This is a genomic window from Paracoccus aminovorans (assembly GCF_001546115.1).
In the GTDB taxonomy this organism is placed as follows: Bacteria; Pseudomonadota; Alphaproteobacteria; order Rhodobacterales; family Rhodobacteraceae; genus Paracoccus; species Paracoccus aminovorans_B.
In genome coordinates this window covers 193,311-250,273 of the sequence record NZ_KQ955209.1, presented here as the reverse complement: position 1 = coordinate 250,273, position 56,963 = coordinate 193,311, and the positions used below count along the sequence as shown (strand labels likewise).

Genomic DNA, 56,963 nt, shown 5'->3' with positions numbered 1-56,963 from the left:
CTGCGCCTGCACGGTCACGTCCAGCGCCGTCGTCGGCTCGTCCGCGATCAAGAGCTTCGGCTCGCAGGACAGCGCCATGGCGATCATCACCCGCTGGCGCATGCCGCCGGAAAGCTGGTGCGGATAGGCGCGGGCGCGCAGTTCCGGCTCGGGGATGCCGACGGCGCGCAGCATGTCCACGGCGCGGGCGAAGGCGGCCCGGGGGCTGACCTTCTGGTGCAGACGCACCGCCTCGGCGATCTGCTCGCCGCAGGTGAACACCGGGTTCAGCGAGGTCATCGGCTCCTGGAAGATCATGGCGATGTCGCCGCCGCGGATTTTGCGCATCTCGGAGGGACGCAGCTTCGTCAGGTCGCGGCCCTGGAACAGGATGCTGCCGCCGACCACCTTGCCGGGGGGCGAGGGGATCAGGCCCAGCACCGACAGCGCGGTCATGCTCTTGCCGCAGCCGGATTCGCCGACGATGGCCAAGAGCTCGCCCGGGGCGACGCTGAAGGACACGTCGTCCAGCACATGGGCCGTGCCGCGCCTTGTGGCGAAATCGACCTTGAGGTTGCGGATGTCCAGAACGGGGTCGGTCATGGCTCAGCGCTCCCTCATCCGGGGGTTGAAGGCGTCGTTCAGCCCGTCGCCGACCAGGCTGACGCCCAGCACGGTCAGGAAGATCATCGCCCCGGGCAGCGTCACCACCCACCAGGCGTCCAGCAGGTATTCCCGGCCCGAGCCGATCATCAGCCCCCAGGACATGACGTTCGGGTCCGAGAGGCCAAGGAAGCTGAGCCCGGCCTCGAACAGGATCGCCATGCCGATGGTCAGCGTGGCCGAGACGATCAGCGGCGGCAGGGCATTGGGCAGGATCACGCGCCAGATGATGTTGCCGTCGCCGGCGCCGATCGCGCGCATGGCGCTGACATATTCCAGCGTGCGGATGCGGCGGAACTCGGACCGGGTCAGGCGGGCGGTCTGCGGCCAGCTGACGATGCCGATGGCCAGCGCCACGTTCACCAGCGTCGGTTGGAACAGCGTCACCACGACCATGGCGAACAGCAAGGGCGGCAGCACCTGGAAGAACTCGGTCACGCGCATCAGCATGTCGTCGACGATGCCGCCGTAGAAGCCGGCATAGGCGCCGATCAGCACCCCGATCAGCATGGTGATCGCTGCGGCGGCAAAGCCCACGGCCAGCGTGGCGCGGCCGCCCGCGATCAGCCCGGCCAGGATGTCGCGGCCCAGGTTGTCGGTGCCCAGCGGAATGGTCGCCTCTTCGCCGGGCGGCGTCAGCGGCGCCCAGACGATCTCGAACGGATCGACTTGGTAGAGATGGGGTCCGGCGAAGGTCATTCCCATCACCAGGATCAGCAGCGCCAGGCCCAGCATGGCCGAGGGGCTGCGGCGGAAGATGTCCCAGGCTTCGGCCATGGGACCGCGGGCGGCTGGAACCGTGGTTCTGGCGGGCGCGGTCATGTCTCTAGCGTCCTCCGGCAAGGCGCGGGTCCAGCAAGCGCGACACGAAGTCGGTCAGCAGGTTCGCGATGATGACGATCAGGGTGGAGAAGAACAGGATGCCCAGCACGGTCGGATAGTCGCGCGCCAGGATCGACTGGAAGGCCAGCGTGCCAAGCCCGGGCCAGCTGAACACCGTCTCGACCAGCACGGCGCCCGAGATGATGGCGCCGAACTGCATCCCGGCGACGGTCACCACCGGCAGCAGGGCGTTGCGGAAGGCGTGGCGGCCGAAGACCTGCCGCTCGCTGACGCCCTTGGCGCGGGCGGTGCGGATATAGTCGGCACCCAGCACCTCCAGCATCGAGGCGCGGGTCAGCCGGCTGTATTGCGCCAGATAGACCAGCCCCAGCGTCAGCGCCGGCAGCACCAGGTGGTGGGCGATGTCCAGCACCCGGCTCAGCAAGCCGCCCTGTTTCACCACGTCGATCATGCCGGCGATGGGGAACAGCGGGATGGTGGCGCCGAACAGGATCACCAGCATCAGCCCGGTCCAGAACACCGGCGCCGAATAGCCCACCAGCGACAGCACCGTGACCAGCGCCGAGGCGATGCCGCGCGGATTGCGCGAGGCGAGCATCCCCAGCCGCGTGCCGACGATCAGCGCGAAACCCAGCGCGGTCGCCACCAAGAGCATGGTCGGCCCCAGCCGCGACAGGATCAGGTCGACCACCGGGCGGTTGTAGAAATAGGACATGCCCAGGTCGCCCTGCAGCGCGCGGCCCAGATACAAGCCCAGCTGGGTCAGCAGCGGCTTGTCCAGCCCGTATTGCTGGCGGATCGCGGCCATGACCTCGGCGCTGGCGCCGCCCATCTCGCCGGCGATGACCTCGGCCGGGTCGCCGGGGGCGAGCTGGATCAGCAGGAAGTTCAGGACAAGGACAGCAAGGATCAGGGCGGCCGCATAGAGCAGCTGCCGCAGGATACGTCGAAACATCGGGATTGCCTCCGCCGGTTACTGCTTCAGCCAGACCTCATCCATCGGCCCCATCGTGCCCCAGATCGAGACGGGCGGGTTCTGCACGGCCTGCGAATAGACCGTATGATAGGGCACTTCGTTGATGAAATGGATCGGGATGTCGGTGGTGATCTGCTTGAACGCCTGGGCGTAAAGCTGCTGGCGCTTGGCCAGGTCCGGCTCGACCCCGGCGGCGTTCATCAGCTTGTCCACCTCTTCGTTGCAATATTGCTGGGTGTTGGACCAGATGATCCCCTGGCGGATGTTCGAGCAGAGATAGGTCCGGTTCACCCCGATCACCGGGTCGCCCCAGTTGAAGACCTGGTCCATGGTCATGTCGAAATCATAGGACGACACGCGCTGCGACCAGGTCGGGAAGTCGGGCGAGGAACGCACGGTAACCGCGATCCCGACCTTGGCCAGCGCCGCCTTGACATATTCGGCGACGGCGCGCTGCTGTTCCTCGACATCGGGCATGTAGTCGATGCGCAGTTCCAGCGGTTTGCCGCCCTCGCCATAGCCCGCCTCGGCCAGCAGCGCCTTGGACGTGTCCAGGTCGAAGTCGTAGCGCGCGACGTCCTCGGTATGGAAGGGGCTGCCCTGCGCGACCGGCTCGATCGAGGGCTTGGACAGGCCCGAATGCAGCGCCTTGGTGACGAAGTCGCGGTCGATGGCATGGGCGATGGCCCGGCGCACCCGCACGTCCGACAGCGCCGGATGCTTGGTGTTGAAGGCCAGCCAGTTCAGCGGGCCGATGCCGGCATAGCCCTTGTCGGTCACGGTCAGGTTGCCGGATTTCTCCAGCCGCCGGATCAGGCGGGTGCCGTCGAGCAGCGGGAACATCTGCGCCTCGCCCGATTCCAGCGCCAGCACGCCCGAGTTGGCGTCCTGGTATTGCCGGATCACGATGCGGTCCAGATAGGGCTTCCCTTCCAGGAAGAAGCCGTCATAGCGTTCCAGGATGATGTGCTGGCCGGGCTCAAATGCGACCACCTTGAAGGGGCCCGAGCCGACCGGCAGGTTGTTCTTGGGGTTCGACTTGATGTCCTGGCCGTCGTCGAAGACGTGCTTGGGCAGGATCGGCGTCAGCGAGGCGGACAGCACCAGCAGGATCGCCGGATGCGGCTGCTTCATGCGGATCACCACGGTCTGCGGATCGGGCGCCTCGAAGGCCTCGACCGGCGCGAGCATGCTCGAGAATGGGTGGTTGTCCTTGACCACGCCCAGCGACCAGATCACGTCCTCGGCGGTGATGGGCGAGCCGTCGTGGAAGGTCGCGCCCTGGCGCAGCTTCAGGGTCAGCACCTTGCTGTCCTCGCTGAATTCCCAGCTTTCGGCCAGGTAGGGCTGCGGGGTGAAATCCTCGCCATAGCGCAGCAGCGTGGCGAAGATCTGCGCCGCCGGCACGGCGGTCGCGACGCCCGACTGCACGGCCGAGTTCAGGTGGCGCGGCTTGTGCACCGAGGCCAGCACCAGCGTCCCGCCCTTTTGCGCCTCCTGGGCGGAAAGCGCGGGGGCGGTGGCAAGCGCGGTCAGCGCCACGGCACCGGCCAGCAGGAAACGACGCGAGAAGGCGGGGGCAAGGGTCATCTGGTTCTCCGTGTTGGGCGCGCGCCGAATTCTGTGTTGACGCTGCGTCCTTATGGATCGGTCATTGGCAGGCTTTGCGGCAAATGCATTTTTGCGCCCGAATTCCTCAGAAATCCTGTGGAAGATAGGGACGCACGAAGGCGCGGTCGAATTCGCCGCGCATCGCCTGCATCTCGCAAGTGGCGATGATCGCTTCGCAAACCGGGGTCAGCTGCACGTCGCGCCGGGTCAGCACCCCGGCGCGCGGCGCGTCGTGTTCGCCGGCCAGCGGCAAGCGCACCAAGTCGCCGCGGGCATAGGTCTGCTTGCTCATCGGGCGGATGTTGAAGATGCCATAGCACATGCCGGCCGCGATCAGCGCCCGCATCATGTCGGTCGAGCGCGCCGAATAGGCCACGTTCGGCTTGAGGCCCCGCGTGGCGAACAGGTCCATCAGGTAGCGCCGCGACAGGTCCAGGTCCAGCACCACCAGCGGCTCGGGTGCCAATTGCTCCAGCGTGACGAAGCGGCCGCTGGCCAGCGGATGCGTCGCCGGCAACGCGGCATGGGGGTGGCCGACGAAAAGCGGCAGGAAGCGATAGGCCAGCTCGTTGATCAGCCCGTAGCAGAAGGCGAAATCGGCGTCGCCGGTATCGACGGCGCGCACCACCTCCTCCCAGTTGCCCTCGACCACCTCGATCATCAGGTTGGGATAGCGTTCGCGCACCTCGCACAGGATCGTCGGCAGCAGGATCGGCGCCAGCGGCGTGAAGCAGGCGATGCGGGCGGTGCCGTCGATGCGCTGCTCCAGGTCGGCGATCTTGCCGTCGAAGCGCGCCTGCGCCACCAGCAGCAGCCGGATCTCGTCGATGATCTTGCGCCCGAAGCTGGTCGCCCCGATCCCGCGCGATGGCACGCGGGCAAAGACCGGCTGGCCCAGCTGCGCCTCGATATGGTCGATGGCGGCGGCGATGGAGGAGGGCGAGACCGCCAGCGCCTCGGCGGCGGCGGTGATCGACTGGTGCCGTTCGGCCGCCTCGATATAGCGCAGGTGCTTCAGGGTGTAATGCATCCGACCCTCAGGAAAATAGCGGAAATCCCGCGCAATTATGCATTTCACGCAGGATGTTTGTCACGGCTAATCTGCCCGCAACGCCGGATCCGACGGAGAAATTGCATGATCCCGACCGTTTTTTCAGCACGCCGCATCATCACCATGGACCCGTCGCGGCCCGAGGCGACGCATGTGATGGTGTCCCATGACGGGCGCATCCTTGCCGTCGGCGGCCCCGAGGACATGCAGGACCGGGGCGAGCTGCACCATGACGACCGATTCGCCGACAAGGTGCTGATGCCCGGTTTCGTCGAGGGTCATGCCCATATGATGGAGGGCTCGGTCTGGCGCTTCACCTATCTGGGGCATTACGACCGCGTGGCCCCGGACGGGCGGCGGTGGCAGGGCATCACCAGCACCAACGCGCTGGTCCAGCGCCTGCGCGATCGCGCCGCGGAACTGGGCGACGGGCCCGTCGTCGGCTGGGGCTTCGATCCGCTTTTCGTGCCGGGCGACCGGCTGTCGCGGCTGGACCTCGACCGGGTCTCGACCACGCGGCCGGTGGTGGTGCTGCATTCCAACATGCACCTGCTGACCGCCAACAGCGTGGCGCTGGACCTGGCCGGCTATGACGAGAACACCGACGTGCCCGGCGTCATCCACACCGAGGACGGCGAATTGCACGGCGAGCTGCACGAGATGGGCGCCATGTTCCCGGTCATGCGCCGGGTCGGCGCCAGCTTCCGCGCCATGGGCGGCGATCCCGAGGCGATCTGGAACTTCGCGCGCTCGGCCTGCCGGGCGGGGGTCACCACCTCGACCGACCTGCTGAACGAGCTGGGCGACGAGGTGCTGGCCGACCTGTTCGCCACCACGGCCGACGCCGGCTATCCCTTGCGGCTGGTGCCGATGCTTTCGGCGCTGGCGCTGCCGCCCGAGGCGGTGGCCGCGCGGGCGAAGGAACTGCGGGCGCAATCGACCGACCGGGTGCGGCTGGGCGGGGTCAAGATCGTCACCGACGGCTCGATCCAGGGCTTTACCGCGCAGCTGCTGGCGCCGGGCTATCACCGCGGCACCGACAACGGCATCTGGAATATCGCCCCCGAAGCGCTGAACGTCCTGGTGGACGACCTGAACCGCCAGGGCATCCAGATGCATATCCATGTCAACGGTGACGGCGCCAGCCTGGCCGCCATCGAGGCGCTGGAAGCGGCGCTGGCCGGGCATTTCCGCCCCGACCACCGCCATGTGCTGCAACATTGCCAGATGGCCGACCGGGCGCAACTGCGCCGCATCGCCGCGTTGCAATGCTGCGTGAACCTGTTCGCCAACCACCTGTATTATTTCGGCGACAAGCATTACGAGATCACCATCGGCCCCGAGCGCGCCTGCCGCATGAACCCCTGCGCCAGCGCGCTGGAGATGGGCATTCCGCTGGCGATCCACTCCGACGCGCCGATCACGCCGCTGGCGCCGCTGGTCACCGCCTGGTGCGCGGTCAACCGGCTGACCGACAGCGGCCGGCAGCTGGGCACCTCGGAACGCATCCCGCTGGACGCGGCGCTTTACGCCATCACCCTGGGCGCCGCCCATACGCTGAAACTGGACGCCGAGCTCGGCTCGGTCGAGGTCGGCAAGCGCGCCGATTTCGCCGTGCTCGAGGACGATCCGCATGCCCTCGGCCCCGAGCACCTGCGCGAGGTCCGGGTCTGGGGAACCGTCTTCGGCGGCACCCCGGTCGCGGCCGGGTCGTTCTGACCATGGCCGCGGCGCTGCCCGTCAACCTGCTTTGCGGCTATCTGGGCGCGGGCAAGACCACGCTGCTGAACCGGCTGCTGGACCGGCAGGGCGAGCGCATCCTGGTCATGGTCAACGATTTCGGCGACATTGCGGTCGATGCGGCGCTGATCGCCGGCCGCTCGGCCGACACGATCCAGCTCAGCAACGGCTGCATCTGCTGCTCGATGGGCGGCGGGCTGTTCGACGCCTTCGAGCGGGCGCTGAGCCTGCGCGACCGGGTGGACCGGCTGGTGATCGAGGCCAGCGGCGTCGCCGAGCCGCGTCGGCTGGCCAGCTTCGCCCTGGCCGAGCCCGAGCTGGACTGCCGGGCGGTGGTGGCGGTGGCCGATCCGCAAAGCCTGGCCGAGCGGCTGACCGACCCCCGCATCGGCAGGGTTGCGGAAAGCCAGATCCGCGGCGCCGATGCCGTGTTCCTGTCGCGCGCTGACATCGCCGGCCGCGCGGCGCTGCGCCGTGCGGCGCGGCTCGTCGCCCGGCTCAACCCGCTGGCCAGCCAGCATCTGGCGCCGGACGGCGGCTTCACGCAGGCATTGGCGGCGCCCCATGACGGCCGCAGCCTTGCGGCCCTGGCCCCAAACCCCGACCATGGCCGGCTGTTCGCCAGCCGCACGATCGGCCTTGTCCCGCCCCCGGATCGCCAGCAACTCGTCGCGATCATCGACCGGCATCGGCGGGCGGTCCACCGGCTCAAGGGCTATGTCCTGCTGCCCGGCTCGGACGGTCCGCAGCTGCTGCAGCTGGCCGGGGGAGTCTTGTCGCTGGACCCGGCCGCGCCGTCCGAAGGCATGGTCGCGAACCGGCTGGTCGCCATCTCGCCGGACGCGGATGCGCTGGCGCAACTGGCCGCCGATCTCGCGCCGGCACCGTCCTGCGCGGCCCGGCCTGGTTGATCGCGGCCGGCAGTCAGGTCAGGCCCGCCTTGCGCAGCCCCTCGACGTAAAGCTCCAGGTCATCGGCATGTTTCAGCGGCGGCACCTTGCGCCAATGCGCGATGGTGAAGTTCGGATGCACCTGCATCACCGCGCGGGCATGGCGGCGCGCCTCGTCCATCTGGCCCAGCAGCGCGTGGCTGGCCGCCAGCAGCCGGTGCGCCTCGGACTGGTCGCGCATCTTGTAGAGCGTCTCGATGGTCCTGGCATAGTCGCCATGGTGGAAATAGGCATCGCCCAGGAACCACAGATAGGCGTCCGGGTAATAGGGGTTCAGCCGCATCGCCCGTTCCAGCAGTTTCACCGCGCGGTCGCCCTGCCGGACATAGGCCAGGCAGTCGCCGGTATAGGCCAGCAGGTCGGCGTCGTTGGGGTTCAGGTCCAGCGCATGCTCATAGGCGGCCAGCGCCTCGTCATGCTGCTTCTTGTAGAGATGCGCCAGGCCCATCTCGGAAAAGCCGCGCGAATCGAGGCTGTCGCATTGCACTGCCCGCTTGGCCAGGACCAGCGCCTGGTTCAGCGCCGCATCCGGGTCGCTGGTCCAGTTGTAGCGCCATTCGACGTTGAAGGTGCGCGACATCGCCGCATAGCTGCGGCCATAGCTGGGGTCGAGATCACGCGCCTCTTCGAACAGGCGCCGGGCGTGCAGGTTGGCATCGGGCAGGAAGCGCAGGCCCATGTCCTGTCCGCGCAGCACCAGCCCATAGGCGTAAAGCGCCGGATGCGCCTGTTCGGCCAGCCGGCGCCGCTCGGCGGTGTCGAGCTGGATCGCCACCCGCGCCGCGGTCATCGCGGTCACGTCGTCCTGGAAGTCGAAGATGTCCTGCATCACGCCGTCATAGCGTTCGGACCAGATGACGTTCTCGGATTCCGCCTCGGCCAGATCGACGGTGATGCGCAGCCGGTTGCCGGCCCGGCGGAACCCGCCGGTCAGCAGATAGCGCACGCCCAGCCGGCGGCCGATCTCGCGCAGCGAGGTGGTCTGCGCCGCGGCCAGGACCGAGGAATGCCGCGCGATCACCATCAGCTGCCGGAACCGGCTGAGATTGGTGATCAGGTCGGCGACGATGCCCTGGCACAGATGCCGGTCGCGGGGATCGGCCGAGAGATTCTCCATCGGCAGGATCGCCAGCGAGGCGTCGGGCTGGCTGGGATCGGTGCGCCGCAGCAGGTCGCGGGGCAGGGGGGTCGCGGGTGCGGCGGCGGGGGCCGGAGGCAGCACGGCATAGACCTCGACCGGGGCCGAGATGTTCTTCAGCCGCCGCCGCCCCAGCGAGCGCAGCGCCAGTTCGGCATTGTCGCGCACCATGCGGTAGACCGTCTCGGTGACGCAGATGCCGCCGGGATCGGCGAAGCTCTGGATCCGCGCCGCCAGGTTGACGCTGTGGCCATAGACCCCGTCCCGGCCCTCGAATGTCTCGCCCAGCGAGATGCCGACGCGCCAGGCGATCGGCTCGCGCGCCTCGGCCCAGGCGGATTCGCAGGACAGTTCGCGCTGCATCTCGATGGCGAAATGCAGCGCCTGGTGGACGTCCTCGAACACGGCGACCAGCCCGTCCCCGGCGGTATTGACCACGGTGCCGCCGTAATCGCCGACCAGATTGCGGATCAGCGCCAGCGAGCGCGTCAGCCGCAGGATGGTTCCCGCCTCGTCCTGCTCGATCAGCCGGGTATAGCCGTGGATATCGGCATAAAGCACCGCCTGAAGCCGGGGGCCGGTCAAACCGGGCTGTTCGGTCATGGCTTGTCCAAGGCTCCTTTCGATGGCACCGAGAAAGGCGCAGGCGCCCGGCCTGTCAAGCCCGGATCGCGCCGCCGCGTCAAGTCAAGCGGCCCCGTGACAGCCGCCGGCACGGGTCTATAATGCCGCCATGACCTATGACCGGCACCCTATTCCGCAATTCGGCCTGCGTCCGGCGCATCCCGAGGAGTTTCCCTTTGCCGAGGCGATCCATATCGACGCGATGCGGCCCCTGATGCAGCAGCTGGACGCCTGGGACGAGCCGATGCGCCGGGCGGCGATCCGGCGCTCGTTCAAGGCGGCGGATTCCCGCATCATCACCCTCGAGGGCAGGGACATCGGCTGGATGCAGGTCACCGAGCGCGATGCCGACTACAACCTGGCGCAGCTGCAACTGCTGCCGGACTACTGCGGCCGGGGCATCGGCTCGCGCATCCTGCGCGACCTGCTGCACCGGGCCGCGGCCGAGGGCAGGACCGTCTCGCTGTCGGTGGTGCGGACCAACCGCGCCATCGGGCTTTACCTGCGGCTGGGCTTTCGCATGATCGACCCAGACGCGACGCCGATCCTGGACATGGTCTGGACGCCCGAAGGATTGCGGCGCTGACGCCCGAGGCCGCGACCAAGGCCTATCGCCGCGGCTGCCACCGCGGCGTCGCCCCTGCGCAGACCGTGGCGCGGGTCCGGCCGCTGATGGCGCGGATGGGCATCACCCGCATCGCCGACGTGACCGGGCTGGACCGGATTGGCGTGCCGGTGGTGATGGTCTGCCGGCCGAACGCCCGCTCGCTGGCGGTGTCGCAGGGCAAGGGGCTGGACCTGGATGCCGCCACCGCCTCGGGCCTGATGGAGGCGGCCGAGCTTTACCACGCCGAGCACATCGAGGCGCCGCTGAAGCTGGGCAGCCTGAACGAGCTCGCGCATTCTCATGCCATGATCGACGTGGACCGGCTGGCCCGGATCTCGGACCGCTTCCACCGCGACCTGCCGATGCTGTGGATCGAGGGGCGGGACCTGCTTTCGGGGCGGTCGCGCTGGCTGCCCTTCGAATGCGTGCGGGCGAACTTCACCCTGCCGCCGCCGCCCGGCAGCGGCTGCTTTCCCTGCGGCAGCAACGGCCTTGCCTCGGGCAATACCATGGCCGAGGCGACCTGTCACGCCCTCTGCGAACTGGTCGAGCGCGACGCCACCACGCTGTGGCACCTGCTGCCGCCCGAGCGCCGGGCCGCGACCGGGCTGGACCTCGCCAGCGTCGACGACCCCGCCTGCCGCGCCGTGCTGGACCGAATGCGGGGGGCGGGCTTCGACGTGCATGTCTGGCAGCTGGCCGGCGACATGGCGGTGCCGGCCTTCTACTGCCTGCTCTCGGACCGGCGCGAGCCCGGATCGCATCACGGCATCGGCGCCGGCGCGCATCCCGCGCGCGCCATCGCGCTGCTGCGCGCCCTGACCGAGGCGGCGCAGGTGCGCTGCACCTATATCTCGGGGGCGCGGGACGATCTGCGCCCGGAGGACTTCAGCCCGCATGAACTGTCCCGCAAGGCGCGGCGGGCCGCCGAGATGCGCGCCAACCACCGGCCGGCGACGGATTTCGCGGCGGTGGAGGAGTTCCTCTCGCTGGATTTCGCCGAAGACCTGGACTGGCTGCTGTCGCGCCTGCGCGCGGTCGGCATCGACGAGGCGGTGGCCGTGGACCTGCGCAAGCCGGGGCTGGACCTGCCGGTCGTCCGCCTGGTGGTGCCGGGGCTGGAGGCGCCCCACGACCATCCCGGCTGGCGGCCCGGCCCCCGCGCCGCCGGGCAGGCCGCGCCATGAGCGTGATCGTCTTTTCCGGCCCCTCGCTCAGCGCGCGCGACCGTGCCGCCTTTCCGCAGATCCGCTTCCTGCCGCCCGCGCAGCAGGGCGACCTTTACCGCGCCGCGCGGGGGCGGCCGGTGGCGATCGGCCTGATCGACGGCCGTTTCGACGGCGTGCCCGCGGTCTGGCACAAGGAGGTGCTCTGGGCGATCTCGCAGCGCATCGCCGTTTTCGGCGCCGCCAGCATGGGCGCCCTGCGCGCCGCCGAGCTTGCCCCCTTCGGCATGCGCGGCGTCGGACGGATCTTCCGGGATTTCCGCGACGGCCTGCTGACCGACGACGACGAGGTGGCGCTGCTGCACGGGCCGGCCGAGACCGGCCATGCCGCGCTGAGCGAGCCGATGGTCAATATCCGCGCCACCGTCGCCGCGGCGCGGGCGGCGGGCATCGTCGACGATGCGGGTGCCGCGCATCTGCTCGCCACCGCCAAGGCGCAGTTCTATCAGCAACGCGACTGGCCCGGCGTCCTGGCGGCCGCGGCCCGGCTGTCCCCCGCCATGCGTGACCGCCTTGCGTCCTGGCTGCCGGGCGGCCGCATCGACCAGAAACGCGCCGACGCGCTGGAGTTGTTGCACGAGATCCAGGCGCATGCCGCGCGCGGCGAGCTGGCCCCGGCACCGGATTTCGCCTTCGAATGGACCGAGGCCTGGGCCAATGCGCCCTGGCTCGCGGCGCATGAGCAGGGCGCCGGGGCGACGGATGCGCTGCTGCTCGATGCGCTGCGCCTGCGGGGCGAGCCCTATCTGGAGTTGCGCCGCGCCGCCCTGCTGCAGCACCTCGCCGCCGAGACTGCCGCGCGCGCGCAGCGCGGGCCGGATCCGGCGCGCATCGCCCAGGCCGCGCTGGAGTTTCGCCTGCCGCGCGGCTTGCTGCGCGGCCAGGACATCGAGCGCTGGGCGGTCGAAAACGGCCTGGACCGCGCAGGGTTCGACCGGCTGATGGCCCGGCTGGCGACGGTCGAGGCGATGGCGCAGGACCGCGACGCGGCGCTGGGGCCGGCGATCCTGGACCAGCTTCGGCTGGACGGCGGCTATGCCGCCCTGCGCGAGCGTATCGCCGGCTGCGCCGATCCCGATCCGCCGCCGCTGCCCGTGCTGCTGGCCTGGTATTTCCGCACCCGCCTTGGCCGCGACCTGCCGGAGGACCTGGAGGACCATGCCCGCAGCCTCGGTTTCCGTGATCTCGGGCATTTCCATGCCGCGCTGGCGCGGGACCATGCGCTGTGGCTGCAAGACGGGCAGCCGCCGGCTGACGATGCGGGTGCCGGGCGACAAACCCATCGACAGCGGCCGCCCGGCACCGTAACCTGAAGCTCCGGGCCCGCAGGCCTTGCCCTGCGCGGCGGCGGAAAAAATCCCTTCCTGGCGGAGGTTCCGATGCCCGAGACCTTGCTGAGCCCCTCGAACCTGCTGCTCTTCGGTCGCGTGGTCGAGGATTTGCAGATCCGCCCGCCCTCGGCGCAGGGCAAGCACGACGATCCGCGGCACGGACCGTTCCCCCAGCCCCGCGGCGGCACGCCCGGCCAGCTGGAACGGCAATTGCAGGCCGAGGACGCGAATTTCGCCCGCATTTACGGCTTTGCCTTCGAGGGGCTGTATCACGTCCTGCCGCGCCCGGCGCTGTTTCTGGTGCACGGGCCGGGGCTGGATGCCGGCGAGGCGATGTCGCAGCTGCGCCTGCCGCAGGCCGCCCCGACCGACAAGACCGAGCGCACTGGCGGCGGGCGCGGGCTTCCCCAGCCCGACGACCTGATGGTCTGGTCCTATGACAAGGCCGATTACACCATCCGCCTGGACGTGCATTCGGGCATGTTCGAGCAATTGCTGCTGGACCCGCGCGGTGGGCCGGATCGCGGGATGAGCGTCCACGGCATGAGCGTGCAGGGCATGAGCGCCCGCAGCGACGGCAAGGAGGACTAGCCACGCCCACGGCCGCCGCCCTTTTCCGCGGCGGCTGGACAATCCGGGGGAATGCGGGTCAGGATCGGCATGATCCTGACCCTTCTCTCAGAGATACGTTAAAACAGGGAAATGGTTAAATACTCTGAAATTTCTGCAAAGGGCGCATCAGGCCCGGACCATTGCCCCGACTTCCCCGCCGGTGCGGCCCCCGATCCGGGCGGCGGGACAGGCCGCCGGGCTGTCCGGAACCAGGGCCGGCGGATCGGCCAGCACCCTTGCCGCCGCCTGCCACAGCGGCGCTTCGGCGGCGATCAGCTGCCGCGCGGCAGCCTTGCCCTGCGGGCGCTGGGCGGATCGGGCCAGGACCCGGTAATCGGCGACAAGCCCGCCCAGCAGCCGCTCCAGATCCTGCATGGCCTGTTCCAGCCGCTGGGTCACGCGGGACTGGCTGGCGGTCTGGGTCGCAACGGACAGGGCCATGGCAATCTGCGGCGCAGCTTCGCGCAGCGGCCGGTATTCCTCGGACAGTCCGGCAAGCAGCCCGACCAGGTGCTGCAGGCGGCCGGCCGTCGGGCCAAGCTGGCGGGCGATCTCGTCACGCGACAGCAGGGTCGCGGCCGCCTGGCTTTCCAGCCGGACCAGCACCTGCGCCAGGTCCTGGCGCTCTGTCACCGCCATGCCGTCGCCGCGCTCGACGAACGCCTCGATCGCCGCGGCAAGCGCGAAGGCGGCCGGTTCGATCCGGGCGCAGGCGCGGATCATCGGGCCGTCGGCGCCTTCCAGGCGCTGCAATTCGACCGCCAGCGCGCCCCAGAGCCGCTGCTCGCTCATCCGGATCACCCCCGCCCTGTTGTGCGGCGAACGGCTGCGGCCGCGCAGTGATGCGCGCGCGTGATCCAGATTGGCGGCGACGCCGTTCAAAAGCGGCGCGGGATCGGCCCGCGGCGCCTCGGCCAGCGTGGCGGCCAGATCGGCCGCGTCCTCGACATGGGTCATCACCGACTGGACGCGCGGCAGCAATTGCTCGAGGCAATAATGCGACATCGCGCGCAGGCTGGCCTGACCATCGACAGCCGCGTGGGCCATGACCCCGGCCCCGCCGGCGAGGATCTGCGGCAGATCGCCCTGAAAACGGGCGCGCACCTGCACATGCAGGGCAGCCATGGTCAATTGACGCAGCAGGCCGGTGATCGCAGCCAACGGGTCCTTGGCAAAACATGGTGCGGAATGTCCGGTCGACATGAAACACGCCCTCTGGTTGCTGGATTTGGCCCCGATCCTGGCACAACCGCCGCCGCGGTTCTGTGCGCGGGCGCACAAAGCCTGGCCTTCTTGGGTAAAAGATTGAAGAGTAAGGGGAAAGCATGAAGCGGATTCTGGATTTGGCCGAGCTGCCGTGGTTCGTCGGACTGCCGGGCGAGGTTCTGGCCGGAATCGAGGCCGGTTCGCGCCGCCGCCATGTCGCCCGTGGCCAGCTGATCCTCGAACGGGGCGACCCCGGAAATTCCGTGCTTTTCGTCCTGTCGGGGCGCGTCCTGGCCGTGCAATGGACGCCGAGCGGGCGCGAGATCGTCTATAGCGAGATCGCCGCGGGCAGCGCCTTCGGCGAGCTCTCGGTGCTGTCCGGGACACCGCGCTCGCTGTCGCTCTACGCGCGCACGGCCTGCGTGCTGCTGGAGATGCCGGGTCCGCTGCTGACCGGGCTGATGGAGACGCAGCCGCTGGTCCGGCAGGCGGTGATCCAGGGGCTGGTCCGGCGGATCCACGACCTGACCGAGCGGGTGCACGAGCTGACCTCGCTGGATGTCGAGGAGCGGCTGCGTGCCTATCTGCTGCGCGTCTCGCTGGAGGACGGCGGGCTCGAGCCGGGGCACCGGATGCCCGATCCGCCGACCCATGCGGAAATGGCCAATATGATCGGCGCCAATCGCGAGGCGGTCAGCCGCGTGCTGGCCAAGCTCAGCCGCGCGGGCATCATCGAATCCGGGCGGAAATACCTGCGCATCCTGCAGCCCGACGCCCTGATCCTGGACGAGATGGGCAAGGACGGTTGACCCGCGGCAGCAGCGCGGACCGGAACCCGCTCCCTTCGAGGTGACCACCGCGTCGGCGCAAATGGATGCCCCATCATCAACCAATCCGCGCCGCCGCCCGAAGAGCTGCTGGCGCTGAACATCTATGTCCAGCAGGGCGACGATGCCGCGGCCCAGGCCGAGCTGCGCCGGCTGCGGCTGAAATATCCGCAATGGGTGCCCCCGGTCGAGCCCGGCAAGCTGGTGGCCGAGCCGGTGCCGCAGGCCGAGATCGACCAGTTCTATCGCCAGATCGCGGCGGGCCAGGCCGACGAGGCGCGCGAGACCCTGGCTCGCGCCCGGCGCGACAATCCCGGCTGGACCCCGCCGCCCGACATGGTCGCGCAGCTGGAGACGGCCGAGGGGCAGCGCGCGCTGGACAGCGCCCTGACCGGCGGCGATGTCGCGGCGGCGCGCAGCGTGGCGGCGCGGACGCCGGGGCTGTTGCGCTGCGACCGCATCAACAACGCTTGGCGCATCGCCGAGGGCCAGGCTGCGCAGCATGGCCGCCCAGGTCTCGAGCCGCTTCCCGGCCGAGGCGGGGCGCTTCGATGCCGTGCTGCAACGGCTGCTGGCCGCGCGCGCGGCGCGGCGAAAGCCCGGCGCAATGCGCGGTCCGCACCGCCGGGGCGCGGACCGCCGGCACGGTGCTGGAGCGGGCCTGGTGCGTCTACAACCTGGACCGGACCATGGACGCCATGGCCGACTTCAAGGCGGCGCTGACGGGGCGGCTGAACGCCCAGCAGCGCCGCGATGCGCAATACGGCCTGGCGCTGTCCTATCTGAAGCTGGGGATGAGCGAGCCGGCCTCGCAGATCGCCGCCACCGCCGATTTCGACCGCCGCCAGCGCGTCGACGTCGAGCGCCAGATCCTGGACCAGCGCGGCGTCGCCGCCTACAAGGCCCGCCGCTTTCGCGATGCCATCCGCTATTTCGACGCGATCGAGCAGGTCACCGGCTCGCTGCGCCGCAATCTGGGCATCCTGCGCGCCTATGCCTATCTGAACGCCGGCAACCAGCCCCGCGCCCTGGCCGAGTTCCGCCGCCTGAACAGCGAGCTTTCCACCGCCGAGACCCGGCGCGGCCTGCGGGCGGCGGCGGGGAACTGACCCCGCGCGCCGCCGGCGCCCTGTTGTTTTCCTCGTATCCCGGTTTCGCATGCATTTCCCGGCCCGGGCCCGTCCGGCCTGCCGGGTCCACGGACGGAGAAGACATCGTGAACCGGCGGCGCCCAAGCCTGTCCCTCAGCCTGCAATTCGCCCTGGTGATGCTGTGCTTCGTGCTGATCGTGGGCACGATCAGCGCCTTCGGCTATGGCGCCGTCCGCACCCTGACCTCGGCCCAGGACCGGGTGCGCGACGTGGCCATCGGCCTGACCGCCATCGAGACGACCGAGCGCGCCATGCTGGCGCGCGAGATCGCGCTGGTCCAGGCCCTGATCGTCCGCACGCCGGAGGGGCGCGCCAGCTTCGACAAGGCCAACCGCGACGCGGACCGGGCGCTGCAGACGCTGCTGTCGCTGCCGGCGCCCAATGCCCAGGCGCTGACCGACGTCATCGCCGTGCAGACCGCCAGCACGCAATGGCTGAACCGGCAGGCGCTGCCGCTGCTGGCGCGCGCCGCGGAAAAGGGCGTCAGGCCGGGGACGCTGCTGGCCGGCTATCTGGCGCAGTCGCCGCTGGGCGGCAGTACGCAGATCGCCGCCGAGTCGATTTCGCGGCTCAAGAGCCTGGTCGAGGACATGCTCCGGCAGGCCCGGCTGGACCGCGACCAGGCGTTGCGGCGGATGCACAACATGGGCGCCGTCGCCGCGCTGGTCGTGGTGGTGGCGGCGCTGGCGGCCTTCGTGATCCTGCACCGGCGCATCAGCCATCCCTTGCGCCAGCTGGCCATGGCGATGGGGCGGCTGGCGCAGGACGATCGCGATGTGCCGATCCCCTTCCAGGACCGCCAGGACGAGATCGGCGCCATGGGCCGCTCGCTGCTGATCTTTCGCAACCTCGCCGCGGCGCGCGCCGAGGACCTGGAGATCCGGGGCGCGCTGACCCGGCTCTCGGCCGCCGTGCAGGCCCAGGACGACCTGCGCGGCTTTGCCCAGGCGGCGCTCAGCGCGCTGGCGCGCGAGCTTGGCGCCGAGGTGGCGGTGTTCTTTTCCTATGACGCGGCGCGCGACAAGCTGTGGCGCTTTGCCACCTATGGCTATCGCGCCGAGGCGGGCACGCCCAACGCCTATGCCATGGGCGAGGGACTGATCGGCCAGGTCGCGCGCGACCGCCGGGTGCGCATCCTCTCGGGCCTGCCGGACGATTACGTCAAGGTGCATTCCGGCACCGGCGAGGGCCGCCCGCAGCTGGTGCTGCTGACCCCGGTGCTGCTGCGCGACCGGCTGATCGGGGTGATGGAATTCGCAGCGTTGCAGCCCCTTGCCAGCATCTATGGCCGCATCCTGCAAGAGGCCATCGAGATCGTGGCGCGGCCGCTGGAAAATCTGGAGCGCGCACTGGAGACCAGGGAGCTGCTGACTCAGAGCCTGCGCCAGACCGAGGAGCTGCAAGCCGCCGAGGAGGAGCTTCTGGCGCAGCAGGAGGAATTGCAGGCCACCAACGCCGAGCTGGCCTGCCGCACCAACCAGCTGGAAGAGACCCAGAAGGAGGCGCTGGCCCGGGCCGAGGAGCTGGAGCGCACCAGCCAGTTCAAGTCGCGCTTCCTGACCAATATGTCCCACGAACTGCGCACGCCGCTGAACAGCATGCTGATCCTGGCCCAGGATCTGGCCGCGAATGCCGGGAAAAACCTGCAAGCCGACCAGATCGAGGCGGCGGAGGTCATCCATGCCAGCGGCATCAGCCTGCTGCGGCTGATCAACGAGATCCTGGACCTGTCCAAGATCGAGGCCGGCAAGATCGAGGTCCATCGCGAGCCCATGGCCTCGCGCCAGCTGGTCCAGACGCTGGAGCACGGCTTCCGCCCGCTGGCCGCGCAGAAGGGCGTGGATTTCACCATCACCTGCGCCGAAGGCCTGCCCGAGATCCTGCACACCGATGCCGGGCGGCTGGAGCAGATCGCCAACAACCTGATCGGCAATGCGCTGAAATTCACCCGCGCCGGCCAGGTCCGGGTGCGGCTGGCGCCCGAGGATGGCGGCCGCAGCCTGTCGATGGTCGTCTCGGACACCGGCATCGGCATTCCGGCCGAGAAGCTCGAGGCGATCTTCCAGCCCTTCGAGCAGGTCGATGGCAGCACGCATCGCCAGTTCGGCGGCACCGGGCTGGGGCTTGCGATCTCGCGCCAGCTGGCGATGCTTCTGGGCGGCGATCTGGCGGTGGAAAGCACGTTGGGCCAGGGCTCGGTCTTCCGGCTGACGATCCCGGTCGCGGCCGAGGCCGGCATGCCCGCCGAGGCTGTGCGGCCGCTGCCGCCGGCTCCGGCTCCGGTTCCGCGGCAAGGGCGCGGCCGGCGGGTGCTGGTGGTCGAGGATGACGAGGGCACGCAAAAGGCGCTGCTGCAGCTGATGGCGCGCGCGGCGATCGAGGCGCGCTCGGCCCTCACCGCCGAAGAGGCGCTGGCGCTGTGCCGGAGCCGGGATTTCGACTGCGTGATCCTGGACATCGGCCTGCCGGGCCTTTCCGGCTTCGACCTGCTCGAGCGGCTGGCGCAGACGGGCCGTGCCGTGCCGGTCGTGATCTATTCCGCCCGCGACATCCAGCCCGTCGAGATCCTGCGCCTGCGGGCCCATACCGACAGCATCGACTGGCTGTCCAGCGATCCGCGGCGCATCGACTATGTCGTCGATCAGCTCTGCGTCCCGGTCAGCCAGCTGTTCCGCGAGCCCGGCACGCTGGGCGAGCTGCGCCGGCTGGTCTTTCCCGCGCTGAGCAGCTTTCCGGCCATCACCGTCTGGCATGCCGGCTGCGCGGCCGGGCAAGAGGCCTATTCCATGGCGATCCTGCTGGACGAGGCCGGGCTTCTGCCCCGCAGCCGCATCTTCGCCAGCGACATTTCGGCCGGGGCCTTGGCGCAGGCGGCACGCGGATTGGTGCCGGCCGCCCAGCTCGGCGGGGCCGCGCCGCGCTATCGGGCCAGCGTTCACCTATACCAGCGAGCAGAGTTTCGGTGGCACGGCTGGAGAGCTGCGCTGGCTGCGTACGGCCGTGGCCGATCTGGCGATCGTCATCGGCAAGTCCATCGACCTGACGGGTTCCGATTTTCTGCTGTAGATTTCCGCAGTTGGTGGAACCGGCCGTTCGAGTCGTCGTCGGTCGAAAGGCTTCATCCTTCGCACCTCCATGACCGGCCCTGCGCTATTGGCTCAGCCCGGCCTTTTCGGCCCAGCGAAAATCCGCCCGGTAAAGCTGGAGCAGGCTCTCGCGCGCATTCGCGCCGAGATCGCCGGGCGCCAGCTTGGGACCGCCGCGCTGTTCATGGGGCAGGTGCAGGGTGCGGCCGGTCCGCGCCTCCATGTCGCGCACAAGCTGCGGCAGCTCGGACATGAGATAGATCCGCTGGAAATAGCCCGGTTCGCGCCCCAGGAAACTGACCTGTGGCGCGACATGATGCCGGATCGAGGGCGAGAATTCGCGATAGAGCTCGATCCGTTCGACGAAAGTATCCAGATCCGGATCGGGCAGGGCCCCCGCCGCCTGCGCCTGCTGCGAAAGCATTCCCGACGACAGCTCCCTGAAATGCAGCACGCGGTTCGAATAGCAGGACAGGAAGCGGGCGATCGGATCGCGATAGACCGCGAACCGCCAGAAGTCCTGCAATTGCCCGGTGTTCTGGCGGTTGAAGGGCTGGGTGCCATAGAAGTTGTGGATATGGAACATCTGCCCATGCCGCTGCATCGGCTTGAAGGGCACGCCGTTCTCGATCTCGAAGAACATCGTCTTGATCGAGGTGCAGGCGGCTTTCGGCACCGGGAAATAGGCGATGCGTTGCTTAGGCAGGATCAGGGCCATCGTGGTATCCTTTGCCCCCGGCAGGCGTGCCGGGGGCGAGGTTGGGGGTCAGGCGACCTGCTGCTCGGCGTCCGCGGCCTCGGCTCCGGCCGCGATCTGCGCCAGATAGGGGGCCGGGGTCAGCCCGGTGCCGCGCAGGAAGTCGATATAGCGCGCGCATTTCTGCGCCCGGAAGCGGTCGTAGGCCGCGCCGTCGAAGGGCAGAAGCTCGCGCAGGCGGGCGCGGGTCAGCGGCTGCTTCAGGTCCTTGGCGCGCAGGAAGGGCACGCCGGTTTCGCGGCACATTTCCTCGGTCCGGGTGTCGATGGTGATGGTGCAGGCCATGCGCTCGGCCTGGATCGCCAGCTGCGCGCCGTGGAAGCGCGGCCCGATCAGCAGGTCGTGGCGGCGCAGCTCGTCCATCCAGGCGGGCACGTCGTAATAGGACCGCGCATAGTTCAGCGCCCAGTCCTTGAACTGCTCGGGCGTGTAATGCGGAACGGTGTGGCGGTGCAGCCGCTCCATCGCATCGGGCTCGATCTCGTCGAAGGCGCCGCGCGACAGCTTGATCATGTTGCCCATCGACTGGACGATGTAGACGCCGGGGAATTGCGGATCCATCATCATGGCGATGAGCTGCTGCTCGATCTCGCGGGTGTCGCGCCAGGCTTCGTGCCCGCCCGCCACGGCGATGCGCCGCGGCAGCGGGTTGCTTTCCCAGTTCGCCTGGATCCGCAGGCCCAGGTCGGGCCGGGGGTTGATGAAATGCGACGGGCAGCCATTCGCGATGGTCTGGGCCCCGGTCAGCTTTTCGATCTGCTCGGACGTATAGGGGCCGCGGGTATAGATGTTCTGGATGCCATGCCGGCGACCGTTCTCGATCAGCACGTCGAGCCAGGCGCGGGTGCCTTCGGTCAGCTCGACATCCGCGCCGAATTCCTTGGCCTGGGCGCCCAGGCCGATGGCGACGATGGGCTTGGTCACTTGCGCCAGGTTCTTCGCCAGGCCACCCAGGTCGGTGTGCTTGCCCAGCTGGTTGGCGCAGGGGATGACGACGCAGTCCACGCTTTCATTCAGCAGCGCGGGCCGGGCGTGCCACGGGAAATATTTCACCTCGGCATCGATCTGGCTGCGGACGGCATGCACGAAGGCAAGGTTGCCGTTGTTATGGCCGACCTTGCGATACAGCGCGTCGAAGTCGGAGTTCGAGTAAAGCCCGCAATTTTCGCTTTCCCAAAGAAGGCCGATTTTCATGATGCATTCCCTTGTAATGGACATCGTCCGATAGAAGATTTGACTTAGCCGGCCTTTTGCAGGCTGCCCTTGGCCGGGCCCGTGCAGGCCCGCAGCCACTCCTGATGGAACCCGGCCAGGTCCAGCGGCGGGGTGATCCGGGCCTTGTGCTCTGCCAGTGCCTGCGCGTCGCCGTGCACCGACAGGATCGCCGCGGCCAGCGCGGTGGCGTCGGCGGTGCGGAACGGGATGCCCCAGCCGGCGGTCTTTTCCGCCATGCCGCCGATGTCCGAGGCGATCATCGGCGTGCCGGCCGCGCGCGCCTCCTGGATCACCACCGGCGAATTTTCCCACCAGACCGAGGGGATGATGATCCAGCCATAGCCGCGCATGATCTGGACGCCGTCCTGCGGGCGATAGCGGCCGCAGAAGCGCACGCATTCTGGCACCTTCAGGTCCGGCCACATGCGGCGGAAACCGGCCTCGTCGAGGCCGTGGATCTCGATCGCCAGCGGCTGGTCGCTGTCATGGCCCTGCGCCTCGATCAGCGCGGCGGCGCGGATCAGCACGTCCAGACCCTTGGTCGGCGTCGCCTGGCCGAAGAAGGCGAAGCGGCCGCTCTTGCGCAGCAGGTCATCCTCGGTCTCGGGCAGCGGGTCCGCGGCATGGTCGAGGCCGTTCTCGATCACCGCGATGCGGCCGGGGGCGATGCCCCAGTCCTCGAACCGGTCGCGCAGGAATTCGCTGGGCGACAGCAGCTGGTCGAAGACCCCCAGCATCTCTTGCATGCGCGCCCGGCGCAGCACGAAATCGGCGGGCGGGCGTTGCAGGCAGGCGGCGCAGGCGACCTCGCTTGCGGCATGGCAGAGCTCGCCCGAGCGTTTCACCATCTGGCCGTGGTTGGCGCAGATCGCGGTCATTTCGTGCAGGGTGCAGAGGAAGCGCGCCTCGGGCAGCGCCGCCCGCAGCCGCCGGATCGTGCCGGCGCCGATGTTCCAGAAATGGTGGAAGTGATAGATGTCGGCGCCGAAGGACAGCAGGAACTCGACCAGCCAGTCCTCGTCCGCGATGCGGGCGTGCTCCATCTGGAAACCGTCCATGCCGCGGCCCTGCAGGCAATAGTCGCGCGGGCCGAAGGCGATGACCTGCTGGCTGCGGCCGAAGAACTTGTCGCTGTCCTCGGGGCCGATGGTCGAGCCGACGAAATGCGCGTCCTCGCCCAGCGAGAGCAGGTGCTGGAACTGGCGATAGGCCGCGACCTCGCCGCCGCCGTAGCGCAGGTTCGGATGGGAATGCGAGACGATGACGATGCGGCTCATGCGGCGGCCTCCATCAGCTTGCGGCTTTCGGCATCGTAGAGATGCAGGTCCAGACCGCCGGGCAGGGTGCGGGCAGAGGGTCCGGCGCGGCCGGCGAAATACGGCATGCCGCCCAGGATCTCGGCACCGGCCAGATCGGCGCGCAGCAGGCGCTCGGCGATGTGGCGCAGCCGGGCTTCCTGGGTCAGGAAGGCCTGGGGCGCGCGGGCCAGCATGGGTTTCAGGCCGGCGGTCGGGCCGCTCAGGGCAAAGGGCAGCAGGTCGCGCTGGAAGCGCGCGGCCGGATCGCCGGCAGCTGCGCCGCCGTCGCGGCCGATGGCGCCGATCGGGTCGAGCAGCGTCAGGTGAAAGGGCATCTGCGCGGTGCCGCGGGCAAAGACGCCGGCGCCGGCATCGATCTGGAACAGGGTCGAGCTGCGGCCGAAGAGCAGCGTCTCGGGCAGGGCGGCCTGCAGGTCCAGCGCCATGCCCGAGCCGGCAAGCCGCAGCCCCTGCGGCAGTTCGCGGGCGGCGCCCTCGATGGCCTCGACCAGGACACTGCCGAGCCGGTCGCGCAGCAGGAACAGCTCGACCGGGCGGCCCAGCCTCTGGCCGGTGCGGCGCAGCACGTCGCGCAGGTCGATGTCGGGCAGGTCATGGTCCAGAAGCAGCAGCACCGGGCCGCTGCGCGGCCAGGGTGCGGCGGCGGCCGGCGGCTGCCAGGCCGGCATCGGCGGCAGCATGGCGGCGCGCAGCCCGGTCTTGTGCGCCGGATCGGGCAGGTCGATCTGGACCTGGCACAGCTCGGCCGCGAAATCGGTCGGCGGCCGCGGCCCGGCCGGAGCCAGCACCCCGGCGGCGTTTTCCTGGCCGGGGATCACGAACAGCACCTGCACCTGGCCGCGGACCGGCTGCGGCATGAGGAAAGCGCCGGCAAAGCCGTCGCTGCCGGTAAACAGATAGCGGCCGCCATAGGGTTCCAGGTCCGTGCGCGACAGGGCGCCGGCGAAAAGCGCGACCCGGCACAGCTGCTGGTCGTCCAGCGCCAGCGCCGTCAGCGGCTGGACCTGTCCCATCGCCGGCAGGAACCAGCCCGAGACCAGGCCCTGTCCCGCCGGATCGGTCAGGCAGCGGTCGACGCCCAGGCCGAACTCGTCGCTCTCGCGCGGCAGCAGCGGCGCGAAACGCAGGCGCGTCACCGCGGCCTGCGCCACCTCGCCGGTCGGCATGGTCAGTTCGCCCGCCGCCAGCAGGCGCAGCCAGGCGAAGAACAGCTCGTCCACGCCGATCTCGACCAGGCGCTGCTGGTCGGTGACCAGGCGTTCGGGCTGGATCTCGGTGAATTCCTGGCCGGATTTCACATGCACCGTGGCATTGCCGGCCATGTCGATGCCGGCCAGATCGAAGACCGCGAGCACGCCGAACCGCTCGGCGGTGCGCAGGTCGCGCCGCGCATGCCGGGTCACCAGACGGGGGGCAAGCCGCGTCTCGTCGATGTAGAGTTCCAGATCGAGCCAGTGATCGCTGCTCCAGCCGGCGACAACCAGCATCGCTTCGCCATCGCCAAAGCAGAAATCCATGTTCAGGGCCAAGACCGTTTCCTTTGTCGGCAGGGGGGTCGTGCCGCGCCGGCACGACCGCGGGGATTGCTCAGACCAGCGTGGCCGCCAGGCCGCCCAGGATCAGGCGCGAGGCCGGCTGTCGCAGGTGGATGATGATCCGCCGCGCCGTATTGCCGTCCGAGACCTGGGGCAGCGGCAGGCTGCACAGCGACAGGGAATCGCGCATGATGCGCCATTCGACATGGCCGCTGTCCTCGGTCGAGCCGTCCTCGTCGAAGCTGCGCAGGAACACGTCGGCGACCAGCGGCGTCTCGGCGGCGAGGTTGCATTCGATGAAGCATTTCGAGGCCAGCTTCGAGGAATCCGGCAGCGGCGTTTCCAGCGTCATCCATTGCTGGCCGGCGCCGCGCAGCTCGACCGCGCGCAGATCATCCGGCGTGGCCATGACGTCACAGCGCGTCCCGTTCGGCAGGCAGATGCCCAGGGCCGGCGTCACGGTGTTGTAGCCGCCGGTCAGCGCCAGCTTGGGCCGGCCGACCAGGGCCGAGCGTGCCTCGGCCAAAAGGTCGATGCGGCTGGACTGCAGGGCCGTCAGAACCGAGGCCGCCGCTTCGTAATTGCGTAGGGCAGCAGCATAGATGGTCGTCAATTACTCGTCCTTTCCTGAGCATGCATCTGCTTTTCACCGCAGATCGGCTCCTCCCATTTCGTTGCGAGCCAGGCGAGCAGCGGGGCCGCCGCCATTGCCCAGTCGCGCGCGCCGTCCGAGGCGGCGCGGGAAATTCGCCGCAGCTGGTCGCGGTCGCCGTCGAGCGCCAGGATGCGGTGCACGAATCCCGCCTCGCAATTCTCTTCGGGGATCACGAAGCCGGTCACGCCGTCCTCGATGGCCTCGTGCATGGCGCCGACTTCGGTCGCGAGCACCGCCACCCCCAGCCGCTGCGCCTCGAGCACCGACAGCGGCAGCCCCTCGTAATGCGAGGGCAGGACCATGACGTCGGTCGCGGCCAGCAGTTCGGTCAGCGCCTCGGGGCCGCGCATGGCGCCCAGCATCCGCGTCTGCCGGGGAAAGCTGAGCTCGCCTGCGGCATCGACCACAGACTGCCCGGCGATCGACAGCTGGACGCCGGGCAGGTGCCGCGCCAGGGCCGCATAGATCGTCGCAAGCCGGCCGACGCCCTTTTGCGGATCGAGCCGCCCCATGAACAGCACCCGCAGCGGGGCCGTATCGCGGGCCAGGGCCTCGCGCCGTTCGAGCAGCGCCGCGACGCGGGCCGGCGCCAGCGGATAGCCCGGCGCATTGACCACCGGCATCAGCTTGCTGCGCGGAATCCCCTGGGCGTTCAGCCAGCGCGACAGCGTCTGCGAGCAGCTGATGAACAGGTCATAGGCATGCTCATAGGCCAGCGCCAGCTTCGGCGGGCCGTAGTTGCGGCCATAGACGCTGCGCTCGACCAGGTGCTCGTGGTCGATCATCAGGACACCCTGCCGCTTCAGCCGGTCGGCGACCTTGTGCAGCGCGGCGGAATGGGCGTTGATGACCGCATCCATCGAGCAGAGCAGCCCGACCAGGTCGGCGCGCTCCATGCCCTCGCCCCAGCGCGGCTCGGCGGTGCCCATGTATTCGGGGCCGGACCAGTCCAGCGTCGACGCATCGGGCAGCCAGTTCACCGTCGAGAAGGCCTCCAGCGCCCAGCCGTCACCATAGAGCGGCCGGTCGCTGGCGATGAACAGGTGCAGCCGGTGCCCGGCGGCGGCCAGTTCGCGCGCCAGGCTGGCCGCGACCTTTTCCACGCCGCCGAAGTCGAAGATCGGCAGCACCAGGCCGATGTCCTTGCGCCCGGGCTGTTTCAGCAGCGGGAAGATCACCCCGCCCGAGGCGGCGCCGCGCGGGATCTCGACCGCCATGGCGCGGCTGGCGGCGCCGCCCGGGGCGCGCCATTGCCAGCTTTGCGCCAGCGCGGGCCGGAAGCGGCTGCGATGCAGCTGCATCAGGAAGCCGCGCAGCAGTTCGGTCGCGGCCTCGGCCTGCGGGCGCAGGGGCGACATGCCGTCGATCTCCATGCCCCAGCCGGTGACGGCATGCGGGTTCGGCGCGCGCTCGACCTCGCGGATCCAGCCGGCGTCGTCGCGCATGACGATCTCGCGCAGCCGTTCCAGGCCGACGGCAACCCCGTCGGGCATGGTCGCCGGATTGCCCAGGTCGGTATGCACCTGGTGGCCGGATTCCGAGGCCTCGACGAAGAACAGGTCCAGATCCGCCGCGCCGCCCTGCCGTGCCTGCCGCCTTTCGCAGAGCCACAGGAAGTTGCGCATCAGCCGGGCCTGCTTCAGCCGCGCGCTGACGCCCTCGCGCAGCACGATCAGCAGCGCCGGCGCGTGATGGGCATAGGGATCGGCGAAATGCGCGAAGAAGCGCCGCTCGAGATCGGCCAGCGTCACCGTCTCGCTGTGGTCGGGATCGGTGCACAGGATCGCGCTGTCGCCTTCGATGATGGCATAGCGCGGGAAACGCTGCGCCTCGAGCGCCAGCAGCGCCGGGGCCGAGAACAGCCAGCGGTGCTTGTTTTCCAGGAATCGCCGCAGCTCGCCGTCGAGGTCGTGCGAATGCGACAGCATGCTGGCCGGGCGCTTGCGATACAGCAGCACCGGCGCGGCCAGCGGCCGGCCCCGGAACCCGGCCCGCGCCGCCGAAAGCCAGAAATCCCAGTCCTCGTAGCCCTTTTTCATCGTCTCGTCGAAACGGATGCCGGCATCGAAGACCCGGCGCCGGATCAGGCTGCCGGCCTCGCACAGGTTGACATGGGCGTGAAACAGCAGGCTGGGGTCGTGGTCGGCGATGTAATGCGCCCTCTGCCCGAAGAAGTCGAACTCGGGATAGAACCAGTCCTGGTCGGGGTGCTGCGCCAGGGCGCGCTGGCAGGCGGCGGCTGCGCCCTCGACCAGCGTGTTGTCGGCGTCCAGCAGGAACAGCGCCTCGATGTCCGGGTCCGCCGCCAGCGCCGCCCTGATGCCCCGGTTGCGCGCCGCGCTGAGGCCGGCATTCGGGAAATGCAGCGCCAGCATGGAATCGCCCATGATCGCCTGCCAGCTGGCAAGGCTGGCGCGGGTCTCGGCGTGCTCGCAGCCGTCGTCGATCACCACCAGCCGGCGGATCGCGCCCGTGGCCATCTCGCGATGCACGGCGGCGATGGCATCGTCCAGCAGGACCGGGTGACCCTTGGTCGGGATGATAATCGAGATCTGCTCCGTTGTGGTCATTGCAGCGCCTGCGGCACGTTGTTGCGACGGGCGATGCGGAAGCCGCGGAACAGCCCCCAGCTCAGATCGTTCGGCTGGTCCGTGGCCAGCGAGACGGCCAGCAGGATATCGGCGCGCCCGACGATGGGCTCGACCGGGATGCAATGCGCCTGCGACCAGCCATGCGGCGGCAGGCCATGCACCCAGGGGCCCATGCGGCGCTGCCAATAGCCGTCCTCGTCCACCTGGCCATGCGGCGCCACGCCGACGCTGAAGTTCAGGCTGGGCGCGCGGGGATGGCCCACGTTCACCAGCGCCGAGATATGCGACAGCGCCGGCAGTTCGACGTCGCGGATCACCGCGCAGACCGGCCCGTGGCGCGAGGGATGCACCAGGATGGCATCCTCGTTCTCCCAGAAGGCGGCCGAGATGTGGTCTCTGGCCAGCGGCGGCGTCGAGAACAGTTCGGGACGCGGCAATTCCGAGGGCGTGATGAAATTCGCGTCCCCGGCGCCAAGGCTGTCCTTGCCCGATCCGACCGCGGCAACCTCGGGCAGATGGACGCCGGGCAGCGATTTCCAGACCCGCAGCGCTAGGACATGGTCCTGCGCGGCCTCTCCCTCGGCCCGGGCGGCGAAGGCGGGATCGGGCACCGCATGGCCCAGCCCCAGCACGCAGGGGCTTTCGCCCCGCCAGGACAATTGCAGGGCGCAATCCTGTTCGGGTCCGCGAAGCGGCGTCGACAGCGCAAAGCGCAGCCAGCCCGCCTCGACCCCGGCCAGGGCCGGCGCGGGCGCCAGGGCGATGCTGTTGCCCGAGGCGCAGAGGATGCGGCATTCGAGCCGCGCGATATCCTCTTGCAGTGCCGCCGGCACCCAGAGGTCGACCGCGGCGATCGAAGCGGCGCCCGTCGGCAGGCGCTGCGTCAGCGCCGCGCCCGGGTTAAGGCTGACCATCACGCCAATGGGATCCCAGGACAGGGCGCGCATGAATCGCGGATTGCCCAGCGTATAAAGGAAATCCTCGACGGACTTCAGGTTCTGCTCAAGGGCTTGATTTTCCGCGCGTAATATCGCGGCGGAAAGCCGTGCGCATCCGGCGTCTTCCTCGCTGGCATTGAGCTGGGTCAGAAGCAGCTCGATAATATCGAGAAAAAGCTTCTCCTTGTTCCCGGGATCGAACAGGAATCGGGGCACGTCATTCAGGAACTCCGGCAGCTTGACGGTTTTCCGGGCCGCCGCGTTTTTCAGGACTATGGCCAGGGGCCGCTGCCCCGGCGGTAGAAACTCATTTGCACTTCGGCTGCCGATTTCCATGCAGGATATTGAACAGGAACGAATTACTTCCTCAACAAGGCTCTTGAGCCCGTTTTGGACCAGCACGACCGCGCGCATTATAGTACGACCTCCGAACAGAGACAGATGGCGTCTCGAAGAGATTATATGAATACCAAGAAATTACGGATGCACCTTACCCATACAAATTGTGCATCCTTGCGGGCAGGAGTCGTGCCGAACCGCCCCGGTGCGATCGAGCCGTGAAACGATCACTCAACGCCAGGCTGCAAATAGGCCGGAACCGCAGAGCCGTCAATTGGTTAATGCGTGAACAAATTGAATTTTAGATGACAGCTTGCGCGGGACAAGGCTTTTATTGGTTCAATTTGACTGCAATATGCGGCGCATAAGCTTCGATATACTTTCGAAAACTGTGTTATGCTTGTATGGAGCGCGAGAATCCGCCTAGTCCTGATGGTGACCGGCTGTTTGCGCCTTCGCCGCAGGACGCGGCAAACTGACCAAAAGTCGCGCATTTCGTGAAGGAAGGAAATGGCCGCGAAGCTGAAGGCGTTCGGCCTCAGCTTCGCCTCTGCGATGAACGCCTGACGATCAGCTCGGGAAGGTCGGCCTCGATCATTCGGCTGGAGCCCTCGATCTGGTCCAGCAGCAGATGGACGGCTTTTTCTGCGATTGCCGGCAGGTGCAGATCGACCGCTGTCAGGGGAGGCTGGGACAGCTTGGCCCTGACCCCGTCATAGCGGGTGACCAGGCGCAGGCGATCCGGCACCGTCCATCCGAGTTCCTGCGCCGCACGCATCGCGCCGCTGGCGAAGGCGTCGATGGCCGCGAAGATGCCGTCGATCGACGGGTTCGCGCGCAGCAGCTGCAACGTCTCCTGATACGCGGTGTCCTCGGCTTCTTCCTCGCCCATGCGGACGAGCAGGGACGACCCGCCAAATCGCGTGACAAAAGCCTCATAGGCTGCGGCGCTTTCGATCTGACTGGTCCGGGGGGCCGAGCCGATCAGCGCAGCAACGCGATGGCATCCCTGCTGTGCCAGATGATCCAGCAACAGGGCGGCGGTTTCGCGCGAACGGATGTTCACCGCCGGGATGTCGGGACGATCGGGCACCGTCCCGATGGAGACGATCGGCGTCTTGCGCTGCTCGAAATAGGCGACCAGCGGATCGTCGCGCATCGGCTCGACCAGGATCACGCCGTCGAAACCGACCGACCCCTTGCCCTGCGCCGCGGGATGCGGCGGGATCAGGCACAGGGCAAGGTCGCGCGTCAGGGCCGACATCGCGGCGGAAGCCGCAATCTCCATCAGGAAGCCCAGCCGCGACGGCCCGGCCGCGACCGCAAAGGGCATCGACGAGGCAAGCGCGATCACGCCTGTCCGCCCGCTGCGCAGCGCCCGTGCCATCGAGCTTGGATGATAGCCCATCTGGTCCGCAAGCGCCTGGATCCGCTTAGCGGTTTCGGGATCCACATGGCGGCGGCCGCTGAAGGCATGGGACACGGTCGTAACCGATACCCCCGCGGCCTTCGCCAGATCCGAGATGGTGGGTTTGTTCACTCTTTGCTCATTCATCTGATCCCCGCCGTCACATTACCAGCATCGGCCGCCATCGCAACAAAACGATTTGCACGAATCGGTTTCCGTGCTATTCGGCGTGGTAGCAAAACGATTTGCATAAGCAGACGAACGCATCTCAACAGGGGAAATCCAACATGCCGACTGCGATAGATTCCGTTCCGCCAACCGATCCCGTGGACGAAAGGCTGCCGCTCAAGGATCTGATCCTTTACGGGTTCCAGCATGTGCTGGTGATGGCCGCCTCGCCGATCACGGCGGTGTTCCTGGTCGCGCAGACGCTGGGCTTCGATGCGGGCCTGACCGTCTCGATCATCAGCGCCACCTTCCTGGTCTGCGGCCTCGGCTCGATCCTGCAAAGCTTCGGGCCTGCCGGCTTCGGCGCAAGGCTGCCCTTCATCATGGTCCCGGGTGGCGCGCCGATTGCGATCTTTCTCGCCATCGCCACACAGACCGACGTGCAGACCGCCGTCGGTGCGGTGCTGATGACCGGCGTCTTCTATTTCCTGGCCCTGCCGGTCTTTCGGCGCCTGCTGCGGTTCTTTCCGCCGATCGTGGTCGGCACCATGCTGCTGCTGGTCGCGGTGAACCTGGTCAAGATCTATGGCGGCACCATCACCGGGCGCTCGGGCGAGGCGCATTTCGCCGATCCGGTCAATGTCGGACTGGCGCTGGCGACCATCGCGCTGACCGTGATCTTTTCGCGCGTGTTCACCGGCACGTTGCAGCGCATCTCGGTCATGCTGGGGCTGATCGCGGGCACGCTGCTGGCGGCCGCCCTGGGCAGGCTGGATGTGTCGGGCGTGATGCAGGGTCCGCTGATCGCGGTGCCGCAGTTGTTCCCCTTCGGGATGCCCAAGTTCGATATCGTTGCGGCGCTGCCGCTGATCATCTTCTCGATCATCTCGATGGCCGAGGCGACCGGCCAGACCATCGCCACGGCCGAGATCGTGGACCGCAAGGGCGACGCCCATGCCATCGTGCCGCGCACCATCCGCGGCGATGCGGTGGCCTCGATCGTGGGCAGCATGTTCGGAACCTCGCTGATCATCACCTCGGGCGAGAACGTGGGCATCGTGCGCGCCACGGGTGTCCGCTCACGCTATGTCACGGCGATGGCGGGGGTGATCCTGGTCGTGATCGCGCTGATCGCGCCGGTCTCGCGGCTGGCGAGCGTCCTGCCCGGTCCGGTCGTGGGCGGCACGGCGATCATCGTGTTTTCCATCATCGGCGTGATCGGCATCCATGTCCTGTCCCGCGTGGACCTGCGCGAACACGGCGCGATGTTCACGCTGGCCTCGGGCCTGGCCATGGGGCTGATGCCGATCCTGGTGCCCGGGGTCTATAGCCAGTTCCCGCAATGGTCGCAGATGATCCTGGGCAATGGCCTGGCGATGGGCACAATCACGGCGGCGCTCGTCAATGCCTTCTTCCAGTTCAACGCCCCAAAACCCCTCGAAAACACGGAGCATGCCCAATGATCGACCTGCGCCCGACCTTTGCCCGGACCGACAACCTGATCGTCGCGCCCGGCCGGCTGCTGGCGGATGACGGGCCGCAGCCGGGCATGGCCGTGCTGCTGCAGGGCGGGCGCTTTGCCGATATCGGCACGGCCGCCGCGCTGCGCGCCCGCCATCCCGATGCAAGGGTCGCCGAGCTGCCCGATCACCTGATGATGCCGGGCTTCATCGACACCCATACCCATCTGACGCAGTCGCTGGGCAAGTCGCTGGTCTTCGGCGAACCCTCCGAGATCTTTCGCCGGATCTGGGTGCCGCTGGAGGGCAGCCTGGACGAGCACATGGTCTATCTGTCCTCGAAACTGGCGGCCCTGGAATGTTTGCGTGGCGGCTTCACCACGGCCGTCGATGCCGGCACCCGGTCCGCCGGGCATATCGGCAAGCTGGTCGAGGCCGCGCGCGAGACGGGGTTGCGCCTGGTCGTGGCGCAGATCTGCAACGATCTGGGCGGGGCGGCGGTGGTTCCCGACCGCGCCGCGATCCTGCGCTTGGCCGAAGCGCACCTGACTGCCTATCAGGGCGATCCGCTGATCCATCCGTCGCTGGCGATCTCGATCCCCGAAGTGGCCAGCGACGCGATGCTGCGCGCCATCGCGGCGATGGCGGCGGCGGCGGGCGCGACGTTCCAGACGCATGTGAACGAGCATCTGGTGGCGGTCGAACGCTCGCTGGTCGCCCATGGCCGTCGCCCGCTGGAGCATTTGGCCCATGTCGGCGCGCTTGGTCCGCAAACCCTGATCGCGCATTCGACGCTGATCACGCCGTCCGAGATGAACCTGCTGCGCGATACCGGCGCGGCTGTCGCCTATAACCCCGTGGCCTCGGTCTGGAAGGGGAACGCGGTGGCGCCCGCCTTGCAGATGCAGGCGCTTGGCATCCGCTTCGGCCTGGGCACCGATGGCACCCGCGCCGACGGCTTCCGGCTGATGGATGCGGCGGAAGCCATGCAGCGCACCGCCTATGGCCTGGCCTCGGGCGACAGTTCCTGCGGCGGCGGCTGGCTGTGGCTGGATGCCGCCACGCGGATGGCGGCCGAGGCCAGCGGTCTGGCGGCCGTCACCGGCCGCATCGCGCCGGGCCTCGCCGCCGACTTCTTGCTGGTCGATCTGGACCGGCCCGAGTTCACCCCGTCCCATGACCTGACCTGGGAACTGGTGCGCTATGGCAACCGCGACCAGATCGACGCGGTGTTCACGGATGGCCGGTTGCGCATGGTGCAGGGCTGGCCGGTCGATTGGGACGCTCGCGCCCTGCTGGCCGAGATCCGCGGCCTTGCCGCGCCGGCCATTGCCAAGGCCCCGATCCAGCGGATTCATGCAACGGCAGACAGCCTGTTCCCCGGGAGGTTGGCGTGACCTTGACGATCTTCCTGACCCTCTCGCTTCTGGTTGCTGCCTCTGCCTTCGTGCAGGGCGCCGTCGGCATCGGCTTTGCCCTGATCATGGCGCCGGTCTTCGGCTTCATCGACGCGAGCTATCTTCCGGTGACGCTGCTGGTCCTGATGCTGCCGCTGAATTTCCTCGTCGCCTGGCGCGAGCGGCACATGATCGACCGGCGCGGCGCCGGCTGGATCACGCTCGGGCGGTTCTTCGGCACCTTCCTGGGCATGGCGGTGCTGATCGCGCTGTCCGTCCGCCAGCTGGAGATCGCGGTCGGCCTTCTGACCGTGCTGGCCGCCGTCGTGGCGCTGCTGTCGCCGCCCTTCGCCCCCCGCCCGCAGGCATCCCTGGGCGTCGGCCTGTTCACGGGGGTGACGGAAACCGCGACGGGGATCGGCGGCCCGCCGCTTGCGCTTCTCTACCAGCACGCGCCGGGCCCGATCCTGCGGTCGACCGTCGCCACCTGCTTTCTGGTGGGCGAGGCGATCTCGCTGGTGATCCTGCTGATCGCCGGGCGCATCGGACAGGACCAGATGCTGGCGGCGCTTTCCCTGATCCCGGCGGTGCTGATCGGCAGCGCGCTGTCCCGCAGCGTCCATTCCCGCATCAATGGCCCCGCCTTGCGCCTGGCGGTGCTGATCTTCTCGATCGTCAGCGGCGCGGCCCTGATGCTGAAGGGATAACCAACTGCCGGCTGCCGTTCGCAAAGACCGGGCGGCGGTTGGTTTCGCTGCCATTCATCCTGTCGCGTCGGCTTGGCATGGCCAGCGGGGGGCACGCTCGGACATCTTTTGCCTTCCTGCCTGCGCGGTTGTCCACTCTCGGTAATCTCCGCCGGTTCTTAACCTATTTTATCTTCTGGCTGAGCGAGCGGCGCGGTGCGCCAGGTGAATTTCACCGCAGCTCCAGACGCTAATGCCCTGGATTGGCGAAAAAATCCGACCTGCTATGACCAGTACTCGCTCTGGTTGCTTGAGCTGCTCCCCGGAAATCGGACAGTGACGGAAGCTACGATCTGACGTTTGCTGGTCTCCAAGAACGAGGAGATCAGGAATGCGGAAACGCAGAAACCATGACGCGGGCTTCAAGGCGCGCGTGGCGCTCGAGGCCGTTAAGGGCGAGCGCACTGTGTCAGAGCTGGCGGGCGAATACGGCGTGCATCCGACGATGATCCATCAATGGAAGAAGGCGCTGCTCGACGGAGCTGCGGATATCTTCGAGCGCGGCGGCAAGAAGCCCTCGACGGAGGTGGATGAAGAGACGGTCCGATCACTGCATGCCAAGATCGGGGAGCTGGCTGTCGCCAACGATTTTTTGTCACGAAAGCTCAAGCCGTGGACCGGAAAGTGAGGCGTGGGATGATCGAACGGAACCACCCGGCGCTGTCCATCGGGGCGCAGTGCCGCCTGCTGTCGATCTCGCGCTCGTCGTTCTACCACGAGCCGGCTGGAGAGACGGATCAGAACCTCGGCCTGATGCGGCTGATCGACCGGCAGTTCCTCGACACGCCGTTCTATGGGGTTCGCCAGATGACCTGGCATCTGCAGAACGAAGGCCATGGCGTGAACCAGAAGCGCATCCGGCGGCTGATGCGGCTCATGCGCCTGATGCCGATCTACCAGAAGCCCAACACCAGCAAGCCGAGAAAGGGCCACAAGACCTGGCCCTACCTGCTGGGCGGGCTGCGGGTGGATCGTCCCGGCCAGGTCTGGTGCGCCGATATCACCTACCTGCCGATGCGGCGCGGCTTCCTGTATCTGGTGGCCATCATGGACTGGTTCACACGCAAGGTTCTGGCCTGGCGCATCTCGAACACGCTGGAGGCCGACTTCTGCGTTGAGGCGCTGAAGGAGGCCATCCACCGCTTCGGCGCGCCGGGGATCATGAACACTGACCAGGGCAGCCAGTTCACGTCCTTCGCCTGGACAGATCGGCTAAAGCGCGTCGGCACCCGCATCTCGATGGACGGCAAGGGGCGGTGCATCGACAATGTCTTCATCGAGCGCCTGTGGCGGTCCCTGAAATACGAATGCGTCTACCTGCATGCCTGGGAAACGGGGTCACAGGCCAAGGCTGCCATTGGCCGATGGATCACCTTCTACAACCACCAGAGGCCCCACACCGCCCATGGTGGACGGCCACCCGCCGTGGTTTACTTCAACAATATCGAAATCGATCAGCAAGCGCAGGCAGTAGCTTAAATATCCCCGAAAACTGTCCAAGGATCGGGGAGTAGCTCACAACACACGATTTGCGCGTCCATGTGCGCGGACATGCCGAGTGAGCTGCTTCCCCGATCCTTGGACAGATTTCCGGCGCGTCTAAGCTACTGTCTGCGCCTGCTGATCGGTTTCTATGCTGTTGAAGTAGAACACGGCGGGCGGCTGCCCGCCATGGGCGGTGTGAGGCCGTTGGTGGTTGTAGAAGGTGATCCAGCGACCGATTGCAGGTAACCATCCGGCGTGGGCCGCGGTTTAGGCCGCTCGGCGAAGTTCGGAGGCCTTCCAATTCCATGGCAGCAGATCCGGCACCCGAGAAGCCTTCGTGTCAGGCAGCCGGGCCAGGATATCGGCGAGCCAGGCCTGAGGATCGACATCGTTCATCTTCGCGGTGACGATCAGGGAATACATGAAAGCCGCGCGGTCCCCACCGCGCTCGGAGCCGGCGAAGAGCCAGGACTTCCGGGCAAGCGCGATGCCACGCAGCGCCCGCTCCGCGGCATTGTTCGTCAGGCAGACTCTGCCGTCCTCGATGAACCGGGTGAAGGCAAGCCAGCGCTGCGCCTTGAACATGTAGTCGATCGCCTTGGCGACCGGGTTGTGCTTCGACATCCGGCCACGCTCGGCACGCAGCCAGCCATGAAGCTCCTCGACCAGAGGCTTGGACCGTTGGTGCCTGGCTGCCTGCCGTTCTGCGACGGTCAGCCCATTGATGCCGCGCTCGATGTCGAAGATCGCGTCGATCCGGGCGATGGCCTCCAGCGCGACGGGGGAGATGTCATGGGCGGGTTTGCCTTTCCGGGCATTCCCCTTGATATCGGCGAGCTCGAAGATCTGCGCCGCAGTTGCTGCGGCACTTCGCGTTTAAAATCATCGTTGGCTCGGGGGATGCAGCAGCACACCAGCTGGGATCGACCTGCGGAGCTACTGTGTAACTGCACTGGCCTGTGTTGACCGGTGCAGTTTGGGCGGCGGGGAATGGCGCCGCCCCTCAGCAGGGTCAGAACCCTCCGAGGACGATCTTGCCCTTTGACTTGCCTGATTCAAGCAAGGCGTGGGCGCGCTTGAGGTTTTCGGCATTGATCTTGCCAAAATTCTCGGTCGCCGTGGTTTTGATCCGGCCTTCATCGACCAGGGCACTGACCCGGGTCAGCAGGTCATGCTGCTTGTCGATATCAGCTGTGCCGAACAGCGAGCGTGTGAACATCAGTTCCCAGTGCAGGGAGATCGACTTGCGCTTCAGCGGCAGAGCACTGAGCTCTTTCGGGTCGTCGATCAGGCCGAAGCGGCCCTGCGGCGCAATGAGTTCGACGATCTGGGCGTAGTGATCAGCGGTATTCGTGGTCGAAAAGACAAAGGCGGGCTGGCCAAGGCCCAAGGCCTCGATCTGAGCGGCGATGGGCTGGCGGTGGTCAATGACGTGATGGGCACCAAGCGACTTCGCCCAATCTTGAGTTTCTGGTCGGGAAGCGGTGGCAATGACGGTCAGGTCGGTTAGCGCTCGGGCGATCTGGATCGCGATCGAGCCGACACCTCCCGCGCCACCGATGATCACGATTGCCCTGGCAGCACCCGGCACTGGATCGGTCACCCGCAACCGGTCGAAAAGCATCTCCCAAGCGGTGATCGACGTCAGGGGCAGTGCGGCCGCGGCTGCGAAATCGAGCGTAGCGGGCTTCTTGCCGACGATGCGCTCATCCACCAGGTGGAATTCGGCATTGGTGCCGGTGCGGTTGATGGCGCCAGCATAAAATACCTCGTCGCCTGGCTTGAACAATGTCGCATCGGGGCCGGCCGCGACGACCACACCGGCGGCATCCCAGCCCAGAACCTTCCAGTGCCCGGGCTCGGGGCGTGCCGAGCCGCGCGCCTTGGTGTCCACAGGGTTGACCGAAATGGCGCGGACTTCAACGAGGATGTCTCGCCCGGTGGGCGTCGGGCGGGCATACCCGCCATGCCGACCCCGCGCGACAATCTCGATCTGCGGATGACGTCGCAGCCAGGCGGCCACAGTCGCGGGCTCCCGATCCGGCAGGAGGTCGATGACAGCACGGCGCTCGAGATCACAGACCAGGGTGCCGTAGCGCTGCCCCTTGCGCCACGCCCAGTCGTCAATGCCGACGACACGCGGTCGCGGAAGCGGCCCGTTCGCCGACCATGCGGCTGCGCGAGAGAGACCGGGACTGCCTCGCTAAACGTCTTGACCGGGCATTGCGCAATCAGACATCGGAACCGTCGCACCGAAAGGCGCAGCTGAACAGTTCGGCCGTGGGCGGGCAGATCTGCGAGACTGCGGACATAGCGCCCATGTCGGTGCGCCGACCGGAAGCCGCACTCCGGACAGAACGCTTCGGACCGGATCATCTCCGCATCAACCGAAATCAAAGCGCCGTCCACCCGTATCCGGTTGCGCGCATCCCCTCAGGCAAGAGCTTGGTATCGTAGCCTGCCTGCATGATGTCCACCTCCTTGAGCAAACACGCTAAATGTAGAGCTGGCGCATACGGACATCACACAATCTGCGTCAGAGCCCTTATTCCAGTAACTGTCCGGTCTGACCGCCCTGCCGCGGTCTGAGAGTGCCGGATAGTGCCCACTATCGATGGTGGACACTATGGTGCTTGCGTGGCGCGTCGGACGAAGCGGCTTTGGCCTTTTTCAGCGGCAGGGATCAGCGCAGTGCCGCCGAAGCGGTTGGTGCTCTGCAGGTCCGCGCCGTTGTCCAGGATCAGGCGCAGAATCTCGACGCGGCCATGCGCTCCCGCGACAAGGTAGGGGCTGTCGCTGATCTGGTCCTTTGCATTCACGTCGGCACCGGCGGCGATCAGGCGGCGCGCGGTCTCGACATCGTCGCTCCAGACCGCGACGAGAAGGGCGGTCTGGCCTTGGGCATTGCGTTCATCGACAAAGGTGCCAGCGCTCAGCGCCTGTTCAAGCGCGGCAACGTCCCTGTTCTGGACGGCTTCGAGGACGGCGGCGTTTGCGTGACCGGTGGACATCAGGATCGCTCCCAGAAGAAATAGATTGCGCATGGTTCTCAGCCTTTGCTCAAATCGACAGTCCGGTCACGAAGCCGGTTCAAGCAGGATGACGATCTCAGCGTAGCCGCGCGCTCGGGCATGCTCAAGCGGCGTCACGCCGTCGCGATCGCCGTTCGCTTTGTCGGCGCCGGCATCGACCAGAAGCTTCACGACCTCCTGGAAATCCCTTTTCCCGTCGCCGAGCACCACCGCCTCCATCAAGGCCGTCCAGCCGAGATTGTGTAACCGGTGCAACGACCCCATGTGGCAATGAATCAATGACTTAGCGATACTGTCACCACCTGATGAAGGAGGTGACACATGCTGGACGGAGAGGTCCCCGAGAAGGTTGAAATGGTCTGGGGCTTTGCGGTCCCGACCCGTAGCGGTGGGCGGCGGCAATGGCCTGAGGAACTTCGCGCCATGGTGGTGGAGCGTATCGCGGCCGGCGAAGGGATCCGGGAGATCGCCGAGGAGATCGGGGCCAACAAGTCCCTGGTGGCGATCTGGGTCAAGAACGCGCGGCGCAAAGATTCCGCGCCGGCGTTCTTCGAGGTCGTGCCGCCGACCGAGGTCAAGCCTGGCTGTAAGCCGCGCGTGACGGTTGCCCCGGAAGATGCGGCCCCGAACTGCCGGATCAGCATCGGCGACGCTGATATCGCGATACCGCCCGGCTACCCGGCCGATCACCTGGCCGAGGTGCTGCGCGCGGTGAGGGCCTCGCTGTGATTTCCCCGGCCGGCAGCTTCCGCATCTTTCTGGCATCTGAGCCGATCGATTTCCGCAAGGGCATGGACGGGCTGGTGGCGCATGTCGCCAACCATTTCGACCTCGATCCCTTCGATGGCGCCATCTACGTGTTCCGCTCCCGCCGCGCGGACCGGCTGAAGCTGCTGGTCTGGGACGGCACCGGCCTGGTGCTGACCATGAAGCGCCTGAACGGCGGGCGGTTCACCTGGCCGAAACCGCAGGCCGGGCCGGTGGTGCTGAGCAAGGTGCAGTTCGATGCGCTGTTCGAGGGGATCGACTGGCAGGCCGTGACGGCGGCCTCGGTGCGCAAACCCTCATTCCTCTGACCAATCCGCGGACCGGAAGCTTCCTTCCGGCTTTCACCCGCGCAGCGCCGGGCATGTCGTGCCACGGCTCCGATCCATCATGCCTGCTTTCAAAGGGTATTTCCATGCTGTCCGAACATTTGCACAACCAAGCCGTCGCTCCGCTCTCCATCACTCCACAGGCCAAAGCCGGTCTCGCTCCCAGCAGGATGAGGGTGTCCACCCCGGCTGGCCGCAGGGGCACGCGGTCAATGACCATCCTGATCACCGCCGACCTGCATCTCGACCTCTGGACCCGCGCCGGGCGCGATCCGTTCGCCGGGATCGTGCCGGTGCTGCGTGACCTCGACGCGCTGATCATCGCGGGCGACCTCGCCGATGATCCAAAGCGGAACTGGCCCTGGGCGTTGTCCCGGCTCGCGCGGCTGGTCTCGCCCGCCCGGATCTGGGTCATTCCCGGCAACCATGACTATTATGGCGCCACGCTCGACGATGGCGTTCTGGCCCGGATCGCCTCAGGTGCGGGTGTGAGCCTTGCCCAGAAGCGGGTTCTGACCTTCGGCACCTGTCGCCTGCTGTGCTGCACGCTCTGGACCGATTTCGCGCTGACGGGTGATCCGGAGGTGGCCATGGCGCGGGCTGCAGCAGTAATGCCGGATTACGCCCGAATCCGCCGGGCTGAGGGCGGGCTGATCCGCCCCGGGGACACCGCCGAGATTCACCGCGATCACCTCGACTGGCTGACGCGGGAGATCGCCAAACCCTGGAAAGGGCAGACCATTGTCGTCACCCATCACGCCCCAAGCGCGGCGGTCTCCGGTCCGATTTCCAGCGTCAGCCCGGCCTTCGCCTCGGATCTTGACGGCTGGATCGACGCACACCGGCCCGACTACTGGTTCTTCGGCCATACCCACCGGCCGCTCTCGACCCGCATCCGCGGCGCGCCGGTTGTCAACGTCTCGCTCGGCACTCCCGACGAGGTGCCAGAGGGCGGTCAGGCCGAGCTTCTGCTGCGCGGCCTGATCTTCCCCGGCGCCTGATCGCCATTCCCCCCAACCCATCTTTCCCGGCCGGGCCTCCCCCGGCAGACGGCCCCCTCATGCCCGGAGTATTCCCATGTCCACCATCCCCTTCATAGAAGCCCGCTTCTTCGACCCGAAAGAGGGCCGCATCGAACTCGAAACCCGCTTCATGCGGCATCTGCGCAAGCTGCGCTGCAGGAGGATCCCCCCGGACGTTCCGGCCCCGCCCGACGAGATCGACGCGCCAGGCGAGATATCGGACGCGGATCTGATGGGGATCATCAGGTTCAGCGATGACGACGAGGCCCGCATCAAGCGTCGGGTCAAGCGGATCCTGGAATGTCGCAAGGCAGCCTCCGGTCTCGAACATCTGAAGCGCGATGATCGCGAGCGGCTCGAGGTGCTGAAGGACGGCGTCCGGCTGATCCGGATCCACAGTGAACATCACGCCGACGAACTGGCCGCGGGCTTGCACGGGGATATGCCCTGGATGGCCCCGGCCACCGAGGTGGTCTGGCACGCGATGCGCCGCTCGGTGCGCGAGGGTTGGCCGGCGTTTCGGATGCCGCCGCTCCTGCTCGACGGCCCGCCCGGCATTGGCAAAAGCCGCTATGCCCGCCGTCTTGGCGAACTTCTGGCCACGTCAACCACGGTGATCGAGGCCACCGGCGAGAATGCCTCATTCGGCATTGTCGGTTCGCAACGTGGCTGGGGTGGGTCCTACCCCGGTCGACTGATCGAAACCGTCCTGCAAAGCCGCATCGCCAATCCGGTCATGATTGTGGACGAGATCGAAAAGGCCGGTCGGGCAACATCAACGAACGGGCACGCCTTCGGCCTGGCAGAGGCGCTGCTGCCGCTGCTGGAGCCACTGACCGCCAAGCGCTGGAGCTGCCCCTATTACCAGGTGAGGTTTGACATGAGCTGGGTGATCTGGGTGCTGACCTCGAACGACTGCCGGCGGCTGCCGGAACCATTGCTCAGCCGCTGCCCGCCGATCCGGCTTCGTCATCTGACCCTCGCAGAATTGCTGGCCTTCGTGCGTCGCGAGGGTGTGAGGCGCAACCTGTTCGCGAGTTCCATCGAAGCGATCTGCGAGGTTCTGGCCCATCCCTCCTTGCAACAGCATCGGCCCAGTCTGCGGACCGCCATCCGCATGCTGCAACGTGCTGCCGATCTGGAACAGGGGCCGACGCTTCACTGAGCCGGTGAATAGCCCCATGTTTCGTGGACGCCTTCTTCGCTAACTTTGAGGCAAGGAGGCCATGATGGGCACAGGTAATTTCACTGACGATTTCAAGCGCGATGCGGTGGCGCAGATCACGGAGCGGGGCTACCCGGCCAAGGAGGTCTCTGAGCGGCTCGGGGTGAGCACGCACTCGCTCTATGCCTGGAAGCGCAAGTTCGCGAAGGCGGTGTCGGGTGAGACGGCAAAGGATGCCGAGATCCGACGACTGAAGCGAGAGCTGGTCCGGGTGTCGGAGGAACGTGACATCCTAAAAAAAGCCACCGCGTATTTCGCCAGGGATGCAAAGTGAGATACGCGTTCGTGGCCGAGCATCGGGGTCAGTTTTCCATCCGTGCGATGTGCCGGTGCCTGCGCATCCAGCCGAGCGGGTTCTATGCCTGGCTGCAGGCGCCGGTGAGCGCGCGAGCCCAGGAAGACAGGCGCCAGACCGAGTTGCTGCAGGAGGCCTGGGTTGAGAGCGGCAAGGTCTACGGTTACCGCAAGCTGCATGATGATCTGGTGGAACAGGGTGAAAGCATCTGTCCGAACCGGGTCGCCCGATTGACGCAGCTTGCGGGGATCAAGGCACAGATCGGCTACAAGCGCCGCCCCGGAAGTTATGGTGGCAAGCCGTCGGTCGTGGTCGACAACACCCTCGACCGGCAGTTCGATGTCGAGGCCCCGGATAAGGTCTGGGTGACCGATATCACCTACATCCGGACGCAGGAGGGCTTCGCTTACCTCGCGGTGATCATTGACCTCTATTCCCGGCGCGTGGTCGGTTGGTCGATGCAAAGCAGGCAGACGACAGATGTCGTCCTACAGGCCCTGCTCATGGCGGTCTGGCGGCGAAAACCGAAGACCAAGGTGCTGATCCACTCGGATCAGGGAAGTCAGTTCACCAGCATGGATTGGGCTGCGTTTCTGCGGGCCCACAATCTGGAGCATTCTGGAGTGCCCCCACTGAAGTGGTCCACCCACTGGGATAGAAATATCCTGTTCAGGAGGACCATCAGATGGCAGGCAAGCGAGACAAACCGGAAGACATCGTTCTGAAGCTTCGACAGATTGAAGTGCTTCATGGACAGGGAATGGCAATTTCCGACGCGGTGCGGCAGATCGGCGTGACCGAGCCGACGTATTATCGCTGGCGCAAGCAGTATGGCGGCATGAACCGGGATCAGCTGAAGCGTCTCAAGGAGCTTGAGGCGGAGAACCAGCGGTTGCGGCGCGCGGTGTCAGATCTGACCTTGGACAAGATGATCCTGAGCGAGGCTGCACGGGGAAACTTCTAAGCCCTTCGCGCCGTCGCCAGTGCATTGACCATGTGCGGCAGGCGCTCGGCATATCCGAGCGCCGCGCCTGCCGCATCCTCGGGCAGCACCGCTCGACGCAACGCAAGGTTCCTTGCGGCGCCCCGGACGAAGAACGGCTGACGGAAGACATCATCACGCTCGCTCGCACCTACGGGCGATATGGCTATCGGATGATCACCGGATTGCTGAACAACGCCGGTTGGCATGTAAATCATAAACGCGTGGAACGGATATGGCGGCGTGAAGGGCTGAAGGTCCCGCAAAAGCAGGCAAAGAAGGGTCGGCTCTGGTTGAACGACGGGTCCTGCGTCCGTCTCCGGCCGGAGCACCCGAACCACGTCTGGTCCTATGATTTCGTTCAGGACCGGACACATGACGGACGGCTGTTTCGGACGCTCAATATCATCGACGAATTCACGAAGGAGGCGCTGGTGATCCGTGTAAACCGCAGGCTCAATTCCACCGACGTAATCGACGCCCTGACGGATCTGTTCATCTTGCGTGGCCCGCCTGCGTTCATAAGGTCCGACAATGGCGCGGAATTCATTGCCAAGAAGGTGCAGGGCTGGATCGGCGCAGTTGGTGCCAAGACCGCGTTCATCGAGCCGGGTTCACCCTGGGAGAACGGGTATTGCGAGAGCTTCAACGCTCGATTCCGCGACGAACTCCTGGATGCAGAAGTCTTCTATTCGCTCAGGGAGGCCCAGATCCTCATCGAGCGATGGCGCAGCCACTACAACACTGTCAGGCCGCACAGCTCCCTGGGATACCGCCCACCCGCACCGGAAGCCGTCATCCCAATAGACCAGCGGCCGACGATGCACTAACAATCAACCCGGACCACTCGGTGGGGGCAGTCCAGCGATGCGGTGCAGCACGACAGTCTCCTGCGCCAGTTCGGCGGTCAGCGCCCGGTGCTGCGCGACCCCCATGGCCGTCAGCAGCAGAAGCAGCACCCCGGTCCAGGAAAGGGCCAGCCTTGTCGGGCTTTCCAGAAAAGGCACAGGTCGCGTCATGACGCCAATCTGGCAGGTCGCAAAGGCAAGGGAAATAGGCTGATCGTCTGGCAGGCTAGTAGTCCAAGGAATGCATGAGGAGAGGTTTGGCCTGCCCAATTCTATCATGCCCGAGGGTTGAAGGGTCAGGACATATTAATCGGCTTGGATGTCAGCATATCCAACAGGCGCTCACGTCATATGGTGATGAGGATGCCGCAATCATGGTCCAAGCCCTGCTCCACCGTGTGGCGGCGGATATGACATGCGAGGCTGAGAATATTTGGCACCGCTTCCGCATTTGGTCAATCTGCTGTTGGGCAACGGGTTGCGCGGGCGCGGTTGTCATTCTTGCTGTGATCGGCACAGATCCGACCTGGCGTTTGATCGGTCTGATGTGCACCGCTGCCGCGCAGGCAGTTTCGCGCGTTCATGCTGTCGCAGCCCGGGTGCGGCATTGCGATGGAGGTCTGCGCCACCGCTCACCAAAGCCATGAATATAACAAGGTGAGAAAAGCAGAAAAACCGACACTATACTGGTGCTTCACAAACTATCAAGTTGTCAATCCCTCTGGGTCAGGAAAGCCATAAGCGCGGCAACATCACATCAGCGTATTGGTCAGAAGGCATACCGTAGCCATTCGATGAACGCCACCTGGCACCGTTATTGCACCTGCAACTTCGGCCGCGGAGGCGAAGTCCACGTCACCCACCAACCGTGATCGGCCATTTTCGATGATATTATGCACGCCAATATCGATGATCGTGGCTCCCGGCCTGATCCAAATCCCCTTTATCCCCTTGGGGCGGCCGGTGTTGGCGATGACAATATCTCCCATCCGGCATAGCTCTGCCGTGTTTCGAGAGCGGTGATGGGCGATCGTGACACTGCAGCCTCTGGCAAGCAGAAGCTGAGCCATCGGCCACCCGTCAAGGCCGAGATTGCTGACGATTATCGCGTTGAGCCTCGAAATATCTCCAAGCTTTTCTCGCAACAGCATGAGGCAGCTCAACGGAATGCAAGGCACCATGCCCTTCTGGCCGGTTGTCAGACGTCCGACATTTGAAATATGGAATCCGTCGACGTCTTTTTCCGGATCAATCGTGTCGAGTATCTTTTCCTGATCCATACAAAGAAGCGGAAATTCCGTTGCTTGTATGGACGCGAGAGATGCCGCGATCCGTCCCGCGCGCCAGACCAGATGCGCTGCCGAACCCCGCCGGCCGACCCGGCCTTGCCTGCGCCGCTCTGCCTGCATACAATCCGCAACAATTTCCCGATTGGACCGCCATGACCTCCTGGATTCCCGTGCTGGCTGCGGATGGCAAGCCGCGTTACCTGCAGATCGCCGATGCCATCGAGGCCGATATCCGCAGCGGCGGGTTGCGGCCCGGCGACCGGCTGCCGCCACAACGTCGGCTGGCCGAGGTGCTGGGCATCGACTTCACCACCGTCAGCCGCGCCTATGCCGAGGCGCAGGCCCGCCAGCTGGTGCAAAGCCATGTCGGGCGCGGCACCTTTATCCGCGGCACGCCGGCGCCCGCCGTCCCGACCCCCGACCCCCGGCGGCAGGGCGGCGAGGATCTGTCGATGAACCGTCCGCCCGAGGTCACCGACCCGGCGCTGATCGCCCGCATGGCCGAGGGCGTGGCTGAAATCTCGGCGAACCTGCTGCCGCTTCTGCGCTATCAGCCCACCACCGGCGGCGAGCCCGACAAGCTGGCGGCGGCGACCTGGCTGGCGCGGCGCGGCATCGCCCCCGCGCCCGAGCGCATCGCCATCGCTCCGGGCGCCCATGCCGCCATGGCCGCGATCCTGTCGACGCTGGCGCAGGCCGGCGACACGGTGCTGTGCGAGCGCATCACCTATCCCGGCCTGCGCGCCCTGGCCGCCCGGCTGGGATTGCGGCTGGTCGGGATCGGGCTCGACGATGCCGGGATGATCCCGGAACTGCTCGAGGTGGCGATCCGCGACCATGCGCCCAAGGCGCTTTACCTGAACCCGGTGCTGCACAATCCGACCACGCTGACCATGCCGGAATGGCGCCGCCGCGAGCTGGCCCGCATCATCGCCCGCCACGCCCTGCCGCTGATCGAGGACGACGCCTATGGTTTCGTGCCGCAGGCGCCGCCGCCGCCCTTCGCCGTGCTGGCGCCGGCGCAGACCTGGCATGTCGGCGGGCTGTCGAAATGCATCGGCGCCGGGCTGCGGCTGGCCTATGTGGTGGCGCCGGACGGCCGCGCGGCCTTCGCGCTGGCCCAGGCGCTGCGCGCCTTCTCCGGCATGGCCTCGCCCCTGGGCATGGCGCTGGCGACGCGCTGGATCGAGGACGGCACCGCCGACCGCATCCGCGATTTCGTCAACGCGGAAAGCGCGGCGCGCCAGCGCATCGCCGCCGCGGTGCTGTCGGGCTTCCAGTTTCGCGCCGATCCGCATGCCTTCAACATCTGGCTGAAGCTGCCCGAAGGCGCCGGCCGCGCCGAGCTGATGGGCCGCATGGCCGGCCGCCATATCGGGCTGATGCCGGCCGATGCCTTTACCGTGGGCGCCGCGCCCGACGAGCATCTGCGCATCTGCCTGGGCGGCGCGATCAGCCGCGACGAATTGCAGAGCGGCCTGCTGTTCCTGGCCGACAGCCTGTCTGGCGGCGGCTGGATGGGCTAGGCGGCGCGGACCGGGACGGCGGCGCGCACCGGCTCGAACCCGTGCATGCCCTTGACCCATTGCAGGGCGACGAACATGCCCTTGACCGGCGGCAGCAGCGCCAGCGACAGCGCGACCGCCGCAAGGCCCAGCAGCAGCGCGATCCGCGCCGGATGGTCGCCCAGCAGGCTGAACATCGGCACCAGCGCGAAGCCGATCAGATGCGCGACCAGCAGGATGACGACATAGGCCGGCCCGTCGTCGGCGCGCTGCGGCGTCAGGTCCAGCCCGCAGGCGTCGCATTGCGCGGCCACTTTCAGATAGCCGCGAAACAGCTTGCCCTCGCCGCAGCGCGGGCATTTCAGGCAGGCACCCCGCCGCAGCGCCGGCTTGAGATTGCCGGGATCCTGGGCGAGCAGGGTCGATGAGGTCATGCGCGTTTTCCCTTGCAACAATCGCGGGCGCGTTCGCCGCGCCTAGGCCGTTATATAGGCAATTGATCGGCAAATTTAAAGATGATTGATTGCATGCAATAATGCAATCAATCAAGGCGCTTGGACCCGCTCCCAGGCGATGGCCTTCGGCCCCGGCGCCATCCGCACCCGGCGGGACATGGACGCACGGCAAGAGCCATGCAGCACAACGCTCACGGCCGTGCCGGCAGCACCCGGCCCAGGCAGGGGCCGAAGCCGATGCGATAGCCGTCGCCCTGCGCCTCGGCGAAAAGCCCGATCTCGTCGCCGTCCTCGATGAAAAGGCGCGGCTCGCCCCTGACCATGACCGGGAGCTTGCCGCCCTCGGTCATCTCCAGCAGCGCCCCGGCCTGGTCGCGCGAAGGCCCCGAGATGGTGCCCGAGCCCAAGAGGTCGCCGACCCGCATCGGGCAGCCGGAACTGGTGTGATGCGCCAGTTGCTGGGCGCTGGAGTAATACATGACGTTGAAATTGGTGCGCGCCATGACCTGCCCGTTCATGCTCCAGCCGACCGCCAGGTCGTAGAGCCCGGGCCGTTCCTCGGCCAGATAGGGCAGCAGCGGATTCAGCCGCGCGGCGCCGGGCGAACGGAAGGGCTCCAGCGCGGCCTGGGTCACCACCCAGGCGCCGATGGTGGTTCCGAGCGCCTTGGACTGGAACGGACCCAGCGGCTGGTATTCCCAGGCCTGCACGTCGCGCGCCGACCAGTCGTTCAGCAGGACATAGCCGAAGATCATCGCCTCGGCCTGCTCCACCCCGACCCGCTCGCCCATCCGGCTGTCGGCGCCGACCACGGCGCCCAGCTCCAGCTCCAGGTCCAGCCGGCGGCAGGGCACCCATTCCGGGCCGGCCTCGCCCTTCACCTGTCCCATGGGCCGGCGGATCGGCGTGCCCGAGACCACTACGGAGGAGGCGCGTCCGTTATAGCCGATCGGCATATGCGTCCATTGCGGCGGCAGCGCATTCTCCGGCCCCCGGAACAGCATGCCGACGTTGAAGGCATGGTGCCGCGAGGCATAGAAATCGGTGTATTCCGTGACCCGGATCGGCAGGTGCAGCGTCGCATCCGCCATGGCGACCAGCGGCAGGTCGCCCGCGGCGCCCTCGGCCAGCAGTTCGGTCAGCCGCGCCCGCACCGCACCCCAGCGCGCGCGTCCCAGGGCCATGAAGCCGTTCAATTGCGGCTGCGCGAAGGTGCCGCCGGCATCGATCAGACCCTGCGCCTCGCATCCCGCCAGATCCAGGATCAGGTCGCCGATGGCCACCCCGCAGCGCGGCGCCTCGCCCGGGCGCGAGAACACGCCATAGGGCAGGTTGTTCAGGGGGAAGCTGCAATCCGGCTGGTTGGCGCTTTCGACTCTCGACCGCAGCAGGGCCATGCGCAGCCTCCTTCTTTCTTGGGAAAATATCCTCGGGGGGAGCGCCTGCCTGCCCCCATCGAGGGGGCGGGCAGGCGCCGGGGGGCAGACAGCCCCCCGTCTTGGGCCTCACTTCACGCCCGGCGTGCCGTCGAACTTCTTCTCGAGCCGGTCCCAGACCTCGATATAGTCCTGCTGCATCGGCGCCTCGCGGGCGGCGAATTCGGTCAGATGCTGGGGAAAGCGGGTCTCGAACATGAAGGACATGGTGTTGTCCAGCTTCTCGGGCTTCAATGCGCTGGCCGAGGCATGCTCGAAGGCGTCGCGGTCCGGGCCATGCGGCAGCATGCAATTGTGCAGGCTGATGCCGCCCGGCGCGAAGCCCTGCGGCTTGGCGTCGTAGACGCCGTAGATATTGCCCATCAGCTCGGACATGATGTTCTTGTGATACCAGGGCGGGCGGAAGCTGTGCTCGGCCACCAGCCAGCGTTCGCGGAACAGCACGAAGTCGATATTCGCCGTGCCCTCCTGTCCCGAGGGCGCGGTCAGCACGGTAAAGATCGACGGGTCGGGATGGTCGAACAGGATCGCGCCGACCGGGGAATAGGTCCGCAGGTCGTATTTATAGGGGCAGTAATTGCCGTGCCAGGCCACCACGTCCAGCGGCGAGTGCTCGATCCAGGTCTCGTGGAACCGGCCGCACCACTTGATGACCACGCGCGAGCGGGTCTCGCGATCCTCATAGGCCGCGACCGGGCATTTGAAGTCTCGCGGATTGGCCAGGCAATTGGCGCCGATCGGGCCGCGGCCGGGCAGGTCGAACTTCTGGCCGTAATTCTCGCAAACGAAGCCGCGGCAGGGGCCGTCCAGCACTTCGACGCGGTAGACGAGGCCGCGGGGCAGGATGGCGATTTCCCGCGGCTCGAGGTCGATCACGCCGAGTTCGGTGCAGAAGCGCAGCTTGCCTTCCTGGGGCACCACCAAGAGCTCGCCGTCGGCCGAGAAGAAATATTCGTCCTGCATGGATTGCGTGACCAGGTAGACATGGCTGGCCATGCCGACCTGGATGTTCACGTCGCCGGCGGTGGTCATGGTGCGCATGCCGGTGATCCAGGTCAGCGCCTGCTCGGGCAGCGGGATCGGATCCCAGCGATATTGCCCCAGGCTGACGATGTCGTCGCGGACGTTCGGCGCGGTCTTCCAATAGGGCAGGGCGATCGGCGCGAAGCGGCCGGTGTGATGCACCGAGGGTCGGATGCGATAGCACCAGGTGCGCTCGTTCTGGCCGCGCGGCGCGGTGAAGGCGGTGCCGGACAGCTGCTCGGCATAAAGCCCGTAGTTGCATTTCTGAGGGCTGTTCTGGCCTTGCGGCAGGGCGCCGGGCAGGGCCTCGGTCTCGAAATCATTGCCGAAGCCGGGCATGTAGCCCGCGACCGTGCCGGTGGTGGCGGCGGCGCGGATCATGCCGGCGGGCAGGGCGTGCTGGGACATGCGGCCTCCTCCCCGGGATTCATTGCCGATGCAACGAAAATACCGTTGCTGGCGCAACGATGTCAACGGGCTTGTTGCGGCAGCAACGGTTTTCTGGTGATCTGCCGCCGACAGGAGGAATGATGAGCTTTGATCTGGATGGATTCCTGCCCTATCGGCTGGCGGTGGCCGCGGCGCAGGTCAGCCGCCGCTTTGCCGCGCTTTACGAGGCCGAGGCCGGGCTGAGCATCCCGGAATGGCGGGTGCTGGCGCATCTGGGCAAGTCCGGCCCGGTGAGCGTGCGCGACATCACGCAGCGGGTGAACCTTGACAAGTCGGTGGTCAGCCGGGCGGCGACGCGGCTGGAACAGGCAGGCCATCTGCGCAAATCCGGCCATGACAGCGACCAGCGGCTGGTGGTGCTGGAGCTGACCGAGGACGGCCGGGCGCTGATGGCGCGGCTGGGCCGCATCGCCGATGCGTTCCAGGCCGAGCTGCTGGCCGAGCTGGGCGAGGATGCGGCGCCGCTGCTGCGGGCGCTGGAACGGTTGGACCGCTAGCTTGCGGATTCCTGGGCCGATGCCGCGATGCCGTTTCCAGCGCGGCGCAATCGTGGGCGTTGAGGACCGGGCCGGTGCGGGCGAAACAGCATCCAGGCTTCGGGGGTGATGCCATGGTCGCGACCGCAGGCAGGAGCGCGTGATCAGCCCCTAGGCTTCCAGCCGCTCGGGTCGATGCGGCGGAATCCCGCGCCGACTCCGGCGCAGAAACCGGGATCGCCCAGCAACTCGGTCCGGTCTTGAGAAGGCGGTGTCGCCCGCCGGGCGCGGACAACAACCTGCGCAGTGGGCGGTTCGATTACCGACCTCCGCAAGCCTGCAAGGCGGCGACGCGGCGGCCGAACAGTTCGGCCCGGCCGTCGATCCGCTTTTGCGGCGTGAACCAGGTGATGACGGCAGCGGACGACAACCCGGCCGGGCTGGCCGGCACAGCCGATCTGGCGGCGGCGGGCGGGTGGCTGCAACCCGGTCAGGGCTGAATCGGCAGGCATAGTGCGGGCCGGCCGAACGCGCGCGTCTGCGGGAAGCAATCCGGGCTTGGCCTGTTCGTCTGAAAGACTGCTTCACCGTCGGAGGGCAGGCTGCCGCGACCCCTAACCCTTGCGCGTCGCGGCGATCAGGTCGTGGAAGCGGTCGCCCTGGACGATGACATGGTCGCGCAGGGCGGTGGCGGCGGCCTCGGCATCGCCGCCGCGGATATGCGCGACCACCGCGTCATGCTCGGCGAACGAACGCGCCATGCGGTTCCTGACCTTCAGCTGCATGCGCCGATAGGGTTGCAGCATGGCATGCAGCCGCGACGCCTCGCGCTCGAGGAAGGCGTTGTGGGTCGCGCGGTAGATGCAATGGTGGAAATCCGAGTTACGGGCGTAATAGGCCTCGACCTCGCCGGCCTCGGCATGGCGGCGGCAATCCTGGTGGACCTGTTCCAGCGCGGCCAGCTCGGCCTCGGTGATGCGGCGGGCGGCCAGGCGGCCGCAGGTCGCCTCCACCTCGGCCATGACCTCGAAGCGCTCGGCCAGCTCGCTCGGCGTCCATTCGGTGACGAAGGTGCCGCGCTTGGGCACCACGCGCACCAGGCCCGAGGCCTCGAGCTGGTGCAGCGCCTCGCGGATCGGGGTGCGCGAGACCTCGAATTCGCGCTCCAGCGCCTCAGGGTCGAGCCGCGCGCCGGGCAGGTAGACGCCTTCGACGATGGCATTCTCCAGCGCGTTGCGGATGCGGAGCGTGTTCGGAATCGCGGCCATGGTCCCCCCTTGCCCCAAGAATAGGCATCCGGCAAAGATTTATCCATGGCCAAGTCTGTTATATACAACAACCCAAGGCCGGATGTATAACACCGGGAAGGGATTCGCGGGCTTGGGAGGGCACGCGCGCCCCGGAGGGTGCAAGGAGGAGGAGCCGCGCATGACCCCCTATCTGATTTCGATCTATGCCCTGGTCGCCATGTTTGTCGTCGCGACGATCTGGCCGATCAACATGGGCGTGCTGGCCTTTGTCGGCGCCTTCCTGGTCGGCACGCTGATGGCCGGCCAGACCACCAAGGACATCATCGCGGGCTTTCCGGGCGGGTTGTTCCTGACGCTGGTGGGCATCACCTGGCTGTTCGCGCTGGCGCAGAACAACGGCACCATCGACTGGCTGGTGCGCATGGCGGTGCGCGCGGTCAAGGGGCGGATCGCGGCGATTCCATGGATCATGTTCGGCATTTCGGCCGTGCTGACGGCGGTGGGGGCGGTCAGTCCCGGCGCCGTCGCCATCGTCGCGCCCATCGCGCTGGGTTTTGCCTTTCGCTACCAGATCTCGCCGCTGCTGATGGGCCTGATGGTGGTGCATGGCGCCCAGGCCGGTGGCTTTTCGCCGATCAGCATCTATGGCGGCATCACCAATGGCGTGGTGCAGAAGGCCGGCCTGCCGCTGTCCGAAATGACCACCTTTGCCGCCAGCTTCCTGGTCAATGCGGCGGTGGCGCTGATCCTTTTCGCGGTCCTGGGCGGGCGCAAGCTGATGGCGGCGCGCGACAGCGTCGAGCCGGTCACCGTGCCGCATGTCGAGATCGCCCGCCCCGCCACCGGTCCGCAGATCTTTGGCGACAGCGAGGCCGAGGCGCTGAGCCGGCGCATCGGCGCGGAAGGCGGCGGCACGTCGAACCGGCTGGTCGCCGAAGCCGAGGAAGGCAACCAGCCCGACGGCACCCCCTATCAGATCGCCACGCTGGCCGGGCTGGTGGCGCTGGCGGTGCTGGTCCTGGCCTTCAACCTCGACATCGGCTTCGTCGCGCTGACCATCGGCCTTGCGCTGGCGCTCTGGGCGCCGACGATGCAGAAACGCGCCATGGCCCAGGTCGCCTGGCCGGAAATCATGCTGATCACCGGGGTTTCGACCTATGTCGCGGTGCTGGAACACATGGGCACCATCGACTATGTCGGCGAAAGCGTGGCGAACATGGCCTCGCCCATGCTGGCGGCCCTGATGCTGTTCTTCATCGGCGCGGTGGTCTCGGCCTTCGCCTCGTCCACGGCGGTGCTCGGCTCGCTGATCCCGCTGGCCGTGCCGTTCCTGCAGGCGGGCACCGGCGTCGGCGCCGTCGGCTTCATCGCCGGCATGGCGGTCGCCTCGACCATCGTCGACGTCAGCCCGTTCTCGACCAATGGCGCGCTGGTGCTGGCCAATGCGCGCGGCGTCGACCGGCAGGCGTTCTTCCGCCAGCTGCTGGGCTATGGCGCCCTTGTCACCGTGCTTGCGCCGGTGGTGCTTTGGATGATCTTTGTCCTGCTGCCGGGCTGATCCCGGCGGCCCTGTCGAACGGAGGCCCGTGACATGACACCCTCGACCCGCCGCGCTGCACCGCGCCCCGCCTTTCTTTCCGAGCTGTTCGAGTCGCTGACCGACCGCACCCGGCGGCTGCTGGGCCGGCGCGACGGCGGGGCGGTGCCGGAAGCGCCCGAGCTTTCCGAACTGGCCGAGGCGCTGTTGTCGCGGCGCGGCGAGGCTTCGGGCGTGGCGCTGGCGCAGGGGCTGCTCGACGCCTTCCAGCGCGCCGATCCGGCCGAGCGGCTGGCCTTCCTGGTCACCCTGGCCGAGCGCTTCGGCCCCGATGCCGAGGCCGTGACCCGGGCGCTCGACACCCTGCAGCGCGACCCCGCTGCCGTCGAGGCGCTGCATATCGCCAGCGAGCCCCGGCGGCAGGAGCTGCTGCGGCGGCTGAACCTCGCCCCCGGCGGCACGGCGGCGCTGGTGCGGATGCGCGAGGAATTGCTGCGCCATCTCAAGGATACGCCCGCCCTGCGCCGGGTTGATGCGGATTTCGCGCATCTCTTCGCCAGCTGGTTCAACCGCGGCTTCCTGGGCCTGCGCCACATCGACTGGGACACGCCGGCGAGCATCCTGGAAAAGATCATCCGCTACGAGGCGGTGCATGCGATCCGGAACTGGGACGACCTGAGGAACCGCCTGCAGCCGACCGACCGGCGCTGCTACGGCTTCTTCCACCCGCAACTGGTCGACGAGCCGCTGATCTTCGTCGAGGTGGCGCTGACGCGCGAGATCCCCGGCCATGTCGCGGGGCTGCTGGACCTGGACCGCAAGCCCATCGCCGCAGAGCGCGCGGATACGGCGGTGTTCTATTCCATCTCGAACACCCAGCGCGGGCTGGCGGGGGTCAGCTTCGGCAATTTCCTGATCAAGCAGGTGGTCGAGGAGCTGAAGGCCGAGCTGCCCGGCATCCGGACCTTCGTCACCCTGTCGCCCGTGCCGGGCTTTGCCGGCTGGCTGGCGGAACAGCGCGCCGACGCGAATTCCGAACTGATCGACGCCGACCAGCGGCTGGCTTTCGCGGTGCTGGACCGGCCCGACTGGCACCTGGACCCGGCAGTGGCCGAGGCGCTGCGCGCGCCGCTGCTGGCCGCCGCCGCCAGCTATTTCCTGGCCGCCCGCGATACCCGCGGCCGGGTGATCGACCCGGTCGCCCGCTTCCACCTCGGCAATGGCGCCCGGCTGGAGCGGCTGAACCACCTGGGCGACGTCTCGGCCAACGGGCTGCGGCAATCGCACGGGCTGATGGTGAACTATCTCTATGACCTCGAGCGCATCGAGGCCAATCACGAGGGCTATGCCGAGCGCGGCGATGTCGCCGCCTCGGCCGCGGTCGGCCGCGCCCTTGCCCAACCGAACGCCTGAAAGGACCGGCGCATGAGCGAGAACCTTTTCGACATCCTGGAGCGCGGCATCGCCGACCCCGAGGCCACCGCGATCGAAACCCCGGCAGGCGAGCGCATCCGCTACGCCGACCTGGTCGCCCGCACCGGTCGGATGGCCAATGCGCTGGTATCGCTGGGTGTGGCGCCTGGCGACCGCGTCGCCGCGCAGGTGGAGAAATCGGTCGAGGCGATCGTGCTCTACCTCGCCACCGTGCGCGCGGGCGGCGTGTTCCTGCCGCTGAACACCGGCTACACCCCGGCCGAGATCGACTATTTCGTCGGCGATGCGCGCCCGCGCGTCTTCGCCTGCGATCCGGCGCGCGCCGATGCGCTGGCCCCCATCGCCGAAGCGGCGGGCGCCCGGCTGATGACGCTGGACGGCGACGGGCGGGGCTCGCTTGCCGATGCGGCGGATGCCGCCGCGCCGGCATTCGCCACCGTGCCGCGCCAGGCGGACGACCTTGCGGCGCTGCTCTATACCTCGGGGACGACGGGGCGGTCGAAGGGGGCGATGCTGACGCATGGCAACCTGGTCTCGAATACCTTGGCGCTGCGCGAGGCCTGGCACTATTCGGCCGAGGACGTGCTGATCCACGCGCTGCCGATCTTTCACACGCATGGGCTGTTCGTCGCGACCAATGTGACGCTGTTCTCGGGCGCCTCGATGATCTTCCTGCCCCGCTTCGACGTGGACCGTATCTTCGAGGCGATGACCCGCGCCACCGTGCTGATGGGCGTGCCGACCTTTTACGTGCGGCTGCTGCAGGACGACAGGCTGACGGCCGAGAATACCAAGGGGATGCGGCTGTTCATCTCGGGCTCGGCGCCGCTTCTGGCCGAGACGCATCGCGAATGGCAGGCCCGGACCGGCCACGCGATCCTGGAACGCTATGGCATGACGGAAACCAACATGAATGCCTCGAATCCCTATGATGGCGAGCGCATCGCCGGCACCGTCGGACTGCCGCTGCCGGGGGTCGAGATCATCGTCACCGACCCCGAGACCGGCACCGAGCTACCGCGGGACGAGATCGGCATGATCGAAGTGCGCGGCCCAAATGTGTTTTCGGGCTACTGGCAGATGCCGGAAAAGACCGCGGCGGAACTGCGCGCAAACGGCTTCTTCATCACCGGCGACCTGGGCAAGATCGACCAGCGCGGCTATGTCCACATCGTTGGGCGCGGCAAGGATCTGATCATCACCGGCGGCTACAACGTCTATCCGAAGGAGATCGAGGCCGAGCTCGACGCCCTGCCAGGCGTGACCGAAAGCGCGGTGATCGGCCTGCCGCACCGCGATTTCGGCGAGGGCGTCACCGCAGTTCTGGTCGGCCCGGCGCCGCCCTCGGAGCCCGAGATATTGGCGGCGCTGGAAGGCCGGCTCGCGCGCTTCAAGCTGCCGAAGCGCGTTGTCGTCGTTGACGAACTGCCGCGCAACACCATGGGCAAGGTCCAGAAGAACCTGCTGCGCGAGAGGTTCAAGGATCTTTACGAATAAGGGGCGATTCCGCCGAGGCGACGACAGGCTTTGACGCTGCTTTCGGGCGGCGTCATTCCTGCCCTATCTCCTGCGCTCCTCTGCCGCCCCCTTCTGCCTTTCTGTCCCTGCAATCCCCGATTGCCTTGCAGCTTCGAAGTAAGCGATCCGCTGCAGATCCCGAATATCCCTTGGGCTCCAGATGCCTTGGATCACCCCCTTAGCAATGTAAGGGCATTTGCATGGCTCGATGCGGTGGAGGAGGCCTGGATCTGGTTGCGCAAAAGATACCTTCGAACAAGCGAATCCACAGAGGTGGACGACTCGAACTGAGCTGCTGAGTCGGATCCTGTGAACTGCTCCGTCTTCGACTTGATCTCGGAAAGCTGTCGATCGATGGGAAGCGCGGAGAAACTGCTGCCAAGACCGTAGGCGACTTCAAATATCTGGCGCAAAGACTTGGAGCCGAGAATCTGGTACCATTTCGCATTATCGCTGGT

At 67.4% G+C, this 56,963-nt stretch carries 49 protein-coding genes and 4 pseudogenes (1 of these 53 only partly in view); 25 read left to right on the top strand and 28 right to left on the bottom strand.

From position 1 onward, the window contains the following. The 5 genes from ASV56_RS13135 to ASV56_RS13115 form a co-directional block, all read right to left on the bottom strand. Nucleotides 1–582, bottom strand: partial view of an ABC transporter ATP-binding protein gene (locus ASV56_RS13135; protein WP_062562526.1) — the 5' portion only. The gene continues 408 nt to the left of window position 1, outside the view; 582 of the gene's 990 nt are visible here — the first part of the coding sequence; the start codon lies at nt 580–582; its stop codon lies off the left edge, out of view. A gap of 3 nt (nt 583–585) precedes the next feature. Continuing rightward, nucleotides 586–1,419 carry an ABC transporter permease gene (locus ASV56_RS13130; RefSeq protein ID WP_062562525.1) on the bottom strand — a complete coding sequence of 278 codons (834 nt, stop codon included), beginning with the start codon at nt 1,417–1,419 and terminating at the stop codon, nt 586–588. A 49-nt stretch (nt 1,420–1,468) separates the two neighbouring features. Further along, complete coding sequence (locus ASV56_RS13125; protein ID WP_062562524.1) at nt 1,469–2,440, bottom strand: ABC transporter permease; 972 nt, start codon at nt 2,438–2,440, stop codon at nt 1,469–1,471. 18 nt (nt 2,441–2,458) lie between these two features. Beyond that, nucleotides 2,459–4,051 (bottom strand): ABC transporter substrate-binding protein, encoded by a 1,593-nt coding sequence (locus ASV56_RS13120; RefSeq protein ID WP_062562523.1) that lies wholly within the window; start codon nt 4,049–4,051, stop codon nt 2,459–2,461. A 106-nt stretch (nt 4,052–4,157) separates the two neighbouring features. Next, nucleotides 4,158–5,102 (bottom strand): LysR family transcriptional regulator, encoded by a 945-nt coding sequence (locus ASV56_RS13115; protein ID WP_062562522.1) that lies wholly within the window; start codon nt 5,100–5,102, stop codon nt 4,158–4,160. A gap of 105 nt (nt 5,103–5,207) precedes the next feature. On the opposite strand from ASV56_RS13115, the gene ASV56_RS13110 reads away from it, so the two are divergent. Together ASV56_RS13110 and ASV56_RS13105 are read left to right on the top strand one after the other, a co-directional pair. Beyond that, nucleotides 5,208–6,842, top strand: coding sequence for an amidohydrolase (locus ASV56_RS13110; RefSeq protein ID WP_062562521.1), 1,635 nt, complete (start codon nt 5,208–5,210; stop codon nt 6,840–6,842). Between the two features lie 2 nt (nt 6,843–6,844). Then, nucleotides 6,845–7,774, top strand: coding sequence for a CobW family GTP-binding protein (locus tag ASV56_RS13105; RefSeq protein ID WP_062562520.1), 930 nt, complete (start codon nt 6,845–6,847; stop codon nt 7,772–7,774). Nucleotides 7,775–7,787: 13 nt separating this feature from the next. Here ASV56_RS13105 and ASV56_RS13100 read toward each other — a convergent pair whose 3' ends face one another. After that, nucleotides 7,788–9,554 carry a tetratricopeptide repeat protein gene (locus ASV56_RS13100; RefSeq protein WP_062562519.1) on the bottom strand — a complete coding sequence of 589 codons (1,767 nt, stop codon included), beginning with the start codon at nt 9,552–9,554 and terminating at the stop codon, nt 7,788–7,790. Nucleotides 9,555–9,684: 130 nt separating this feature from the next. Here ASV56_RS13100 and ASV56_RS13095 point away from each other — a divergent pair, with 130 nt between their 5' ends. The 4 genes from ASV56_RS13095 to ASV56_RS13080 all read left to right on the top strand — a co-directional run bounded on the left by ASV56_RS13095 (nt 9,685) and on the right by ASV56_RS13080 (nt 13,330). Beyond that, nucleotides 9,685–10,161, top strand: a complete 477-nt coding sequence (locus tag ASV56_RS13095) for a GNAT family N-acetyltransferase (RefSeq protein WP_062562518.1) — start codon at nt 9,685–9,687, stop codon at nt 10,159–10,161. Then, a complete protein-coding gene (locus ASV56_RS13090) occupies nt 10,134–11,369 on the top strand; it encodes a YcaO-like family protein (protein WP_216635410.1) in 1,236 nt (411 codons plus the stop codon). Before ASV56_RS13095 ends, ASV56_RS13090 begins: the two co-directional genes overlap by 28 nt. Further along, complete coding sequence (locus ASV56_RS13085; protein ID WP_062562517.1) at nt 11,366–12,721, top strand: TfuA-like protein; 1,356 nt, start codon at nt 11,366–11,368, stop codon at nt 12,719–12,721. Before ASV56_RS13090 ends, ASV56_RS13085 begins: the two co-directional genes overlap by 4 nt. Before the next feature lie 66 nt (nt 12,722–12,787). After that, entirely contained in the window at nt 12,788–13,330 is a 543-nt protein-coding gene (locus ASV56_RS13080; protein ID WP_062562516.1) for a hypothetical protein, read from the top strand. Between the two features lie 147 nt (nt 13,331–13,477). Here ASV56_RS13080 and ASV56_RS13075 read toward each other — a convergent pair whose 3' ends face one another. Continuing rightward, nucleotides 13,478–14,512 carry a hypothetical protein gene (locus tag ASV56_RS13075; protein ID WP_082724832.1) on the bottom strand — a complete coding sequence of 345 codons (1,035 nt, stop codon included), beginning with the start codon at nt 14,510–14,512 and terminating at the stop codon, nt 13,478–13,480. Between the two features lie 164 nt (nt 14,513–14,676). Between ASV56_RS13075 and ASV56_RS13070 the strand changes: the two genes are divergently transcribed. The 4 genes and pseudogenes from ASV56_RS13070 to ASV56_RS24465 form a co-directional block, all read left to right on the top strand. Next, complete coding sequence (locus ASV56_RS13070; protein ID WP_062562514.1) at nt 14,677–15,366, top strand: Crp/Fnr family transcriptional regulator; 690 nt, start codon at nt 14,677–14,679, stop codon at nt 15,364–15,366. 195 nt (nt 15,367–15,561) lie between these two features. After that, complete coding sequence (locus tag ASV56_RS24475; RefSeq protein WP_253880025.1) at nt 15,562–16,107, top strand: hypothetical protein; 546 nt, start codon at nt 15,562–15,564, stop codon at nt 16,105–16,107. Next, complete coding sequence (locus ASV56_RS24470; protein ID WP_253880023.1) at nt 16,074–16,493, top strand: hypothetical protein; 420 nt, start codon at nt 16,074–16,076, stop codon at nt 16,491–16,493. The genes ASV56_RS24475 and ASV56_RS24470 overlap by 34 nt, the downstream gene beginning before the upstream one ends. Before the next feature lie 158 nt (nt 16,494–16,651). Then, nucleotides 16,652–19,447, top strand: a pseudogene (locus ASV56_RS24465) (ATP-binding protein); the annotation flags it as partial. Between the two features lie 238 nt (nt 19,448–19,685). Here the strand turns inward: ASV56_RS24465 and ASV56_RS24460 are convergent. From ASV56_RS24460 to ASV56_RS13020, 8 genes are all read right to left on the bottom strand, one after another. Continuing rightward, nucleotides 19,686–20,339, bottom strand: coding sequence for a sulfotransferase family 2 domain-containing protein (locus tag ASV56_RS24460; RefSeq protein WP_082724831.1), 654 nt, complete (start codon nt 20,337–20,339; stop codon nt 19,686–19,688). A gap of 48 nt (nt 20,340–20,387) precedes the next feature. Next, nucleotides 20,388–21,572: a polysaccharide pyruvyl transferase family protein gene (locus ASV56_RS13050; protein WP_062562510.1), complete on the bottom strand. Its 1,185-nt coding sequence runs from the start codon at nt 21,570–21,572 to the stop codon at nt 20,388–20,390. Nucleotides 21,573–21,616: 44 nt separating this feature from the next. Beyond that, a complete protein-coding gene (locus tag ASV56_RS13045; RefSeq protein WP_062562509.1) occupies nt 21,617–22,870 on the bottom strand; it encodes a glycosyltransferase in 1,254 nt (417 codons plus the stop codon). Beyond that, nucleotides 22,867–24,441 carry a hypothetical protein gene (locus ASV56_RS13040; protein ID WP_062562508.1) on the bottom strand — a complete coding sequence of 525 codons (1,575 nt, stop codon included), beginning with the start codon at nt 24,439–24,441 and terminating at the stop codon, nt 22,867–22,869. The genes ASV56_RS13045 and ASV56_RS13040 overlap by 4 nt, the downstream gene beginning before the upstream one ends. A 58-nt stretch (nt 24,442–24,499) precedes the next feature. After that, nucleotides 24,500–25,060, bottom strand: a complete 561-nt coding sequence (locus ASV56_RS13035; protein WP_062562507.1) for a hypothetical protein — start codon at nt 25,058–25,060, stop codon at nt 24,500–24,502. After that, nucleotides 25,057–27,672, bottom strand: a complete 2,616-nt coding sequence (locus ASV56_RS13030; protein WP_062562506.1) for a glycosyltransferase — start codon at nt 27,670–27,672, stop codon at nt 25,057–25,059. The genes ASV56_RS13035 and ASV56_RS13030 overlap by 4 nt, the downstream gene beginning before the upstream one ends. Further along, nucleotides 27,669–28,967: a DUF6212 domain-containing protein gene (locus ASV56_RS13025; protein ID WP_062562505.1), complete on the bottom strand. Its 1,299-nt coding sequence runs from the start codon at nt 28,965–28,967 to the stop codon at nt 27,669–27,671. The genes ASV56_RS13030 and ASV56_RS13025 overlap by 4 nt, the downstream gene beginning before the upstream one ends. A gap of 541 nt (nt 28,968–29,508) precedes the next feature. Continuing rightward, nucleotides 29,509–30,510, bottom strand: a complete 1,002-nt coding sequence (locus ASV56_RS13020) for a substrate-binding domain-containing protein (protein WP_062562504.1) — start codon at nt 30,508–30,510, stop codon at nt 29,509–29,511. A gap of 155 nt (nt 30,511–30,665) precedes the next feature. On the opposite strand from ASV56_RS13020, the gene ASV56_RS13015 reads away from it, so the two are divergent. The 4 genes from ASV56_RS13015 to ASV56_RS12995 all read left to right on the top strand — a co-directional run bounded on the left by ASV56_RS13015 (nt 30,666) and on the right by ASV56_RS12995 (nt 35,628). Next, nucleotides 30,666–32,009 (top strand): uracil-xanthine permease family protein, encoded by a 1,344-nt coding sequence (locus ASV56_RS13015; RefSeq protein ID WP_018000919.1) that lies wholly within the window; start codon nt 30,666–30,668, stop codon nt 32,007–32,009. Then, on the top strand, nt 32,006–33,403 hold the full coding sequence (locus ASV56_RS13010) for an amidohydrolase family protein (RefSeq protein ID WP_062562503.1): 1,398 nt from the start codon (nt 32,006–32,008) through the stop codon (nt 33,401–33,403). Before ASV56_RS13015 ends, ASV56_RS13010 begins: the two co-directional genes overlap by 4 nt. Beyond that, entirely contained in the window at nt 33,400–34,110 is a 711-nt protein-coding gene (locus ASV56_RS13005) for a sulfite exporter TauE/SafE family protein (RefSeq protein ID WP_062562502.1), read from the top strand. Before ASV56_RS13010 ends, ASV56_RS13005 begins: the two co-directional genes overlap by 4 nt. A gap of 370 nt (nt 34,111–34,480) precedes the next feature. After that, nucleotides 34,481–35,628 (top strand): IS3 family transposase gene (locus ASV56_RS12995; protein WP_437435906.1). Its coding sequence is split into 2 segments (ribosomal slippage): nt 34,481–34,736 and nt 34,736–35,628, totalling 1,149 coding nucleotides; the frame shifts between segments, so codons are not numbered across the junction. A 120-nt stretch (nt 35,629–35,748) separates the two neighbouring features. On the opposite strand, the gene ASV56_RS24910 is transcribed toward ASV56_RS12995, so the two are convergent. From ASV56_RS24910 to ASV56_RS24905, 6 genes and pseudogenes are all read right to left on the bottom strand, one after another. Next, complete coding sequence (locus ASV56_RS24910; protein WP_156429228.1) at nt 35,749–35,871, bottom strand: integrase core domain-containing protein; 123 nt, start codon at nt 35,869–35,871, stop codon at nt 35,749–35,751. A 30-nt stretch (nt 35,872–35,901) separates the two neighbouring features. After that, nucleotides 35,902–36,483, bottom strand: a pseudogene (locus ASV56_RS22815) (IS66 family transposase); the annotation flags it as partial. A 163-nt stretch (nt 36,484–36,646) separates the two neighbouring features. Then, entirely contained in the window at nt 36,647–37,657 is a 1,011-nt protein-coding gene (locus tag ASV56_RS12985) for a zinc-binding alcohol dehydrogenase family protein (protein ID WP_156429161.1), read from the bottom strand. A gap of 272 nt (nt 37,658–37,929) precedes the next feature. Next, nucleotides 37,930–38,010, bottom strand: a pseudogene (locus ASV56_RS25055) (hypothetical protein); the annotation flags it as partial. A gap of 248 nt (nt 38,011–38,258) precedes the next feature. Then, entirely contained in the window at nt 38,259–38,678 is a 420-nt protein-coding gene (locus ASV56_RS12980) for an ankyrin repeat domain-containing protein (RefSeq protein WP_062562500.1), read from the bottom strand. A gap of 33 nt (nt 38,679–38,711) precedes the next feature. After that, nucleotides 38,712–38,987, bottom strand: coding sequence for an ankyrin repeat domain-containing protein (locus ASV56_RS24905; RefSeq protein ID WP_367577102.1), 276 nt, complete (start codon nt 38,985–38,987; stop codon nt 38,712–38,714). On the opposite strand from ASV56_RS24905, the gene ASV56_RS12975 reads away from it, so the two are divergent. From ASV56_RS12975 to ASV56_RS12940, 6 genes and pseudogenes are all read left to right on the top strand, one after another. Next, the gene (locus ASV56_RS12975; protein ID WP_062562499.1) at nt 38,988–39,395 is read left to right on the top strand and encodes a helix-turn-helix domain-containing protein; all 408 of its coding nucleotides are present in this window, start codon (nt 38,988–38,990) and stop codon (nt 39,393–39,395) included. It abuts the gene before it with no gap. Beyond that, nucleotides 39,392–39,742: an IS66 family insertion sequence element accessory protein TnpB gene (gene tnpB / locus ASV56_RS12970; protein ID WP_062562498.1), complete on the top strand. Its 351-nt coding sequence runs from the start codon at nt 39,392–39,394 to the stop codon at nt 39,740–39,742. Before ASV56_RS12975 ends, tnpB begins: the two co-directional genes overlap by 4 nt. Before the next feature lie 230 nt (nt 39,743–39,972). Next, nucleotides 39,973–40,761, top strand: coding sequence for a metallophosphoesterase family protein (locus ASV56_RS12965; protein ID WP_062562497.1), 789 nt, complete (start codon nt 39,973–39,975; stop codon nt 40,759–40,761). Nucleotides 40,762–40,837: 76 nt separating this feature from the next. Next, nucleotides 40,838–41,947: an AAA family ATPase gene (locus ASV56_RS12960; protein WP_062562496.1), complete on the top strand. Its 1,110-nt coding sequence runs from the start codon at nt 40,838–40,840 to the stop codon at nt 41,945–41,947. A 64-nt stretch (nt 41,948–42,011) separates the two neighbouring features. Then, nucleotides 42,012–42,922, top strand: a pseudogene (locus tag ASV56_RS22805) (IS3 family transposase); the annotation flags it as partial. A gap of 65 nt (nt 42,923–42,987) precedes the next feature. Then, nucleotides 42,988–44,114, top strand: a protein-coding gene (locus ASV56_RS12940; protein ID WP_156429045.1) for an IS3 family transposase whose coding sequence is annotated in 2 segments (ribosomal slippage) — nt 42,988–43,252 and nt 43,252–44,114 — 1,128 coding nt in all. Because the reading frame shifts where the segments join, the coding sequence is not laid out codon by codon here. 3 nt (nt 44,115–44,117) lie between these two features. Here ASV56_RS12940 and ASV56_RS12935 read toward each other — a convergent pair. Together ASV56_RS12935 and ASV56_RS22800 are read right to left on the bottom strand one after the other, a co-directional pair. Next, complete coding sequence (locus ASV56_RS12935) at nt 44,118–44,303, bottom strand: hypothetical protein (RefSeq protein WP_062562495.1); 186 nt, start codon at nt 44,301–44,303, stop codon at nt 44,118–44,120. A gap of 581 nt (nt 44,304–44,884) precedes the next feature. Next, the gene (locus tag ASV56_RS22800; RefSeq protein ID WP_082724830.1) at nt 44,885–45,541 is read right to left on the bottom strand and encodes a hypothetical protein; all 657 of its coding nucleotides are present in this window, start codon (nt 45,539–45,541) and stop codon (nt 44,885–44,887) included. A 32-nt stretch (nt 45,542–45,573) separates the two neighbouring features. Here ASV56_RS22800 and ASV56_RS12930 point away from each other — a divergent pair, with 32 nt between their 5' ends. Continuing rightward, nucleotides 45,574–46,947: an aminotransferase-like domain-containing protein gene (locus ASV56_RS12930; RefSeq protein ID WP_062562494.1), complete on the top strand. Its 1,374-nt coding sequence runs from the start codon at nt 45,574–45,576 to the stop codon at nt 46,945–46,947. Here the strand turns inward: ASV56_RS12930 and ASV56_RS12925 are convergent. The 3 genes from ASV56_RS12925 to hmgA all read right to left on the bottom strand — a co-directional run bounded on the left by ASV56_RS12925 (nt 46,944) and on the right by hmgA (nt 50,248). Continuing rightward, nucleotides 46,944–47,360: a DUF983 domain-containing protein gene (locus ASV56_RS12925; protein ID WP_062562493.1), complete on the bottom strand. Its 417-nt coding sequence runs from the start codon at nt 47,358–47,360 to the stop codon at nt 46,944–46,946. The genes ASV56_RS12930 and ASV56_RS12925 overlap by 4 nt on opposite strands. A gap of 212 nt (nt 47,361–47,572) precedes the next feature. Continuing rightward, entirely contained in the window at nt 47,573–48,778 is a 1,206-nt protein-coding gene (gene fahA / locus ASV56_RS12920; RefSeq protein WP_062562492.1) for a fumarylacetoacetase, read from the bottom strand. A 108-nt stretch (nt 48,779–48,886) separates the two neighbouring features. After that, nucleotides 48,887–50,248 (bottom strand): homogentisate 1,2-dioxygenase, encoded by a 1,362-nt coding sequence (hmgA, locus tag ASV56_RS12915; RefSeq protein WP_062562491.1) that lies wholly within the window; start codon nt 50,246–50,248, stop codon nt 48,887–48,889. Nucleotides 50,249–50,370: 122 nt separating this feature from the next. Here hmgA and ASV56_RS12910 point away from each other — a divergent pair, with 122 nt between their 5' ends. Then, a complete protein-coding gene (locus ASV56_RS12910) occupies nt 50,371–50,787 on the top strand; it encodes a MarR family winged helix-turn-helix transcriptional regulator (protein WP_062562490.1) in 417 nt (138 codons plus the stop codon). A gap of 593 nt (nt 50,788–51,380) precedes the next feature. Here ASV56_RS12910 and ASV56_RS12905 read toward each other — a convergent pair. Next, nucleotides 51,381–52,034, bottom strand: a complete 654-nt coding sequence (locus tag ASV56_RS12905) for a GntR family transcriptional regulator (RefSeq protein ID WP_062562489.1) — start codon at nt 52,032–52,034, stop codon at nt 51,381–51,383. Between the two features lie 160 nt (nt 52,035–52,194). On the opposite strand from ASV56_RS12905, the gene ASV56_RS12900 reads away from it, so the two are divergent. From ASV56_RS12900 to ASV56_RS12890, 3 genes are read left to right on the top strand one after another with little or no spacing between them, the layout of a single operon-like run. Beyond that, on the top strand, nt 52,195–53,574 hold the full coding sequence (locus tag ASV56_RS12900; RefSeq protein WP_062562488.1) for an SLC13 family permease: 1,380 nt from the start codon (nt 52,195–52,197) through the stop codon (nt 53,572–53,574). A 33-nt stretch (nt 53,575–53,607) separates the two neighbouring features. Continuing rightward, nucleotides 53,608–54,966 (top strand): malonyl-CoA decarboxylase, encoded by a 1,359-nt coding sequence (locus ASV56_RS12895; RefSeq protein ID WP_062562487.1) that lies wholly within the window; start codon nt 53,608–53,610, stop codon nt 54,964–54,966. A 12-nt stretch (nt 54,967–54,978) separates the two neighbouring features. Beyond that, entirely contained in the window at nt 54,979–56,484 is a 1,506-nt protein-coding gene (locus tag ASV56_RS12890) for a malonate--CoA ligase (RefSeq protein ID WP_062562486.1), read from the top strand. Nucleotides 56,485–56,675: 191 nt separating this feature from the next. On the opposite strand, the gene ASV56_RS12885 is transcribed toward ASV56_RS12890, so the two are convergent. Beyond that, nucleotides 56,676–56,963: DUF1217 domain-containing protein (locus tag ASV56_RS12885; RefSeq protein ID WP_156429227.1), on the bottom strand; the 288-nt coding region annotated here is incomplete at its 5' end.

Coding starts and splice junctions, on each gene's coding strand:
- ASV56_RS13115 (WP_062562522.1), bottom strand. CDS start 5,102: ATGCATTACACCCTGAAGCACCTGCGCTATATCGAGGCGGCCGAACGG.
- ASV56_RS12895 (WP_062562487.1), top strand. CDS start 53,608: ATGACACCCTCGACCCGCCGCGCTGCACCGCGCCCCGCCTTTCTTTCC.
- ASV56_RS24460 (WP_082724831.1), bottom strand. CDS start 20,339: ATGGCCCTGATCCTGCCTAAGCAACGCATCGCCTATTTCCCGGTGCCG.
- ASV56_RS12965 (WP_062562497.1), top strand. CDS start 39,973: ATGACCATCCTGATCACCGCCGACCTGCATCTCGACCTCTGGACCCGC.
- ASV56_RS13095 (WP_062562518.1), top strand. CDS start 9,685: ATGACCTATGACCGGCACCCTATTCCGCAATTCGGCCTGCGTCCGGCG.
- ASV56_RS13130 (WP_062562525.1), bottom strand. CDS start 1,419: ATGGCCGAAGCCTGGGACATCTTCCGCCGCAGCCCCTCGGCCATGCTG.
- ASV56_RS12925 (WP_062562493.1), bottom strand. CDS start 47,360: ATGACCTCATCGACCCTGCTCGCCCAGGATCCCGGCAATCTCAAGCCG.
- ASV56_RS12980 (WP_062562500.1), bottom strand. CDS start 38,678: ATGCGCAATCTATTTCTTCTGGGAGCGATCCTGATGTCCACCGGTCAC.
- ASV56_RS12975 (WP_062562499.1), top strand. CDS start 38,988: ATGCTGGACGGAGAGGTCCCCGAGAAGGTTGAAATGGTCTGGGGCTTT.
- ASV56_RS12935 (WP_062562495.1), bottom strand. CDS start 44,303: ATGACGCGACCTGTGCCTTTTCTGGAAAGCCCGACAAGGCTGGCCCTT.
- ASV56_RS13015 (WP_018000919.1), top strand. CDS start 30,666: ATGCCGACTGCGATAGATTCCGTTCCGCCAACCGATCCCGTGGACGAA.
- hmgA (WP_062562491.1), bottom strand. CDS start 50,248: ATGTCCCAGCACGCCCTGCCCGCCGGCATGATCCGCGCCGCCGCCACC.
- ASV56_RS22800 (WP_082724830.1), bottom strand. CDS start 45,541: ATGCAGGCAGAGCGGCGCAGGCAAGGCCGGGTCGGCCGGCGGGGTTCG.
- ASV56_RS12905 (WP_062562489.1), bottom strand. CDS start 52,034: ATGGCCGCGATTCCGAACACGCTCCGCATCCGCAACGCGCTGGAGAAT.
- ASV56_RS12900 (WP_062562488.1), top strand. CDS start 52,195: ATGACCCCCTATCTGATTTCGATCTATGCCCTGGTCGCCATGTTTGTC.
- ASV56_RS13110 (WP_062562521.1), top strand. CDS start 5,208: ATGATCCCGACCGTTTTTTCAGCACGCCGCATCATCACCATGGACCCG.
- ASV56_RS13125 (WP_062562524.1), bottom strand. CDS start 2,440: ATGTTTCGACGTATCCTGCGGCAGCTGCTCTATGCGGCCGCCCTGATC.
- ASV56_RS13025 (WP_062562505.1), bottom strand. CDS start 28,967: ATGGAAATCGGCAGCCGAAGTGCAAATGAGTTTCTACCGCCGGGGCAG.
- ASV56_RS12930 (WP_062562494.1), top strand. CDS start 45,574: ATGACCTCCTGGATTCCCGTGCTGGCTGCGGATGGCAAGCCGCGTTAC.
- ASV56_RS13105 (WP_062562520.1), top strand. CDS start 6,845: ATGGCCGCGGCGCTGCCCGTCAACCTGCTTTGCGGCTATCTGGGCGCG.
- ASV56_RS13030 (WP_062562506.1), bottom strand. CDS start 27,672: ATGACCACAACGGAGCAGATCTCGATTATCATCCCGACCAAGGGTCAC.
- ASV56_RS13010 (WP_062562503.1), top strand. CDS start 32,006: ATGATCGACCTGCGCCCGACCTTTGCCCGGACCGACAACCTGATCGTC.
- fahA (WP_062562492.1), bottom strand. CDS start 48,778: ATGGCCCTGCTGCGGTCGAGAGTCGAAAGCGCCAACCAGCCGGATTGC.
- ASV56_RS13050 (WP_062562510.1), bottom strand. CDS start 21,572: ATGAAAATCGGCCTTCTTTGGGAAAGCGAAAATTGCGGGCTTTACTCG.
- ASV56_RS24470 (WP_253880023.1), top strand. CDS start 16,074: ATGGACGCCATGGCCGACTTCAAGGCGGCGCTGACGGGGCGGCTGAAC.
- ASV56_RS13100 (WP_062562519.1), bottom strand. CDS start 9,554: ATGACCGAACAGCCCGGTTTGACCGGCCCCCGGCTTCAGGCGGTGCTT.
- ASV56_RS13070 (WP_062562514.1), top strand. CDS start 14,677: ATGAAGCGGATTCTGGATTTGGCCGAGCTGCCGTGGTTCGTCGGACTG.
- ASV56_RS13080 (WP_062562516.1), top strand. CDS start 12,788: ATGCCCGAGACCTTGCTGAGCCCCTCGAACCTGCTGCTCTTCGGTCGC.
- ASV56_RS13045 (WP_062562509.1), bottom strand. CDS start 22,870: ATGAGCCGCATCGTCATCGTCTCGCATTCCCATCCGAACCTGCGCTAC.
- ASV56_RS13120 (WP_062562523.1), bottom strand. CDS start 4,051: ATGACCCTTGCCCCCGCCTTCTCGCGTCGTTTCCTGCTGGCCGGTGCC.
- ASV56_RS13085 (WP_062562517.1), top strand. CDS start 11,366: ATGAGCGTGATCGTCTTTTCCGGCCCCTCGCTCAGCGCGCGCGACCGT.
- ASV56_RS12960 (WP_062562496.1), top strand. CDS start 40,838: ATGTCCACCATCCCCTTCATAGAAGCCCGCTTCTTCGACCCGAAAGAG.
- ASV56_RS12890 (WP_062562486.1), top strand. CDS start 54,979: ATGAGCGAGAACCTTTTCGACATCCTGGAGCGCGGCATCGCCGACCCC.
- ASV56_RS12910 (WP_062562490.1), top strand. CDS start 50,371: ATGAGCTTTGATCTGGATGGATTCCTGCCCTATCGGCTGGCGGTGGCC.